Source organism: Pseudomonas sp. F(2018) (genome assembly GCF_005508865.1).
Taxonomy (GTDB): Bacteria; Pseudomonadota; Gammaproteobacteria; order Pseudomonadales; family Pseudomonadaceae; genus Aquipseudomonas.
This window is the reverse complement of record NZ_SCOM01000004.1, coordinates 1-55,220: the sequence shown is the minus strand read 5'-3', so window position 1 is coordinate 55,220 and position 55,220 is coordinate 1. Positions and strand designations below refer to the sequence as shown.

The window sequence follows — 55,220 nt, the reverse complement described above, 5'->3', positions numbered from 1 at the left end:
GGCGCGACGCTCCCGCAGTACTGGCCGAGCTGTGCCGCGAGCACGCCATCAGCGGGGTGTGGGTCAACGAGGAATACGGCATCCACGAGCAGGACCGCGACCAGGCGGTGGAGCGCGAGCTGAGCCGTCATGGCGTGGCCTTCCACCCTCTTCTGGACCAGCTGTTCTTCCGCCCCGGCAGCGTGCTGACCAAGTCCGGCGGCTACTTCCAGGTGTTCAGCCAATTCCGCAAGGTCTGCTACCAGCGCCTGCACAGCGCCCTGCCGGCACTGGTGCCGCGGCCGGCGCGCCAGCAGCCGCTGGATATCGTCAGCGATGCCATTCCCGGCGCGATCGCAGGCTTCGCCACACCGGACGCCACCCTGCGCGAGCACTGGCCGGCCGGCGAGGAAGCGGCGCGCGAGCGCCTGGTCCTGTTCGCCGACGAGCTGCTGAGCTGGTACCAGCAGCGCCGCGACATTCCCGCCGTGGACGGCACCAGCCAGCTGTCGCCCTACCTGGCCTGCGGCGCAATCTCGCCGCGCCAGTGCCTGCACGCCGCACTGCGGCGCAACCAAGGCGAGTTCGAGACCGGCAACCCCGGCGCCGTCACCTGGATCAACGAGCTGCTCTGGCGCGAGTTCTACAAGCACATCCTGGTCGGCTATCCGCGGGTGTCGCGCCACCGCGCCTTCCGCCAGGAGACCGAGGCCCTGCGCTGGCGCCACGCCCCGGCCGAGCTGGCCGCCTGGCAGCAGGGCCGCACCGGCATCCCGCTGGTCGACGCCGCCATGCGCCAGCTGCTGGCCACCGGCTGGATGCACAACCGCCTGCGCATGGTGGTGGCGATGTTCCTGACCAAGAACCTGCTGATCGACTGGCGCGAGGGCGAGCGCTGGTTTATGCGTCACCTGATCGACGGCGACCTGGCCTCCAACAACGGCGGCTGGCAGTGGAGCGCCTCCACCGGCACCGACGCGGCGCCCTACTTCCGCATCTTCAACCCGGTCAGCCAGTCGCAGAAGTTTGACCCGGACGGCCGCTTCATCCGCCGCTGGGTGCCGGAACTGGCGCAGCTGGACAGCCGCGATATCCACGATCCGTCTGCCCGTGGCGGTCTGTTTGCGCTGCCCGGCTATCCGGCGCCACTGGTCGACCTCGGCGCCTCCCGCGAACGCGCCCTCAACGCGTTCCGCGACCTGCCCAAGGTGAGCGGCGATGAGTGACTTCCTGCGCGACTTCGCCCAGCGCTTCGCCGCCCTGGATGCCGACAACCTGCGGCGGCTCGGCGAGCTGTACAGCGACGACATCCTGTTCCGCGACCCGCTGCACGAGATCCGCGGCCTGCCCGCACTGCGCACCTACTTCGCCGAGCTGTATGCCAACGTGCGGGAGCTGCACTTCGAGTTCCACGGCTTCGATCAGGTCGCCGACGGCGAGGGCTACCTGCGCTGGACCATGACCTTCCGCCACCCGCGCCTGCGCGGCGGCGCGCCTATCGCCGTGGATGGCTGCTCGCACCTGCTGTGGTGGGACAAGGTCTACCAGCACCGCGACTATTTCGACGCCGGCGCGATGCTCTACGAGCATCTGCCGCTCATGGGCGGGGTCATCGCCTGGCTCAAGCGGAGGCTGGCATGAGTCGGCGCATCTGGCTCACCGGCGCCAGCAGCGGCATCGGCGCGGCGCTGGCCGAACTGCTGCTGCAGCGCGGCGCACGCCTGGCCCTGAGCGCACGCAACGCCGAGGCGCTGGCGGCCATCGCCCAGCGCTACCCGCAGCAGGTGCTGCTGGTGCCCGGCGATCTCGGCGACGCCGACCAGGTGCGCCTGATCGGCGAACGCATCGCCCAGCGCTGGGGCGCCCTTGACCAGGTGATACTCAACGCCGGCACCTGCGAATACCTCGACGCCGCGCATTTCGACGCCGCCCTGGTGGAACGGGTGATGCGCGGCAATCTGCTGTCCGCCGCCTACTGCATCGAGGCCGCCCTGCCGCTGCTGCGCCTGGGCCAGACCCCGCACCTGGTGCTGATGGGCAGCTCCGTGACGCACCTGGCCCTGCCGCGTGCCGGTGCCTATGGTGCGTCCAAGGCCGCGCTGCGCTACCTGGCCGAATCCCTGCGCCTGGACCTGCCGGAGATCGACATCACCCTGGTCAGTCCCGGCTTCGTCGACACCCCGCTGACCCGCCGCAATGACTTCCCCATGCCGATGCTGTGGCCGGTCGAACGCGCCGCCCGACACATCGCCACGCGCCTCGAGCGGCGCCCGCTGGAGCTCGCCTTCCCCGGCCTGTTCATCGGCGCCCTGCGCCTGCTCGCCCACCTACCCGCCCGCCTGCGCCTGGCCCTGGGCCGTCGCCTCGCCCGCAAGGAATCCGTATGAAAATTGCCATCGTCGGCAGTGGTATTTCCGGCCTTACCTGCGCCTACCTGCTGCAGCGCCAGCATGAGGTCACGGTGTTCGAGGCGGGCGACTGGATCGGCGGCCACACCCACACGGTCGACGTGCAGCTGGAGGGGCGTGGCTACGCCATCGACACCGGCTTCATCGTGTTCAACGATTGGACCTACCCCAACTTCATCCGCCTTCTGGACCAGTTGGGGGTTGCCTCGAAACCTACCGAGATGAGCTTCTCGGTGCACGACCCGGTGAGCGGCGACGAATACAACGGCAACAACCTCAACAGCCTGTTCGCCCGCCGCCGCAACCTGCTCAGCCCAGCGTTCTGGGGCATGCTGAGCGACATCCTGCGCTTCAATCGCGAAGCGCTGGCCGACTTGGCGGCGAGCCGCATCGCCGGCGACACCACCCTGGGCGAGTACCTGCGGCAGAACGGTTACGGCCAGCGCTTCATCCAGCACTACATCGTGCCGATGGGCGCGGCCATCTGGTCCATGTCGCTGCAGGACATGCTCGGTTTCCCCCTGCAGTTCTTCGTGCGCTTCTGCAAGAACCACGGCCTGCTGTCGGTCAACCATCGGCCGCAGTGGCGGGTCATCCAGGGCGGCTCGCGCAGCTACGTGGAACCGCTGACCCGCGGCTTCGCCGAGCGCATCCGCCTGAACTGCCCGGTGCAGCGCGTGCAGCGCGACGCCGAGGGCATCACCGTGCACAGCCTGGCAGGCATCGAACGCTTCGACCGCATCGTCTTCGCCTGCCACAGCGATCAGGCCCTGAAGCTGCTGGCCTCGCCGACCCTGGCCGAGCGCGCCATCCTCGGCGACCTGCGCTATGCCGACAACGAGGTGGTGCTGCACACCGACACCCGCCTGCTGCCACGCCGCAAGCTGGCCTGGGCCAGCTGGAACTACCGCCTCGGCGGCCCCGCCGAACAGCCGGCGGCGGTGACCTACAACATGAACATCCTGCAGGGCATCAAGGCGCCACGGACCTTCTGCGTCAGCCTCAACCAGACCGCCGCCATCGACCCGGCGCAGATCCTCGGGCGCTACCGCTACGCCCATCCGCAATACAGCCTGGCCGGCCTGCGCGCCCAGGAGCGCTGGCGCGAGCTGCACGGCATGCACCACACCTACTTCTGCGGTGCCTACTGGGCCAATGGCTTCCATGAAGACGGCGTGGTCAGCGCGTTGCGCGTGGCCGAAGCCTTCGGTGAGCGCCTGTGAACAGCGCGCTCTACCAGGGCTGGGTCAGCCACCGCCGGCACCTGCCGCGCGGCCATGGCTTCCGCTATCGCATCGGCCTGCTCTATCTGGACCTGGCCGAACAGGACGCCGTGCTGGCGCTCTCGCCCCTGGCCGGTCGCTCGCGCTGGGCGCCCTTCGCCTTTCGCGAGAGCGATTACCTGCCGCACCTCACCGGCACCGGCCTGGCGCTGCAGCAGGCGGTGCGCCAGTGCGTCGAACAGGCCCTGGGCCATGCACCGCAGGGTCGCATTTGCCTGCTGACCCAGCCGCGCAGCTGGGGCCTGGCCTTCAACCCGGCCAGCTTCTTCTACTGCTTCGAGGCGGACGGGCGCCTGGCGGCGATCCTCTGCGAGGTGAGCAATACGCCTTGGCGCCAGCGCTATCACTACGTGCTGCCGGCGCATGCCGAGGGCGAGTCGCGGCAACGGGTGGCCAAGGCCTTCCACGTCTCGCCCTTCCTGCCCCGCGACGTGGAATACCGCATGCGCTTCGCCCCGCCCGGCGAGCACCTGCGTATCCACATGGAGGACTGGCAGGGCGCGGACCGGCTGTTCGAGGCCGGCCTCGGCCTGGGCCGCGTCGAGCTGAGCCGCACCAGCCTGCACCGCCACCTGCTGAGTTTCCCCTGGATGACGGCCAAGACCCTATTGGCCATCTATTGGCAGGCCCTGCGCCTGCTGCTCAAGCGCATGCCGCTGTTCGACCACCGCGCCGCGGATGACGAGCGCCCCACCGCCTTACTGGAGCCCCGCCATGAAGAGTCCTGACCTGATATCCGCCAAGAGCACCGTACGCAGCAGCAACGGTCTGGGCGCCGGGCTGCTGCGCCGCCTGGTGCTGCGCCAGCTCGGCCAGTTGCGCCACGGCCGCCTCAGTGTGCTGGAGAACGGCGAACGCCTGGAGTTCGGCCGGGACGGCGCCAACCTGCACGCCGAGATCGAGGTGCTCGATCCGGCGCTGTGGGCGCTGGTGGCGGGCAACGGTTCGATCGGTTCGGGCGAGGCCTATATCCATGGCTACTGGAGCAGCCCGGACCTGACCGCGGTGATCCGCCTGTTCGTCGCCAACCTCGATGTGCTGGACGGTATGGAGCGCGGCCTGGCCCTGCTCTTCGGCCGCCCGCTGATGCAGGGCCTGCACTGGCTCAACCGCAACACCCGCGCGGGCTCGCGGCGCAACATCGCCGCCCACTACGACCTCGGCAACCAGCTGTTCGAGCAGATGCTCGACCCGACCATGATGTACTCGGCGGCCATGTTCGAGAGCGCAGACGACAGCCTGGAACAGGCCCAGCTGAACAAGCTCGAGCGCATCTGCCAGAAGCTCGCCCTGCGCCCCGAGGACCATCTGCTGGAGATCGGCACCGGCTGGGGCAGCATGGCCATCTACGCCGCCACCCACTATGGCTGCCGGGTGACCACCACCACCCTGTCGCGCGAGCAGTACGACTACACCCGCCAGCGCATCGAGCAGCAGGGGCTGCAGCAGCGCGTCACCCTGCTGCTGCAGGACTACCGCGACCTCGAAGGCCAGTACGACAAGCTGGTGTCCATCGAGATGGTCGAGGCCGTCGGCCATCGCTACCTGCCCGACTATTTCCGGCAGTGCAGCCGCCTGCTCAAGGCCGACGGGCTGATGCTGCTGCAGAGCATCACCATCCGCGATCAGCGCTACGAGCAGGCGTGCCGCTCGGTGGACTTCATCCAGCGCTACATCTTCCCGGGCGGTGCCCTGCCCTCGGTGCACAAGCTGCTGCAGGTGGTGACCGCCGAGACGGACATGAACCTGCACCATATGGAGGACTTCGGCCTGCACTACGCGCGCACCCTGCGCCTGTGGCACGACAACCTGCGCCGCGCCCGCCACCAGCTGGAGCAGCTGGGCTACGACGAATACTTCTACCGGCTGTGGGAGTTCTACCTGTGCTACTGCGAGGGCGGCTTCCTCGAACGCAGCATCGGCACCGCCCAGCTGCTGCTGGCCAAGGAGGCCGCACGCCCGGCGCCGCTGCTCGGCCGCTTCAGCGCCTGAGCCTCCTCTCCCCTCTCCCCTCTCCCCTCTCCCCTTGGGAGAGGGGCTGGGGGTGAGGGTGCTCTCCGCCACTCGGACTATTACGGCCTACTAGCATGCGCCCAACCCACTCGCTGCTGCTCAACGCCCTGCTGTTCCAGCTCGGCTGGCTGGCCTGCGTGTTCGGTGCCCAGCAGCCCTGGCTGCTGTCGCTCGCCGCGCTCTGCCTGGCCGTGCATCTGCGCCTGCTGGCCCACCCCGGCGAGTGGCGCGGACTGCTCGCCGTCACGCTGTTCGGCTGCGCCCTGGACAGCGCCCTGCTCAACCTCGGCGTGTTCGACTTCGCCGGCGCAAGCCTCCTGCTGCCGGCCTGGCTGACACTGCTCTGGGCGCTGTTCGCCAGCACCCTCAGGCACAGCCTGGCCTGGACCGCGCGCCCCTGGTGGCTGGGCAGCCTGCTCGGCGCCCTGGGCGCGCCGCTGTCCTATCTCGGCGGCGCGCGGCTGGCCGGCGTCGAGCTGCCGCTGGGACTGTGGCCGACCCTGCTCCTGCTCGGCGCGATCTGGGCCGCAGTCATGCCGCTGGCGCACGGGATGATGGGCAGATCGAGAGCGGCCTGAGGCACGCCGGTCGGTCAGACGCGCCACCCGCGGCGACCTGCCGTACACTGCGCGCCATGAGCACCATCCCCCATCTCCAGCTTCCGGATAGCGACATCAGCTGCAGCAACTGCGCCGCCTGCTGCTGCCAGCTGGAAGTGATGCTGATCACCGATACCGGCGTGCCGCAGCGCTTCATCGACACCGATGACTGGGGTGGCGAAGTGATGCGCCGCCTGGACGATGGCTGGTGCGCGGCGCTGGACCGCGACAGCATGCGCTGCACCATCTATGAAGTACGCCCGCTGATCTGCCGCGAGTTCGAGATGGGCTCGCCGGAATGCCGCGACGAACGCGGCGGCATGAGCGGCATCTACCGCTAGCCAGCGGGCATGAAAAAGCCGGGCACCAGGCCCGGCTTTTTTGTGCCCAGCGCTTAGAAGCTGGTGCGGTAATGCAGGGTATACGCTTCCACCCCATCGTTCGGCTGCTTGATGCCGGCGTTGGAGTAGTGGATCGCCCGGATACCGACTTCCTGGCCGGAGAAGCGCAGGCCGAGGCCGATGCGGTCTTCGAACTGGAAGGAGGAGCCCAGGTCGTTGTCTTCCAGCTCGGTATTGGCGAAGGCGGCGACGCCGATACCGGCCTCGACGTAAGGCTTCACCGTCTCGCCGGCGAACTCGTAGACGAATACCGGGGTGAAGGACAGGCTGTGGTTGCTGGAGGTTTCGTCGCCTTCCCAGTAGGTGTAGCCGGCGTCCCAGTAGCCGGTCAGGCGACCGACGTCGCTCTGCCACCAGCTTTTGTCCCAGTCCCATTGGGCGCCCAGGCGATAGACCATGGTGGAATCGCCGCTCTGGCCGATGGCGGCGGTGAAGTCGACGGCCTGTGCGGACAGGCTGCTCAAACCGAGGGCGGCTGCCGCGGCCAGGGAAAGTATCTGCTTCATACACAACATCCTGTTAGCGATGGAGGTGGGAATTTTTATCGTCTCGCAGTATAGGAAAAATTCTTATTAGAGAAAGGTAGAACCCCGCTCAAAAAGTATTGATCCCTATCACACAGGGAGCGCCTCCACCGCTGCGAGTTCCAACAATAATTTCGGCAGTACCGCCTGCATCGCTAGGGCGTCGCCACTGCTCCACAGGCGAATGTCCTGGGCCGGCCCCGAGGCGCGCAGGCCTCGCTGGTCGAGCAGCGATTGCAGGTGGCGCGCCACCGCCGCGCCGGTGTCCACCAGGCTGATCGACTCGGGCACCAGCTCACGCAGCAGCGGCTTGATGAAGGGATAGTGGGTGCAGCCAAGAATCAGCGTATCGCAGCCCTCGGCCAGCAAGGGTTCGACCCAGCCACGCAGCAGCTCGCGGGTGCGCGGCGCCTCCAGCTCACCGGCCTCGATCTGCTCGACCAGCCCCGGGCAGGGTTGAGTGATCACCCGCACGTCGCTGGCGAAGCGATCGAGCAGCGCGGCGAACTTGGCGCTCTTCAGGGTGCCGGTGGTGGCCAGCACGCCGACCACGCCGCTGCGGGTGGCGGCGGCCGCCGGCTTCACCGCCGGCTCCATGCCGACGATGGGCAACTCGGGATAGCGCTCGCGCAGGTCGGCCACCGCCGCGGCAGTCGCCGTGTTGCAGGCCAGCACCAGCGCCTTGGCGCCCTGCCCCAGAAGGAACTCGGCGATACGCTGGCTCCTCTCGCGGATAAATTCCGGGGTTTTCTCGCCGTAGGGCACGTGACCGCTGTCGGCCACATACAGCAGCGACTCGTCCGGCAGCCGCGCGCGGATCTCGCGCAGCACCGAGAGGCCGCCGACGCCGGAGTCGAACACGCCGATGGGCGCCTGGCTCATACGCGTGCTCCACACACCGAACATTCGGGATCGCGCTTGACCCGCAGCTCACGGAAGCGCGAGCCGAGGGCGTCGATCAGCAATAGGCGACCCACCAGCGGCTCACCGAAACCGGCCAGCAGCTTGAGCGCCTCCAGCGCCTGCAGGCTGCCAACCAGGCCCACCAGCGGGCCGACCACGCCGGCCTCGCTGCAGGTCAGCTCGGCCTCGCTGCCGTGGCCGTACAGGCAGTGGTAACAGGGGCTGGCCGCGTCGCGCGGGTCGAACACCGCGAGCTGGCCTTCCAGGCGAATCGCCGCACCGGACACCAGCGGCCGACCGGCGGCCACGCAGGCGGCATTGACCGCCTCGCGGGTGGTGAAGTTGTCGCTGCAGTCCAGCACCAGATCCACCGCCGCCACGGCAGCGGCCAGGGAGTCCTCGTCCAGCGCAGCACGGTGCGGCACGAGCCTGATCTGCGGGTTGATGGCCGTGAGGCGGACGATGGCCGAGTCGACCTTGGCCACACCGATCTGCTCGCTGTCGTGGATGATCTGCCGCTGCAGATTGGTCAGGTCGACCCTGTCGAAGTCGGCCAGGTGCAGCTCGCCGACGCCGGCGGCCGCCAGGTACAGGGCCACCGGCGAGCCCAGACCACCGAGGCCGACGATCAGCACACGGCTCTGCTTCAGCCTGAGCTGCCCGGCCACGTCGATCTGCGGCAGCAGGATCTGCCGGCAGTAGCGCAGCAGCTCGTCGTCGTTCAGTTCCAGGCTCATGCGGTCCACTGTCCCAGGGAAATACGCTCATGGCCGCCGAGGTCGCGGCGGCTTTCCACGGCGGCGAAGCCCACTGCACCCAGCAGCCCACGCACCGCCTCGGCCTGATCATAGCCATGCTCCAGCAGCAGCCAGCCACCTGCTTCGAGATGCAGCGGTGCCTGGTCGATGATCTGACGGATATCGTCCAGTCCATCGGCGCCGGCCACCAGGGCGCTCATCGGCTCGAAGCGCACATCGCCCTCGCCCAGATGGCGATCCGCCGCCGCTATGTAAGGTGGATTGCTGACGATCAGGTCGAAGCGCTCGCCGGCCAGGGCGTCGAACCAGCTGCTCAGGCGGAACTCGGCATTGCTCAGCTGGAGGCGCTGGCGATTGCGCTCGGCCAGTTCGACCGCCTCGGCGATGCGATCGACACCGGTCACCCTCCAGCCGCCGCGTTCGCTGGCCAAGGCCAGGGCAATGGCGCCGGTGCCGGTGCCCAGGTCGAGCACCCGCCGCGGCGTGGCCGGCGCCAGTTGCAGGGCGGTCTCCACCAGCAGCTCGGTGTCGGGGCGGGGAATCAGGGTATGCGGCGCAACGATCAGGTCCAGGCTCCAGAAGCCCTGGTGGCCGAGGATATAGGCCACCGGCTCGCCGTTACGACGGCGCTCGAGCAGGGTGGCGAAGGCAACCAGCTGCTCGGCGCTCGGCTCATACTCGGGCCAGGTACGCAGGTAGCTGCGCGGCTTGCCCAGAGCGGCGGCCAGCAGCAGCTCGGCATCCAGCCGCGCCGTCGGCGAGTCCGGCAATGTCGCGCTATCGAGCAGGGATTGGATGGAGGCCATGCACAAGGTCCTATGCCTGTGGCTCCCTCTCCCCCTGGGAGAGGGCTGGGGTGAGGGTGACACAGGCAACACGGAGCAACCTGAAATCCCCTCACCCCCGGCCCCTCTCCCGGTGGGAGAGGGGTGAAATCAATCAATCGCCCAGGGCTGCCAACTGGTCGGCCTGGTATTCCTGCAGCAGCGGCTCGATCACCTGCTCCACCGCGCCCCCCATCACTTCGTTCAGCGAGTACAGGGTCAGGTTGATGCGATGGTCGGTGACGCGGCCCTGCGGGAAATTGTAGGTGCGGATGCGCTCGGAACGGTCGCCGGAGCCGACCAGCAGCTTGCGCGTGTCGGAGATTTCCTTGTGCGCGGCGGCGTCCTGCTGGTCCTGCAGCTTGGCCGCCAGCCAGGCCATGGCCTTGGCGCGGTTCTTGTGCTGCGAGCGCTCTTCCTGGCACTCGACCACCATGCCAGTGGGCAGGTGGGTGATGCGGATCGCCGAGTCGGTCTTGTTCACGTGCTGGCCGCCGGCACCGGAGGCACGGTAAGTGTCCACGCGCAGGTCGGCCGGGTTGATCTCGATGGCCATCTGCTCGTCCGGCTCCGGCAACACGGCGACGGTGCAGGCAGATGTGTGGATGCGGCCCTGGGACTCGGTCTCCGGCACGCGCTGCACGCGGTGGGCGCCGGACTCGAACTTGAGCTTGGCGTAGACGTTGTCGCCCTCGACACGGCTGATGACCTCTTTATAGCCACCGTGCTCGCCGATGCTCTCGGAGAGGATCTCGACCCGCCAGCCCTGGCGCTCGGCGTAGCGCGAGTACATGCGGAACAGATCGCCGGAGAAGATCGCAGCCTCGTCGCCACCGGTGCCGGCGCGGATCTCGAGGAACACGTTGCGCCCGTCGTTGGGGTCCTTGGGCAGCAGCATGCGCTGCAGGCGGTCTTCCAGCTCGACCAGCGCCTCCTTGGCCTGAGCCACCTCCTCCTCGGCCATCTCGCGCATCTCCGCATCGCCGTCCTTGAGCAGCGCCTGGGCGCCCTCGAGGTCGTCCTGGGTCTTGCGCAGCTCGCGGTAGGCGGCGGTCACCGGTTCGACCTCGGCGTACTCCTTGGAGTAGGCGCGGAAGCGCGTCTGGTCGCTGATCACCTCGGCGTCACCGAGCAGCGCGGTGAGCTCCTCGAAGCGGTCGTGGAGGATGTCGAGTTTCTTCAGCAGGGAGGCTTTCATGTCTTGCTCGGGCCCTCATCGAGGGCAAACAGTTCCTGGGCCACGGCCAGCGCTTCGAAGCGGCCGTCGGCGGAGATTTTCTTCAGCTGCACGCTGGGTGCGTGCAGCAGCTTGTTGGTCAGGCCACGGGCCAGCTGGGCCAGGGCCTCGTCGACGCTGCCGCCGTTGGCCAGCAGGCGCTGGGCCTTGGCCAGCTCCTCGTCGCGCAGGCGCTCGGCCTGCTGGCGGTAGGCCTTGAGCACGTCCACGGCGGCCAGCTCACGCAGGCGCTGCATGAAGTCGTCGGCCCCGGCGGTCACCAGATGCTCGGCGGCCTGGGCAGCATCCTGGCGACTCTTGAGGTTCTCCTCGATGACTTCATGCAGGTCGTCCACCGTATAGAGGTAGACGTCGTCCAGCTCGCCGACTTCCGGTTCGATATCGCGCGGCACGGCGATGTCGACCATGAACATGGGCTTGTGCTTGCGCTGCTTGAGCGCGCGCTCCACCGCGCCTTTGCCGAGGATCGGCAGCTGACTGGCGGTGGAGCTGATAACGATGTCGCTATTGGCCAGCTCCTGGGGGATATCGGCCAGCAGCACGGCGTGCGCGCCGAACTGCTCGGCCAGCTGGCTGGCGCGCTCCAGGGTACGGTTGGCCACGACGATGCGCTTCACGCCCTGGTCATGCAGATGGCGGGCGACCAGGCTGATGGTCTCGCCGGCGCCGATCAGCAGGGCCTGGCTGCGATGCAGGTCGGCGAAGATCTGCTTGGCCAGGCTGACCGCGGCGAAGGCCACGGACACCGGGTTCTCGCCGATGGCGGTGTCGGTGCGGACGGTCTTGGCGGTGCTGAAGGTAGCCTGGAACAGCCGGCCGAGCAGCGGGCCGACGGTGCCGGCCTCGCGCGCCACGGCGTAGGCGGATTTCATCTGGCCGAGGATCTGTGGCTCGCCGAGGACCATGGAGTCCAGCCCCGAGGCCACGCGCATCATGTGGCGCACGGCGTCGTTGTCCTGGTGCACGTAGGCGCAAGCACGCAGCTCATCGAGGCTCAGGCGGTGGTAGTCGGCCAACCAGCGCAGCACCTCGTCGGCGGACAGCTGGTCCTGCTCCAGGTACAGCTCGCTGCGGTTGCAGGTGGAGAGAATCGCCGCCTCGCGACTGGGCGTGACGCGACACAGCTGCTGCAACGCCTCGACCAGCTGCTCGGGGGTGAAGGCCACGCGTTCGCGGACGTCCACCGAGGCGGTCTTGTGGTTGATGCCGAGGGCGAGGAAGGCCATGCAGGGTCGCTAAGGGAATTCTGGATAGCGGGCGATTGTCCTACGTCGCCCATGGGAGAACAACTGGCGCGACAAATTGACCCTCTCGGCAAACCCGCGCGGCGCGGTGGGCTTGCCACCGCTGCTTGTGTCATGATGCAGCCACGCCACGGACCGCAGCTTTATCTATGAACAAATCCCTCGCGTTGCTCACCGCCTCCCTCCTGCTCGCTGGCTGCCAGACCCTGGCACCCACGCCGGACGGCACCCCGCCGGTCGAGGACGCAGCAGCCAGCAAGGCCCCAGCCGAACCCAAGCAGTACTCCTCGTTCAGCGAGGAGACGCTGTACGCGCTGCTCTCCGCCGAGCTGGCCGGCCAGCGCAACCGCTTCGACATCGCCCTCGGCAACTACGTGCAGCAGGCCAATGCCACCCAGGACCCGGGCGTGGCCGAGCGTGCCTTCCGCATCGCCGAGTATCTGGGCGCCGAACAGGCCGCGCTGGACAGCGCGCTGATCTGGTCGAAGTCCGCCCCCGACAGCCTCGACGCCCAGCGCGCCGCCGCCGTGCAGCTGGCCCGCGCCGGTCGCTATGACGACGCCATGCAATATATGGAGAAGGTCCTACAGGGCCAGGGCGACACCCACTTCGACTTCCTCGCCCTGTCCGCCGCCGAGACCGACCCGGACACCCGCGCCGGCCTGCTGCAGAGCTTCGACCGCCTGCTGCAGAAGTACCCGGAGAACGGCCAGCTGCTGTTCGGCAAGGCCCTGCTGCTGCACCAGGACGGCCGTGCCGAGGAAGCCCTGGAGCTGCTCGAAGGCCATGCCGCCAGCGAGGAAGAGATTCCCCCACTGCTGCTGCGCGCCCGCCTGCTGCAGGGCCTGGACCGTGGCGAGGAAGCGCTGCCGCTGCTGGAGAACGGCATCGAGCGCCACCCGGAAGATAAGCGCCTGCGCCTGGCCTATGCCCGCCAGCTGGTCGAACTGCAGCGCCTGGACGAGGCCAAGAGCGAGTTCTCCGGCCTGGTCCAGCGCTTCCCCGACGACGATGACCTGCGCTACTCGCTGGCCCTGGTCTGCCTGGAAGCCGAAGCCTGGGAGGAGGCCTCCGTCTACCTGGAAGAACTGGTGGCGCGCAACGCCCATGTCGATGCCGCCCACTTCAACCTGGGGCGCATCTATGAGCAGCGTGGCGACGCGGAGAGCGCACTGATCGAATACGCCCTGGTCGGCCCCGGCGACGACTTCCTGCCGGCCCAGGTGCGCCAGACCGAGATCCTCTTCGACAGCCAGCGCGCCGCCGAAGCCAGCAGCCGCCTGGCGCGCAGCCGCGAATCCCAGCCGGACTACGCGATCCAGCTGTACCTGATCGAGTCCGAAGCCCTGGCCAACCGCCAGCGCCTGGAAGAATCGTGGAAGGTGATCGGCCAGGCCCTGGAACAGTTCCCCGGCGACACCAACCTGCTCTACACCCGCGCCATGCTCGCCGAGAAACGCGGCGACCTGCCCGGCCTGGAGCGCGACCTGCGCAACATCATCGAGCGCGAGCCGGACAACGCCACGGCACTCAACGCCCTCGGCTACACCCTGGCCGACCGCACCACCCGCTACGACGAGGCTCGCGCCCTGATCGAGCAGGCGCACAAGCTCAACCCGGAAGACCCGGCCACCCTGGATAGCCTGGGCTGGGTCAACTACCGCATGGGCAACCTGGAAGAAGCCGAGCGCCACCTGCGCGCGGCCCTGGCCAAGTTCCCCGACCACGAAGTCGCCGCCCACCTGGGCGAAGTGCTGTGGGCCCAGGGCAAGCAGCGCGAGGCCCGCAAGGTCTGGGCCGGCGCCCTCGAAGCCCAGCCCGACAGCCCCATCCTGCGCTCCACCATCCAGCGCCTGACCGGTTCCGAGAAGCTCTGACCCATGTTTCGCCACGCCCTCGTTTTCAGCCTGATCACCCTGCTCGCCGGCTGCGCCGGCCTCACCAGCCGCGAGTCCGTCGAGGGCCAGGGCGACCCGCAGCAGTGGCAGGCGCACAAGGACAAGGTCGCCGCCCTGGATGGCTGGCAGATCAGCGGCAAGGTCGGCATCCGCGCACCCAAGGACTCCGGCAGCGGCACGCTGTTCTGGCTGCAGCGCCAGGACTACTACGACATCCGCCTGTCCGGCCCGCTCGGCCGCGGCGCCGCACGCCTGAACGGCCGCGACGGCGACGTGCTGCTGGAAGTGGCCAACCAGGGCCGCTACCAGGCCGAATCTCCCGAGGCCCTGCTGGAAGAACAGCTGGGCTGGCGCCTGCCGGTCTCCCACCTGTTCTGGTGGGTGCGCGGCCTGCCCGCACCGGACAGCAAGAGCCGCGTCACCCTCGACAGCGATAGCCACCTGGCCCGCCTGGAGCAGGACGGCTGGCAGCTGCAGTACCTGAGCTACGTCGAGCAGAACGGCTATCGCCTGCCCGAACGCATCAAGCTGCATGGCACCGACCTCGACATCACCCTGGTGATCAAGGACTGGCAGCCGCGCCAGCTCGGCCAGTAATCCTCTGCCCCAACCCGTAGCCCGGATGCAATCCGGGAACGGCCCTACCGAAAAGCCCCGGATTGCATCCGGGCTACGACCGCCCATGACGAATCCAGCCATCCCCGCCCACGCCGAACTGATCCTGCCCGCCCCGGCCAAGCTCAACCTGATGCTGCATATCCTCGGCCGCCGCGCCGACGGCTATCACCTGCTGCAGACCCTGTTCCAGTTCCTCGACCACGGCGACGAACTGGGCTTCGCCCTGCGCGAGGATGGCGAGATCCGCCTGCATACAGAAGTGGCCGGCGTGCCACATGACGCCAACCTGATCGTGCACGCCGCGCGCCGCCTGCAACAGGAGTCCGGCACCACCCTCGGCGCCGACATCTGGCTGGACAAGCGCCTGCCCATGGGCGGCGGCATCGGTGGCGGCAGCTCGGATGCCGCCACCACCCTGCTCGGCCTCGATCACCTATGGCAGCTGGGTTGGGACGAGGATCGCCTGGCCGCTCTGGGCCTGAGCCTGGGCGCCGACGTGCCGGTGTTCGTCCGTGGTCGCGCGGCCTTCGCCGAAGGGGTTGGCGAGCAGCTGCAACCGGTGGAACTGGAAGAGCCGTGGTTCCTGGTCGCCATCCCCCAGGTGAGCATCAGCACGGCCGAGGTTTTTGCCGACTCCGAGTTGACACGTGATACCCCCGCCATTACAGTTCGCAGCCTTCCCGAGGGGGGCGGTCGTAACGACTGCCAACCGGTTGTCGAGAAGCGTTACCCCGAAGTGCGTAACGCCCTGAAAACGCTCAACAAATTTGTTGCTGCGAAGATGACCGGAACCGGAGCTTGCGTGTTTGGGAGCTTCCCAAACCAGGCCGATGCTGATAAAGTCTCGCGCCAACTTCCGGCCACCCTGCCGAGCTTTGTTGCTCGCGGCTGCAATCGGTCTCCGTTGCATCGCAAGCTCGAAACGGCAACTCGGAAGTGAATGCGGGACAGTCGGTTATCCGATACAGGGGCGTCGCCAAGCGGTAAGGCAGCAGGTTTTGATCCTGCCATGCGTTGGTTCGAATCCAGCCGCCCCTGCCATAATCTCCCAGCATTCGATAAACACTTTAGGGGCGTCGCCAAGCGGTAAGGCAGCAGGTTTTGATCCTGCCATGCGTTGGTTCGAATCCAGCCGCCCCTGCCATACTCTCGAAAGCTGTTCAGAAAGCCGGTCTTTTTGAGCAGCTTTTTTCATCGGAACCACAGGCAGGTACTGCGCGTGTCCAAGATGATGGTCTTCACGGGGAACTCCAACCCCGATCTGGCTCGTCGCATCGTGCGTCAGCTGCATATCCCCCTGGGCGATGCATCCGTAGGCAAGTTCTCCGACGGCGAAATCAGCGCCGAGATCAACGAGAACGTGCGCGGCAAGGATGTCTTCATCATCCAGCCGACGTGCGCGCCGACCAACGACAACCTGATGGAACTGGTGGTGATGGCCGACGCCTTCCGCCGTTCCTCGGCGACTCGTATCACTGCCGTGATCCCCTACTTCGGCTATGCCCGCCAGGACCGCCGTCCGCGCTCCGCCCGCGTGGCCATCAGCGCCAAGGTCGTGGCCGACATGCTGACCGTGGTCGGCATCGACCGCGTTCTGACCGTCGACCTGCACGCCGACCAGATCCAGGGCTTCTTCGACATCCCCGTGGACAACATCTACGGCTCGCCAGTGCTGACCGACGACATCCAGGATCAGCGCTTCGAGAACCTGATGATCGTCTCCCCCGACATCGGCGGCGTAGTCCGCGCTCGCGCCGTGGCCAAGAGCCTGGGCGTCGACCTGGCCATCATCGACAAGCGTCGTGAGAAGGCCAACCAGTCCGAAGTCATGCACATCATCGGTGATGTCGAAGGCCGCACCTGCGTGCTGGTCGACGACATGGTCGACACCGCCGGCACCCTCTGCCACGCCGCCAAGGCGCTGAAAGAGCACGGCGCCTCGAAGGTCTACGCCTACGCCACCCACCCGGTGCTGTCGGGCCGCGCCATCGAGAATCTGGAAAATTCCGTGCTGGACGCACTGGTGGTGACCAACACCATCCCGCTGTCCGCCGCAGCCCAGGCCTGCCCACGCATCCGTCAGTTGGACATGGCCCCGGTTATCGCCGAAGCGGTTCGCCGCATCAGCAACGAAGAATCGATCAGCGCGATGTTCCGCTAAGCGGAACCTCCCTGGCGACATGTGCCCCGCCGCGTGCGGGGCTTTTTGCCCAACCGTCCGCACGCTGGTCGCAAGCGCTTCGGACGGTTTGGTTTATTTGGAGAACTGTAATGACTGAATTTGCCCTGAATGCCAACGTGCGTTCCGACCTGGGGAAAGGTGCGAGCCGCCGCCTGCGTCGTAACGAAAGCCTGGTTCCTGCCGTGATCTACGGTGGCGAGAAGCCGGCCCAATCCATCAGCATCCTCGCCAAAGAACTGGCCAAGCTGCTGGAAAACGAAGCTGCCTTCAGCCACGTGCTGGCCCTGTCCGTTGACGGCACCGCCGAAAACGTCGTGATCAAGGCCCTGCAGCGCCACCCGGCCAAAGGCTACGTAATGCACGCTGACTTCGTTCGCGTCGTTGCCGGCCAGAAGCTGAGCGCCCACGTTCCCCTGCACTTCATCAACGAAGCCAGCTCGGTTGGCGTGAAGCAGCAAGGCGGCGAAGTGTCCCACACCATCTCCGAAGTCGAAGTTTCCTGCCAGCCGCAAGACCTGCCGGAATTCATCGAAGTCGACCTGGCTAAAGTGGAAGTCGGTCAGATCGTTCACCTGTCCGACATCAAACTGCCGAAAGGCGTCGAGCTGGTGGCCCTGGCCCACGGCAACGACCTGGCAGTAGCCAACATCCACGCTTCCCGCGTGAAGGACGACAGCGCCGAGTAATCACTCACGCTGCTCCTCCTGTAAAAGGGCCCCTGACGTGACTGCCATTCAACTGATCGTCGGCCTGGGTAATCCAGGCCCCGAATACGACCAGACCCGGCATAACGCAGGGGCCCTTTTCGTTGAGCGCCTGGCCGACAAACAACGCGTCAGCCTGAGCCTCGACAAAAAGTATTTCGGCCTGGTGGGCAAATTCAGCCATCAGGGTCGCGACGTTCGTCTGCTCATCCCCACCACCTTCATGAACCGCAGCGGCCAGTCCGTAGCGGCATTGGCGAATTTCTTCCGGATCAGTCCGGACGCCATCCTGGTGGCCCACGACGAACTCGACATGCCTCCCGGCGTCGCCAAGCTCAAACTCGGTGGCGGCCACGGCGGGCACAACGGCCTGCGCGACATCATCGCCCAGCTCGGTAATCAGAACGGCTTCTACCGCCTGCGCCTCGGCATCGGCCATCCTGGCCACGCCAGCCTGGTCTCCGGCTTCGTCCTCGGCCGCGCGCCGCGTAGCGAGCAGGAGCTGCTGGACAAGAGCGTCGACTTCGCCCTCGACGTGCTGCCCGAGATGCTTGCCGGCGACTGGACCCGCGCCATGCAAAAGCTGCACAGCCAGAAAGCCTGACCCTTTTCACGACTTCATCTCCGCGAGGGATACACCATGGGATTCAACTGCGGCATCGTCGGCCTGCCCAATGTCGGCAAGTCCACCCTGTTCAACGCCCTCACCAAATCCGGTATTGCCGCGGAGAACTTCCCCTTCTGCACCATCGAGCCGAACAGCGGCATCGTGCCCATGCCTGACAGCCGCCTGGACGCCCTGGCCGCCATAGTCAAGCCCGAGCGCGTGATCCCCACCACCATGGAGTTCGTCGATATCGCCGGCCTGGTAGCGGGCGCCTCCAAGGGAGAAGGCCTGGGCAACAAGTTCCTCGCCAATATCCGCGAGACGGATGCGATTGCGCATGTGGTGCGCTGCTTCGAGGATGAAAACGTCATCCACGTGGCCAACAGCGTCGACCCCAAGCGCGACATCGAGATCATCGACCTTGAACTGATCTTCGCCGACCTCGACAGCTGCGAGAAGCAACTGCAGAAGGTCACCCGCAACGCCAAGGGCGGCGACAAGGAAGCCCTGGCGCAGAAGGCCATCCTCGAGAAGCTCATCCCCCACTTCACCGAAGGCAAGCCCGCGCGCAGCCTGATGAAGAACATGAGCGCCGACGAGAAGCTGGTCATCCGCGGCTTCCACCTGCTCACCAGCAAGCCGGTGATGTACATCGCCAACGTCGCCGAAGACGGCTTCGACAACAACCCGCATCTCGACGTGGTTCGCGCCATCGCCGAGGAAGAAGGCGCCGTCGTGGTGCCGGTGTGCAACAAGATCGAGGCCGAGATCGCCGAGCTGGACGAAGACGAGGAGAAGCAGATGTTCCTCGAGTCCATGGGCATGGAAGAGCCGGGCCTGAACCGCGTGATCCGCGCCGGCTACGACCTGCTCAACCTGCAGACTTACTTCACCGCCGGCGTGAAGGAAGTCCGCGCCTGGACCGTACGCATCGGCGCCACCGCCCCCCAGGCCGCTGCCGTGATCCACACCGACTTCGAGAAAGGCTTCATCCGCGCCGAAGTGGTGGCCTACGACGACTTCATCCAGTTCAAGGGTGAAAGCGGCGCCAAGGAAGCCGGCAAATGGCGCCTGGAAGGCAAGGAATACATTGTCAAGGACGGCGACGTGATGCACTTCCGCTTCAACGTCTAAGCCCCTGCAAAAGCCCCGCAATCGCGGGGCTTTACATATCCACCAAGCGCCCTCCCCCGCCGAGCCTAAGCGCTTGATAACGAATCAATTTGTCCGCCAAACGGGGTTGACAGCCCAGGCCGACAAGAGAATAATGCGCGCCACTCGGCTACATAGCTCAGTCGGTTAGAGCGCAGCATTCATAATGCTGATGTCCCAGGTTCAAGTCCCGGTGTAGCCACCATACAAAACAAAGGGTTAGCGAAAGCTAGCCCTTTGTCGTTTCTGGGGTAGTGACTACGAAGTGACTACACCCTGCCTACATACCCAATCCTATGGGTAAATCCCTTGAAAGCCGGGAACGCTGAAGCCATTCATCCTCTTGTCACCGACTAGGATCACAGGCACGCCGTTGCCCCCGATAGCGTCATACGCTCGCCTAGCACTGGGGCTTTTCTCAATGTCGCGCTCGACGTAATTGATCCCGTTCTGCTGAAAGTAATTCCGGGCCTGCCGGCAGTACCCGCACCAGCTGGCGGAGTACATCACTACCTTCTTGGAGTCTGCGTCGGCATTGGCCGGAGCCGCCTCATAGCTCACGCTTTCATACGTGGTGATCTTGAGGGAGAGCTGCTCTGCCCCCTCTGCGCTCTGCGCCTTGTCGCCGAAGTGAACGCGTCCGTTCTCGTCCGTCCACTTGTAGATTTCCGCAGAACAGATAATTGGCAGCACCGCGAGCAGAGCAAACACAATAAGTCGCATTGACTGATATCCCTATCTATTAGATTAGGCGTCGGCTTCACCGGATTTCATACGTGAGACTAGACCGTCACTCTTGATAGCCCAGATCTTGGGAGCTGCGTACCCCACAACAAAAGAAAGCGCCCAGATACGTGCGAAGGTAGAAGCCGTCGGATGCAGCATGCCGATGAAATAGAGGGCGAATACGAACCCTAGAACCCCACCCACAAACATGCGCATGGAAAGCCACCCCTCTCTAATTCTACGAATTTCAGGAGGCGCGATCCTAAGATCATCTTCGCTACGTGGTGGACCATCGTGCCGAATAGTTGCAAGCATTGCTTGAACAAGGCTGCCAAAAATCGCACCGCCAGTACATGCGATTAGTAATGCAATATCGAACTTGGTAAAGCCGAGAATAGTGAATTCCATTTCATTTTCCTGACTGAATTAACCTGCAGCACGCAACGGCTCAACTTCATGTTCGATTTCTTCACCGGCCTCGGCGTACGTAGTTGCCAAGGCGTATTCGGTCTGGAGGTTCATCCAGAATTGAGCCGACGTGTCGAAGTAGCGCCCGAGCCGGATAGCCGTATCAGCAGTAATGCCGCGACGCTCCCGCACGATGTCATTGATGGTCGGCGCCGACACATGCAGAGCGCGAGCAAGTGCAGCCGGGGTCATTTCCAGCGGCTCTAGAAATTCCTCGCGCAGCACTTCACCGGGGTGAACGGGGCGCATGCCGTTGATTGCCATGTTGCCACCTCCTCAGTGGTAGTCGACGATCTCTACTTGGGTCGGACCGGCGTCAGTCCACACAAAGCAGATCCGCCATTGATCATTGATCCGGATGCTATGTTGTCCGGCCCGATCACCATGCAGCTGCTCGAGTCGGTTGCCGGGCGGAGAGCGCAAGTCTCGGAGCTCAACCGCCGCATTGAGCATCGCCAGTTTCCGCGTAGCTACGTTTAGAACGTTAGCCCAACGTCTGGAGTTACCCGTCTCAAACAGAGCCAAGGTCTCCCCACTTTTGAAGCTTCGGATCATCGATTAATCCTTAACGTTAAGCGTTAATCTACGCTCCATTGACGGTGCCGTCAACGGCACATATCCAGCCTGAGCCAGCGGCGAAAAACGCAATGCGGACTCCAGATGATCCGGTGACAGGTGTGCATAGCGCATGGTCATGGTGATCGAGGAATGGCCCAGAATGCGCTGTAGGCTGAGGATGTCGCCGCCCGCCATCATGTAGTGACTGGCGAAGGTGTGGCGAAGGATATGAGTCATCTGCCCAGGAGTGTCGAAGCCACAACGCAGATACGCGCAGCGGAATGCCGCTCGGCACGACATGAATAGCCGACCACTCCCAGGCATACCCAACCTGATGGCGATTTCCTCGACTTCTTTCGGGATCGGTACAGACCGCGACTGGCGATTCTTCGTCCGGTGGAAGTGAGCCTTTCCACCAAAGATGGCGGACCGTTGCAGGGACTCGGCTTCATCCCAGCGGGCACCGGTGGCCAAGCAGATCAGGGCAACCGGATAGGTGTGGTTGTTCGTGGATTTGCGGCACTCATCCAGCAGGCGCCCGACCTGATCCAGGGTGAGAAATGTCAGCTCGGTCTGGTCGGTCTTGATCTGGCGGACCTTGGCCAGCGGGTTATTACCGACCCAGGCACCGAGCCGGATCAATTCGGAGAACACTGCCGACAGATAGCGCTGCTCGTGGTTGACCGTATGCGGCGTAACTTCGGTTAGCCGGCGCTGCCTGTATCGTGCCCAGGCCAAAGCATCGAACTCGGAGGCTCGCGGGTCGCCCAAGCGCTCAGCGGTAGCCAGGGTCCGCGCAAGGCGATTTTTCTCATCCTTGAGAGAGCAGCCGTGCAGGGAATGCCAGACCTTAACCAGATCCGAGAGGCGATCATCATGGGGACGGCCGGTCTGGCTGAGCGAGGCGAAATAATCCTGCTCGTAGCGCTGGGCGGCGGCTTTGGTGAAGAAGCCTTTCTTGCGAATACGTCGACCGGAACGGCCATTCTCATAGAAGTCAGCCGTCCACGTTTTGCCGTCTTTGCGAACGGTCATACTGCCCTTCCCCACCGAACGTGGCGCTCTTCGAGTAGGTCGCGGATATGCATGTATAGATCCCGCTCCGACATTTCCTTAGCGGCGTAGTGATCGCGAATGACTGGCCAGCACTCCCATTCCTTGAGGCGCTGGAAGCCCTTTTTTGCCCCTACCCTTTCCCTTGCCAACAGGCTGACGAAGTTACCCAGGAAGAGCTCGACGTTCTTACCGGAGAAGCCTCGGGCGGTCTTGTAGTGACGCTTGTAGTTGGTCTCGTCGAGCAGCGAATCCACCGGCAGATCCACGCTCACATCATCCCGCATCAGGGTCCATGCCGGATCAAAGTAGCCGGGACGGATCAGCAGCTTGAATTGGCCCAGACCATAGCGCCACAGGCCGTCCAGATGACCCGCAAAGGCGGCGAAGGAGTCTGTTTGGACCAGGGCGCCGGTGCGCACATCCATGGAACCGGAGGCGAATTGCTGGATGATGGAGTGGTGGTAGCGAAGCTCGACGCGCCACACGGCTTGCTCAGGGTTGTAGTTCTGCGGATCGCCCTCGTCGAAGCTATCGCGACGCCTCCAGACGGTTTCCCAGTAGTCGAGCTTGTCAGTGGCGCGGGCCTGCTCGGTCTTGTTGTAGATACACAGCTGAATGCCACCAGCAGAGCCGAACATGGAGGTTTCCCCACGCCCGTAGACGCTGGACTTGGTAGCCCAAGAGATCTCATTGATGCCCGAGATGTCGCGATGATTGCGCGCGCGGCAGTGCATGCGCGCTACCAGATCCACGGGCGGTTCCCAGCCCTGTACATCTAGGGCCAGATGCACCGCGCACTGATTGCGCTCGACGTTGGTCAGTACGTGGCCGGCATAGTGGTCGAGGCGCTGTTGCAGGCGCTCGGGGCTCAGGTTGTCGATGGCATGGGGAGACACCTCAATCTTGAGGTGTGGGCCGATGGCGTCGAGCTTGGCGTTGAAGTTCTTCACCAGTAGGACGAAGCCCAGGTCGGCATTCTGGAGCTTGTACTGGTAACCGGAGTCCTTGCCGACACGGCCGGAATGCCAGCGCTCACCCGCGAAATTAACCAGGGTGCCTGGGTTCTCGAACAGCGCCATGATTTCCGGGCGGATCAGCCCGCGATAAAGCTGGCGGACCGTATCGACACCACAACGCAGCAAGCGGATGTGGTTCAGGTCGATGAAGCCAACCTTGTTGGGATCAACGAAAAGCCGGCTCTCTGGATTCTCAGTGCCGGTTTCGATATCGATGCGGTGGAAGTCCTTCGCTTTCATTTTTCCCCATTAACCAGGTTTTACCGGGTTCTGTTTATTGGTTTATCTGACGTGTTACAGGGTCGTCCCGCGCGTGCTTTTGCGCCGCGCTCGCCGGCTCGCGCTGGCGCAAAAAGCTCCGCGCGCGGGACTGGTCTTCACCACTGAGAACGCCCCTTTTCGTAGTCCGCGACCGTAGTGCTCGCCTTGGGCTGTGTAGGTGATTGTTGCGGTGATGCATTGGCCGGTGTCGGGTTCTGTCGTGGCGCTATCTGCTGCTGCCCGAAAGCGTTCTTCGAGCGATCGGGGATCGCAGGATCGAAGTAGCCGTACTCCACCGTTTGCATGCAGAAGGCGAAGTCGGTTTGCACTCTGGTGGCCTGTTGGGTGTAGCACTGACACACCGTCTCCCTCCCGTTGACGATGGCGTGCGGCATGCGTGCGAAGTTGCGGGCGTATGTATCGGGGTCGGTGCTGGACAGGCAGTACAGCCGCGGGAAGGACTGCGGCTTGGTCAGATCGTCATACACCGGAGCCGAGGCCGGCAGGTTCGGCACCCGGGGGACATGCCGCGCGATGTATTGGGCCGGTGTGAGGGTCTTGGTCTCAGCCGGAGTCACGCCAGGAATTAGCGACTTGGCGATGTCCGTGACCGGGTTGCCGGCTTGTTCCTTGGCGGGCGCATCGCTGGGCGCATCAGGTGACTCCTGCCCCCAGATCAGGGCGTAGGCGCGCCAGGCGCAGAACAAACCGATACCAGCGGCCAAAAGCAGGAAGACGAGCTTCTTCGAAGGTTTGAACTTGAAGTGATGCGCGGCCTTGGCGCTGCTGTAGACACCGAAGTAGCGTTTATCGAGGCCGATGATGGTGCGACTCGCATCCTTGCAGCCGTTGATTTTTTCGACGTCGTTGTAGACCCGCTCAATCTCGTACCGAGAGACCTTGCTGCTGCCAAAGATTCGCCAGTAGTGGATGTGTTTGTTGCACAGGCGCCGGGCATGCACGTCGATAAATCGCGGGTCCTGGGTGATCAAGTGCACTTCGTGACCTTGCTTGCGCATGATCTCGAAGCGGCTGATGTGCTCAGGGACTTCCTTGCGCGGATCACGTACCCCGAACCAGCCCTGCGCCTCGTCCACCACGATCAGGGCGTTATCCGGCAGCTCGAACCACTTAAGCGGATCTTCGAAGGGATACCACTCGGCCTGCAGCCTGCTCGGGTCGAGGTCGGTGACGTTGTGGAAGTAGACGGTGCGGCCCTCGGCCTTGGCCTTGGTATCCACTTCCTTGATGGTGTTGAGGGTCTTGCCATGGCCCTGCAGGCCCGTGCGGATATAGAGCATGATCAGGCCGTGAAGGTGGTGTTGTGCTGGAGCTTGGTACGGCGATCAGCGATGCGATCAATGCCGTTGAGGGTCAGCCGGGTAACGATGGCGGCGAAGTAGATATTCACCGCGACATCGAATTTGGCGAGGCCAAGGATCATTTGCAGTGACTGGGCCATGTTGCCGAGGTTGGCGATGGCGTAGTCCTTGGCTTCGTCGATGACGAGGTTGATGCCGACATAGGCAACCACGCCGATGCCCAAGGCTCGCAGAGCGGTTTTGATCAGCGGGACAACGATGATCAGGAACAGCTGCGCCAGGTAGAAGAAATGCATCACTCACCTCCAAAGGCGCGGCCGACGTAGATGGCAGCCCAGATGCTCGCGACCGCGACGATCATCCAAGACAAATCCGTCGCCAGCCGGCAGAACGGCTCGTAGCGAAATTCGAGGTTGTGGCCGCTGCCCAGTGACAGGGAGACCGTTTCCGGTGGTGGGCAGCCGGCGGGGAGAAAGCGGGTAGCGCCGCTGATGATGCTGGGGGCCGAGATCTCGCCTTCCTTCAGCTCGAAGTCATCGCCTTCGAAGAGCGATTCGATGTCGTTGCGCTTGTTCGGGAAGTCGGCCTGTTCTTCGGCAAAGCAGGTTTGTTTGTGCTGCTCGCGCAGGACGGCGCAGTCGATGGCGTCACCGGCACAAGCGAAAGAGTTGCTCTCACAGTCGCCCACTGATGCCTCGCGAGGCACCTCTTCTTCGTCTTCCTCTTCCTCGTTGCCATCCTGAGGCGTGCATCCCGCACCGGTGCAGGTGCTGGACTCGTTGCCCGGAGAGCCATCGGCGTTGGTGCCCGAGGTTTTGGTTTCACTCTTACCGGTAGTGGTGCACGGACTGGTGCCCTTGCAGTCGATCTTCGTGGTGTCGCTCTGGCTGGTGGTACTGGTCGAGCCATCCGGATTGGTGGTCTTGGTTTGCGTCTCGGTGGTGTTGGTTTCGCTGTGCGCAGGCGCCGGATTGCCCGAGGTACAGCCCACCGTCGAGCCACCGGAGCCACAATCCATCTTGCCGGGGTTGGTGGAGCTGGAAGAGGAAGTACAGGTGCGGGTGCCGGTGCCGTCGGACGTGGCGGTCCACTCGGTGCAGCCGCTCTCGTTGTTCTGCGTCGGGGTGGTATCGCTAGGCGGTTTCGACGGCGTTTGATCAAACGGATTGCCGGGCTCAGGGTTGTCAGCGGTGCAGGAGATACCGCTGCCCTTGTAGCGGTACGTGCAATAAGCGCCGTCCTTGTCGGTGTTGTCGACGAAGCGATAGCACTTCTGCACCTCGAAATCGAAGGAGTACTGGCAGGAGCCATTGCAGATGCTGCCGGGTGGCTCAGTACGGGCGCCACCGCCCAGGCCACCAATACGGTGTTCGTGACTGTAGAAACTGCCTGCCGAAGACTCGCAGGGGTCTTCCTTGGGGCCGCAGGTGCCGTTCTCCAGCATCGGGCTACCTTCTGGGCAGCCGCACAATGCGGAGTTGGTTGAGGTGGGAGTCAATGCAGTCTGACCAGCCTCGCACTGGCCTGTCACGCCAACAGTGAACGCCGAGCCGGTACCGTGCGTCCACGAGCACACAGCATCCGCCCCGTTGGGTGCCCAGGTGCGCACAGTGACGCGCAAGGTGCCCTGATGCAGATCGGACTTGCGGGACAGACAGGCCGCTTCGGCAGTGGCGTGCAGGCTATTTTTGCCAACCCACATTCGCGCCGCTTGGGCATTCAGCGCGGTACAGAGAAGGACGAGACAGATCAGCAGACGTTGCATGCAGGGCCTCACAGGCGCAGCAGCAAGGCGGCAAACGCCAGGGTCACGATGACGAGATAGAAGGTGTTGGGGTCGATGTGCATGGCGAAAGGGAAAACCCCGCCGAAGCGGGGTTTGTTGCCTTACACGGCGCGACGCATGTACTTGAACAGCGCCGCCACCACGACCAGACCCAGGGCGGCATAGCCGATGGTTTCCACATCGGCTTCAGCACCAGTGATCTTGGTGGCGGCTGCAGCGGCGTCGGCATAGGCCTGGCCGATGCTGGTGGCGCCGATGACAGCGGAAGCACCGAGGACGGTGCCGAACTTGCGCAGGGTGTTACGTACTTGCATGGGAGTTACCTCGTGATTGCTTTGCGAAAGACAAGGAACACGAACACCAGCGCGAACAGGCCGATGGACGCGTCGAGCAGGAGCTGGGCTTCCTCGTCGGTAAGGCCGGGAGAGATTTCCTCCCGGATTTCTTCGCCAGTGATGGCCACCAGCTGACCGGCGCACTGAATCTCTCCAGCGGCACCGACCGACCAATCCCCATCACAGGCGATGAAATTCATGCGAGCTGCTCCAGGGCCGCAGGCTCGGAGGGCTCGCAGGACTGCTGGCAGTCCGGGCACTGCGCGTAATGCGGCGCAGTCCCGTGGTCGGCCAGGAAGTCCGATTGCGAGGCGGGCTGGTGATGCAGCTGGCCCATGACGCACAGGCACTCGTCACAGAGAACACGGTCATGGATCAGCACGGCCCGCCCCTCCCGTTAGGCCTGAGCGTCAGGCTTGTTGGGGGTGGCGGCCGGTTTGCTGGCCGGGGTTTGTGGGTTGGCTTGAGTGGCAGCGCGGGGCTTGGCCGACTCGATGTGCAGGGCGAGATTTTTGCCCTTGTTCTGGCCGCCACGATCCACCTCGAAGGTGATGCGGACGGTTTCCAGCGGCTCGAAGTGAGCGCCAGCGGCGAAGACCTCGTCAGCGTGATCGTCGGCGACGGCCATGCCGATGATGGAGAGGCCGTGTTCGGTCTTGCCGTCCGGCTCATCGCCGTAGAAGACCTTTACGTATTTCGCGCCTTCCATTTCGGTCTTTTGGGTGCCCAGGAAAACGACTTCCATAGTGGAACGTGCCATGTGTATTGCCTCGCTTGTGGTGCGCCTGATTGCGCGGTTTGCCTTTCAGCAGGCCGAGCGGGTCCACACGGGCGAACTTTTCAGTTTTTCGCCCGAGGGGTTTCTCGGTTTGCCGGGGGTTTAAAACTCGGCCTATGCGCTGGCCGTTGTCGCGTTAACACCAAGGGCCACGGCCCTTGTCATCCCGTGTCGCCACCGTCGCCCGCGACTGGTGGACCAGTCCCGGACGCCGCTGGCGATGGCTTGTCGGGCGGTGGATCGGTTGCGGCCTCGCAGGACTCGACCACCGATTGCATAGAGCGGGTGAAGATTTCTTCGAGCAGATCGGCCTCTTCGGTGAGCTGCCAAGTGCTAAGACCGACGCCGAGAGCGATGCCGATCACCAGCGGGACCGACCAATTACCCAGCAGCAGAACCAGATAGCGACCGAGGCGGAAGGAGACGGCCATTAGCTCAGCCCTCCAGCTCGAACGGCTCGCGGACTGGAACGAAGGGCGTTGGATTGCCCGAGTCGTAAATAACGTTCCAGTACTTCGGGGGCCGGCGCGGTGGCGTGTGTTTCGCGCAGGTGGAAGCCGGTCTCGCCTTCCAGATTCCATCGACCTTGGCCACAGACGCGGGGCGGCATTGGTCGCAGGGTGTGGACTGGGAGAGCGCGGGAGCCGGTACGCGACGGGACCAGCAGACAGAGCAGTCGCAGGTTTCGGCGTGCGGGACGCGGCGATATGGATTGAGGCTCATGGGCATGCACCTCCGAGGCGAAGCTCTGTTCCAGGCGGAAGACGAGTTCGGCGTTCAGGGAACGGCGGGCTGCTTGGGCGGCCTGCTTTACCTGGGCGCGGAGTACCGGAGGCATGCGGAGCTTGAACTGAGGAAAGGTGCGCTCATTCATCTGCGTAGTCCCCTGCGCAGAAGATGGTTTTGCCCCGGTCGAGATCGCGGCGTATGCGATGGAGGTTGATGACGCGGCGGCGGCCGATTTTCACGGTCGGGACGGTGTTGGTTTCGACCCAGCCCCGCACTACGTCTTCAGTGATCTGGTCGAGGCCCATCATTTCAGCCAAGACCTGCTGCGAGCAGAACGGCGCGTCACGAAAATCGGTTACGCGCTCGGGATTCCCCTCAAACGAAAGCCCCACTACACCAGACTGTTCCATGTTCTTTGCCCTATAATCCGGAAGATCCTCAAATAGCTTGTTTCAAACTATTTGAACAAACTATAGGAAAGACCATGGATCAATTCAAACTATTTGAGCAAGATAATTAGAACAAATGAGCGCAATTGACGATCGGGTTAGAACCGTTGCTTCTATGGCTGGCATGGATCGGCTTGTCCGGGAAACTCCGATCGGCTCGAACCGCTGGAGAACCGTGCTCTACAACAAAGAGGTGAGAATCAGCACCGTAGAGGTAGAAGAGCTCAGCAGGCTCTATCCTCACTACCGCTGGTGGATGATCAGTGGCGAGATAGCGCCAGAGATGGGTCAGACCAGCCCGGCCTATGATGAGGCCAATCAAAACTTGAGCAATCCAAACGCGGGATAGCGATCACAAAGCAAGTAGCTAGGCCCTGGGACGCCAGAGGACGAAACAAGGAACTCTCTGCCTAGCAACTGAATTGCCTAGTGGCCAGGTAATGCCACACAATCAGAAGGCTCTTCATGGAGGCGTGGCCACGGATGATCTTCGCAAACACACCGCAATCTGCCGCTCAACGTGGCTTCTCGATACCCTCTCGCTCAAAAGACCTACTCTGGGTCGGCTGGTTTACAGCTCTACAAAAAACAATCCATGCCGTTAACTGGCAAAAAGGAATTTAACTATGACAGCCAGTGCTTTCTTAAACGAGAAAGAACTCAAACTTGTGGAGGAAATAAAAAACTTCCAAGAGTCTGGAGTCGCAGCGAAAACAAAGCTCGAAACAGACGAGAAGGTTCTGGCACGAGTAACCGACGGAATTTACCGGCTGCCGGGATCAGCAATACGAGAGCTAATATCGAACGCCTACGACGCGGACGCCGAGAATGTCATTATTGATACGGATGTCCCTCGCTTCCAGACGATAACAGTTAGAGATGACGGCAATGGAATGTCCGTAGAGACCCTAGTAAACCTCCTCAACCATGTCGGGGCCAGCGCAAAACGCAGTTTCAAGGGAAATGGCCTAGAAGTTACTGACCAAGATGACAACACTCTTAGCAGAAATAAAAAAAGAAAACTAATAGGAAAAATAGGCATTGGTCTTTTTAGCGTAGCTCAGCTGACCCGAGACTTCGACATTATTACAAAGCAGAAAAACACAGACTTCTACTTAAAGGCAAAAATTCGCCTGCACAATTACTCAGAAGAATATATAAGAGATACCGAGATAAAGGCTCAAAAAGAAGGGCTAGAAGCGAGAGGAGCGAGCTTCGAAACCGGCATAGTTGAAATCTGGACTGAGCCCACCGATAACTATGAGGCTCACGGCACAGATATAATACTTCGAAATATTAAGAAGAGCGCGCAAGACCAACTGCGTAGCATCGATATCTGGGGACAGGAATCCGCAGAAGCAGAGAAGGATGGCGAAAAAGGTGGCGAGGAAGATATTCTAAACTCCTCGAAATTAGAAAAGCCCAACTTTCACGTGGGCAATTATTTCGGCAATGACGGCTTTGAGTATTACGCCGATGCCGAAAGACAACCAAAACTGCCATGGAGTTCTGAGGACAAGGCCCATGAAAAGCTTAGCAAGCTTTATGATGCAGTCCTATCCTTAACAAAAGAAACTACCAATCCGAAGCTAGGTGTTGTCCTTGACAACTATTTAAACATGCTTTGGACACTTAGCCTATCAATACCTCTAAACTATATTGACAAACATCCATTCCACCACTCCACTGACGACATAGACAACCTATTCGTAATTAGTAACAAGCTGAAAGGCCAGTGTGAAGACTTCCCTAAAAGCACGCTCATTAGCACGGCACTTAAAAATAAAAAACCTTACGAAAATCTTGATTTCAACGTCACAATTGACGGCGTTCAATTATTCCGTCCGCTAAAATTCAAAGATCTTCCAAAATCAGGAGCGGCAGTAAAAGATCCAATTCTTTTTATTGGAAGCTATTCGCCAGATCTTTCCAGCTTAGACCTCCACGACTCGGGGGGCGGGCTATCGTTTGATGCGTACATTTTATGGGCACCCAAAATCATACCCCGAGATCACAATGGCTCACTAATAAGGGTTAACAACTCATCAGGAACATTATTTGATGAAACCTTTATGAAACACCAGGTAGCAGAACATACCATAAAAAGCCAGCTTACCATTGAGATATTCGTGAATAACGGCCTGGATTCCGCATTAAATATAGACCGCGAATCCTTTAATATTTCACACCCTCACTATCAAATGATAATGAAATGGCTTCACCAAGCCATTCGACAGGTAGTAACAAAATACAAGACTATAAAGAAAGAGGCTCTAAAAGCTAATAACACCGTGCGCGCACAGAAATTCGAGAGCGGCCTCACCCAAATTGTAAAGCGAAGCGTAGAAAAAAGCGGACTTGACTATTCAGATGTAAGTAATCTTTTTCTTGTTGATGGAGAAAAAGCAGCTTCATCCTCTAGAGGAGAGGTGAAAACTGCAGACCTTCCAATAGAGACAGTGAAGGTTAACAAAAAGCGCTTCCTTGAATTATCTAAGACATCATCCTCAGCGACCGCCAAGATCCACTCAATAGAAGCAAAAACAGAAGCGATAGTACAAGTACTGGAAAGCTATGGCGCACTGAATAACCTCAACTCCACACAGAGAGAGCGCCTAATCGAAGACATCATCCAAATTATTAGTTTCGAGGGATAGAAATGAATAGTATTTTTGGAGATGGTGATCCGCAGCTGCTTAATTTACAAGAAATCACTGGCGCACAAGAACAGCAAGAAACGATCAAGAAGTTTTCTGCATGGCATAAGCCAAGAAAGCAGTTTGTTAGAGACTCACAGTGGTGGTATCACCTTAACTTTCTCTTACAAAGATACCCAGAGTATGAGGGCATTGAGACCATAAAATACTTTGGCTTGCCAGGCAGCGACCTATTGGATGTCAGCTACTTCAGCAAAAAGCTATCTTCAGATCACGCCAATAAAAAAATCTTTATACATGGATTTATTGACACAGCAAAAGAGCATGAAGCTGCCAACTTAAGATTAAGTGAGCTACTAGACAGACCCAACGTTGACGCTAGTTCAAAGGTTGAGCACTTCAACTTCCAAGCAATTTCTAGCAATCAGTCATTAGCACTCCGCCGTATAAAAGAGCTGGGCGCCTACCACTTAATCAACCTAGACTTTTGCGATGGCGTATTTAAGCAGGACACCATCGACTCAATGATGAGCATTCTGTCCCTCCAGCTTAACAGGATGCTAGACACTCCCTGGCTACTCTTTATCACCACAAGAGCAGACAAGAGCGGCATCACGCAGGACTTATTAAACAATTTAGACAGAATATTCTCTGAAAGCTTAAAAGGTGATGATGCCTTCCTCAAAGCCATCCAAGAGTACGGCGATCGAATTCGGCATATCATTCCGCAGAAAGATACTCTGCAAGACGAACAAATAACCCCATCAGAGCTGTCCGAGATACTTCAAATCTGCTTTATATATTGGCTAATCCAAACAGTCTATGACTATGAAGCAAGAATGGAAGTAACCAGCTCCATGAAATACAACGTACATGAGGGTAATGACTTCCCAGACATGTACTCTCATGTTATTAGAATCACGAAAGAATCCGTCCAAAAAGATGATGCGTTGGGTCTAGCTAAGCTCAATGCAGCGAAAACCAAACCCCTAGCGGAGGTACAGGTGCGGGATAAGACTAATTCTGTGCGGAAACTATGCACCGCTTTAGACGTCGACGAGCTACTGCAGGGGAATGAAAAGCTGCGGGGCAATTGCGCCAAGGAAATGAAAATTCTTCTAGAGGATGCTGGCTGGAATACTGCCACTTACGATACGCAAATGGGACTATAAAAAAAGGCCATCGTCAGATGGCCCTTTTGATTAACCCACCTAACGCCTCTGCCAGCAAAGGCGGGACGGCATTACCAACTTGGGTGTACCGTGGACATGAAAACTTCCGATGTTTACTCCCCGTTGTATATGCTCCTTGAAAAGAGAACCAATCGGGAAAAGACTGCAAACGAGCATTCTCTCTAACAGTTAATATCCTCGGCTCCGAGTAGTGGATAATATCATCAGGGAGAGTAGTTACAGTAGCAGAGGGGGAGTTAGGACAAAGCGGAGTTATCGCCTGTTTTTTTATGGAAAACTCTAACTTTAGATCTCTGGGCACATTAATACCTCTAGGGCACCTATCCAAGATCAACTTAAATCTATCTATTACCTCCTTTGAGTGCCTTGGCAATCGGATGCTATCAGGCGCAAGCCCACCAGCGCCCTCACGTAGAAGTTTTAAATAGCTGCTCGGCTGTGAATGCTCTTCGAAATCAATTTCAAAAAAACCTTTTTGATCAGAGTCTGTATTAGCGACAAGCTTTTTTCCAGCGACCTCAAGATCGAATAACGCATCCCTTGCTGTAACAGCTCTATCCGCAGATAACCCCTTTGACTTTAGAAAAGCCTTTCGAAACTGATCAAGCTCAGCAAAAGGCTCAAAGTCACTACTAGCAACACCGAATTTCGCGATTAAGATGAATCTCGGCCGGTGCTGTGGCACCCCCCACTCAGAGCTCTTTATTATCCTAAACGCCACTCCATACCCTAATGCTTCTAAGCGCTCTTTGACCACTTTAGAATAGGGCACACTATCTTCACTTCCTTCCTTTGAAAATTTCGTATTAAATCCGCGAACATTCTCAAGCAGCAAGTACTTAGGCTGAACAATCTCAACCACCTGAATATATTGTTCAGCAAGTTTATTTCTAGGATCATCAGGATTGCGTTTACCTGCATGTGAGAACCCCTGGCACGGAGGGCCACCAGCAATCAGGTCAACAGTGCCGCGCAGCGCACTTAATTGAGCCCCATAATTCGCTATCAGCTCACCAACTTCCATATTTTTTTGGGGTAACCACTGAGGCCATGCATATCTATGCTTGTTACCAGCGACCAAGTTGTGCCGCAAAGTATTAAAAGCCGACTCGGTTTTTTCAATCGCGAACAGCCCTTCCCAGCCGGCCCGCATTAACCCAAGAGATAAGCCGCCACAACCTGAAAATAAATCAATGAAGGTCTGTTTAGCTTTTCGCTTATTTATCATATTTAAAGCCAAACCCAGAATATAAAACCAAGTTATTTTACAGCACACAAGCAAGTAAATCAATAAACTCAAGCCACGATAGCGAAATCCTACGTTACTGGCACAAAATAAATAATCATTTGCTCGAGCAAGAGTAATTACATTATCGCCTCTTCTGCACCAGCACTGCCATGCCAATTTTCAAGCCACAATAAAAACAACCGTCAATAGTCACCAGAACGACCAAACTAGAGGTGACTACTTAATCCAGCTTTATGGATTGGTATGCATCAGTGAGGCCTAAATAAGCACATAACCTCATTCTATGGGCATATAGGAGTTAATCTGGCGGCATTCAGGTGATTCAATGCCGGCGAACAGGGAGAAACGGCCTGGCGAACGGATTATTGACGCCAGGAAATGGCCTAACCTACTCTCGATTGCGACCTACTCTACTGACTGCTGTAGAGCAGCAGGAAAGCACCAAGGTCGATCAATCAATCTTTCTATACAGGGACTCGTATGTACAAGAAACTTGCTAGCGCCATCGTTCTTGCGAACTGCATGGCCATTGGAACCGCCTCCGCCGCCCCAGGCGATCTGGACACTACTTTTGGTACAGCAGGGACGCTGACCCTCCCCGCCGCGATCGGATGCGGCAATCTGGTTGCTACCCTACAGGCGGCCGATGGAAGCCTGCTTCTGGTTGGCGCCACTCCTTCCAGCACTCGATCCATGTTCGTCGCCAAGTACGACGCGGATGGTCAGAACGTTGACTGGGACTATGGGGTAGACGGCGTTGTAAACGTCCCCAGGCCTGCCGGGTACACCAACATTAAGCTGGTCGACGCAGCTCTCCAAGTAGACGGCAAGCTTGTCGGTGTGGCCATCGCCTACAACGGCGCAGCGCCCGCAAATGCGATGGTTATTCGGTTGAACACCGATGGCACCCTAGATACCACCTTCAACGGCACCGGCACCCTGATCTATTCCTACTCGACCAACAATTCCATCAACGAACAGGATCTACCGAGCGCTGTAGCGACTACTCCTGATGGGAAGATTCTGATCGCCGCCTCCTCTGACTTCAGCCAAACGACGGCCGTTGTGTGGAATGCGACGATCACCAAGCTGAATGCTAACGGCAGCTTCGATGCCACCTTCAATAACTACGCAGCTGGTAGATCGACCCTACACACCGGCGACGGCAAAGATGTAGTACTTGCGCCGGACGGCACCATCTACGGTGTAGGCCGGGACGGCAGCACATCCTATGTTGTGAAGATTCTGGCCAACGGAAAGCGTGATACGACCTTTGGCTCAAGCGGCCGCCTGGCCACCAATTTCGGCGATGCCACCACGCGCCTCCAGGCTGGTGCGATCCAGAGCGATAACAAACTGGTTGTTAGTGGGTATCGGGCATCCAAAGCGTTCCTAGCCCGTTTCAACACATCCGGAGCCAATCCGCTGGATCTTACCTTCGGCAGCGGTGTGGGCTATCAGATGTATGACTCCCCTGTTCCCGAAGATGTGCTGTATGACGTGGCAATCACTCCGACCGGGGAGATTGTCGGCACTGGATATGGCTCCAACGTGAATAACATCCCGACTCGCGACGTTCTCACGCTAAGAACTGACGGCGCGGGCACCCTGGATACCACCGTTGGCGTAAACGGCTTTGCGACATACAACGCTGCTAGCGACTCGGACTATGCCAGCAAGATCTCTCTGCAACAGGATGGGAAGTTCCTGCTGTCTACCGTAACGACGGTGGCGGCAGTGCCTCAGTGCACCGCTGTACGTCTCCTACCGTAAATCAGCTTGAGCCCTTTCTCGCGTATGCGGGAGAGGGCTTTTTCTGGGTGACTACATCGCCGACTTTTTCTGGAGAGGTCTGGTTTAGTGGGGCCGGAGGGCAGCTGGAAGGCCCAATTTATGGGGCTATCTGGTCCAGCAGGGCTCTACGCAGGTGATTCATAATGCCGGCACCTGAGCCCTTACCGACAATAGTCCCCTACATTTCTGCTGAGCACTCATGCCAAGTAGCGCTCTATTAGCTTGAGCAGCCCCTGCATTCGCCCCCCACTCCGGACACCACCATGAGAGACAACTTCGAGAACATCCGCGCCGAGCGCGACGTGCCGCTGCAGCGCGCCAGTACACCCAGCCAGACTTACACCGGGCTGTGGAAGCAGATCGCCCTGGGCATCGTGGTCGGCTATTCGGTACTGGGCGTGCTGAGCGCCGCTGGTTGGTGGTTGTTCGTCAAGCTGGCCCTGAGCGGGTTGCAGATCACCACGCCTTGAGCGTCTAGCTCTTCTGCCCGCGCCCGGCCAGCAACAGGCCGCTGACGATCAGCGCGCCGCCTACCCAGTGGTAGGTCTGCAGGCTTTCCCCCAGCAATACCCAACCAAGGATGGCGGTGAATACCGGCATCAGGTAGTTGCTCATGGCCGTGCGCGCGGCGCCCAGTTCGCGCAGGCCGATGTTCCATAGCTGGTAGCCCAGCACCGAGGCGAACAGCGCGGTGTAGCCGATGGCAGCGAGGTTGGGCAGGCTGGGTTCGAAGCGAGCGCCCTGCCAGAGTTCCCAGGCGTAGAACGGCGCCAGCATCAGCAAACCGATCAGCACCAGGGCGCCGAGCAGGGTGAAGGGCGGCAGCTGAAAATGCGCGCTCCAGCGGCGCAGCAGCAGCGAGTACAGGGCCCAGTCGAGCGTGGCGAGCACCATCAGCAGGTCACCCTCGGCGAAGGACAGACTGGCCAGCACCTGCCAGTTGCCCTGGGCGATCAGCCACAGCAGGCCGACCAGCGCCAAGCCCAAGCCGACCCAGGCGCGCCGCGCCGGCCATTCCCCCAGCAACAAGCCCGCGCCGATAAAGGTGGCCAGCGGCAGACAGGTGCTGACCAGGCTCAGGTTGATCGCCGCGGTGCTCAGCGCCGCCGTGTAGAGCAGGACGTTGTACAGGGTGATGGCCAGCAGCGCGGCGAACCACAGCCGCCAGCCGGCGTTGCGCAACGTGTGGCGATGCTGCCAGAGCGAGGGACCGACCAGCGGCAGGAGGATCATCAAGGCCACGGCCCAGCGCCAGAACGCCAGGGAGAATGGCGGGATGGCGCCGGTGAAGGCCCGCGCTACCAGCGAGTTGCCCGCCCAGAACAGGCTGGCCAGGGCCAAGCCGAGCCAGGCCAGCAGTTGCGCGCGCGGCACCTCAGGACTGGCCGAACGGGCGCAGGCGATACTGCGGCGGCAGTTGTTCCAGGCCGCTGACGGTGACATTGAGGTTCTTCCAGCGGCCATCCTTGATGCCGTAGATGCAGCCATGCACCGACAGCTCCTGGCCGCGATGCCAGGCGTTCTGCACGATGGTGGTGTGGCTGACGTTGGCCACCTGGTGGATGACGTTGAGCTCGCACAGGCGGTCGACCTTGTCTTCCTCGTTCTCGATCGTGGCGAAGTGCTCGCGCTGCTCGTAGTAGAGGTCGCGGATCGAGCGCAGCCAGCCGTCGATCAGGCCGAACTGGCGGTCCTGTATGGCCGCGCGCACGCCGCCGCAGCCGTAGTGGCCGGTGACCAGGATGTGTTTGACCCGCAGCACGTCGACCGCGTACTGGATCACCGAGAGACAATTGAGGTCGGTGTGCAGCACCACATTGGCGACGTTGCGGTGGACGAAGATATCGCCCGGCAGCAGGCCGACGATCTCGTTGGCCGGCACGCGGGCGTCCGAACAGCCAATCCAGAGGAACTCGGGGGTCTGCTGCTTGGCCAGCTTGGCGAAGAACTCCGGGTCCTTCTCGTTGACCGCTTCGGCCCAGCGCGCGTTGTTGTCGAACAGGTGCTGCAGGTCGCTCATCGCTTAATTCTCCCGGTTCGCGCCGCACCATACGGAGGCGCTGTTGCTTTGACAAGCCGCATGCGGGCGGAGCCACAGCGGCTATTCCAGATGCACCAATCCACCACGCAGCGCCTGGCAACCCGTTTACCTGTGCGCTCATAAAAACCAAAAAGTTATATAAAAATAAAATCAAAGTATTTTTAAAGAATAAGAAGCCCTTCTAGCATGCGCTCACCGGAACACCGGACTCCTCTGCATCCCCTTTCGACTTGGAGCCGTAGATGTCCGGTGCCGACAGTTTGCATAGCGTCCTGGTGGGCGATCTGTTCCGCAGTCACTACGACTGGCTGTGCGGGCGACTGCGCAGACACCTGGAATGTGCCGCCAGCGCCGAAGATATCGCCGCGGAAACCTTCTTCCAGGTGCTGCGCGCGCCCTCCGCCGAACCGATCCGCCAGCCCCGCGCGCTGCTGACCACCATCGCCAAGCGTCTGCTGTACCAGGTTTGGCGCCGTCGCGATCTGGAGCGGGCCTACCTGCAGGCGCTGAGCCTGGACGACGAACCGGAAACGCCTTCCCCCGAAGCCCTCGCCCTGCTCTTCGAAGCCCTGCTGGAAATCGATCGCCTGCTCGACGGCTTGCCGAGCAAGGTCAAGGCGACCTTTCTGCTGTCCCAGGTCGACGGCCTCACCTACCCACAGATCGCCGCCACGCTGGGCATTTCCCAGCGCTCGGTGAGCGATTACATGGCCCAGGCAGTCAAGCGCTGCCTCACTCTGAGCCGGCAATGACATGAGCGAACGTAACGAACAGGATCGCCTTATCGAAGAAGCCGCGCGCTGGATCGTGCTGCTGCATTCCGGGCAGGCCGGCCCCGCCGAGCGCCAGGCCTACTTTGACTGGCGCGCCGCCGACCCACGCCACGACGACCTCTGTGCCGGCCTGGAAAAGACCCTCGGCGTGTTCCAGGTGCCGGTGGCCCAGGGCGTGCGCAGCGACCTGGTACGCCAGGCTTTGGAGGCGCCGTCCAGCCGCCGCCAGTTCCTGCAGCACACGCTGGTCGGCGCCGGCCTGATGTTCGGCGGCGGCCTGCTGGCCAACCGCAGCGTGCCCCTGGCCGAGCTGAGCGCCGACCTGCAAACGCCGACCGGCCAACGACAGACCTTCCAGCTGCAGGACGGCAGTCAGCTGATCCTCAACGCGCGCAGTGCCGTCGACCTCGACTTCAGCAACCAGCAGCGCCATGTGCGCCTGCGCAGCGGCGAAATGTTGCTCAAGGTGGCCGCCGGCGCGGGGCAGCCGTTCACTATCGATACCCGCCTGGGCCAGGCCCGTTTGGCCGGCGATCAACTGCTGGTGCGCCAGGGTGATGACAATTGCCGGGTGGTGAGCTTCGCCACCGGCGTCGAGCTGCTTTGCCCGAACGGCGCGCGGCTGCACCTGCCGCCGGCCAGCCAGGTCAGCTTCGATGGCAAGGGCTTCGGCCCCGCACTGGCCAGCCGGGGCGCCGAAGCCGCCTGGGTCAATGGCCTGCTGGAAGTGCATGACCGGCCACTGGGCGAGGTGATCGACGCCCTGCGCCCCTACCGGCGCGGCGTGCTGCGCCTCGATCCGGCCGTCGCCGGCCTATGTGTCAGCGGCCTGTATCACCTGGACGACAGCGATCTGGTGCTCGAAGCCCTCAGCCGCACCCTGCCGATTCGCGTGGCCCGACGCACCGATCTGTGGGTCACCATCAGTGCCGTCTGACTGCCTCACGAACGCTGCTCATAAGCTCATAACCAAACGATCTGCAAGATTTCCCCGCCTCGACGCACATCCCCTACGAAAGCGCGGCCAAGCATGGCCGCGCAATAAAGCTCGGGAGGGGGCATGAACACGAAATTTCCCAATGTGCAGCGACGCGCTCTGGCGGCCTGGATTGCCGGCACGGTGGCGGGGCTGATTCTGAACGGCGCACAAGCTGCCGGGGGCACGCAGGACTATCACATCGAGGCCGGCCCGCTGGACCAGGTGCTGCTGGATATCAGCCGGCAGAGTGGCCAGGTCATCTCTTTCGCGCCGAGCGTCGGCACCCGCCGCTCGGCGCCGGTCGAGGGCAACCTGTCCGCCGAAGCGGCCGTGCAGCGCGCCCTCAAGGGTACCGGCCTGCAGCTGCAGATCAGCCCGGGCGGCGCCCTGATCATTGTCGAGAACGGCAAGCCAACCGCGCAACGCGCCGCCGTCCCGGCAGTCGCACCAGAAGCCGCACCTATGCTCGATCGGGTGGTGGCCATCGGTACCCGCCGCAGCGATGCCACGGCATTGACCAGCGCAGCTCCAGTGGACGTGATCAACAGCCAGGAGCTGGTGCAGACCGGCGCTACCAGCCTCAACCAGGCGCTGTTCCAGCTGCTGCCCTCGTTCAACTTCCCGCAGAACCAGAGCGCTACCCGCGGTCAGGACCCCAAGGGCGCCTCCCTGCGCGGCCTGTCGCCGGACCAGACCCTGGTGCTGGTCAACGGCAAGCGCCGGCATGCTTCGGCAGTGGTGAACATTTCCGGCGGCGTGCCCTTTATCGGCGCGCAGTCGGTCGACCTCGACATGATCCCGATCAGCGCCATCGACCATGTCGAGGTGCTGCGTGACGGAGCGTCCGCGCAATACGGCTCGGACGCCATCGCCGGGGTGATCAACATCGTGCTCAAGCAGCGCGACAACGGCGGCCAGGTCAACACCCAGGTCGGTCGCTACGACCAGGGCGACGGTTTCAGCAAGGCCGTCGATGCCTGGTACGGCCTGGGCCTGCCGAGTGACGGCTTCCTCACCCTCAGCCTCAACGGGCAGAACAATAAGCCCACCGATATCGGCGACAAGTACGTGGCCGACGGCGAAGTGCAGGACCCGCGCTGGGGCGGCGCCAGCCGCGACAAGTTCAATCTGGCGGCCAACGCCGAAGTGCTCCTTAACGATCAGTGGCAGCTGTACGGCTTCGCCACCTACGGCCAGGACAAGTCGTTCAACAACACCCCACCGCTGCTGGCCAGCAACCCGAACAACGTGCCGGAGATCTACCCCAACGGCACCATCCCGCAGTACCGCTATCGCTATGAAGATGCCGCCGTGACGTTCGGCTCGCGCTTCGAGGACGAAGCCATCGGCCGTTTCGACCTGAGCGCCACCTATGGTCGCGACAAGCACGACGAGCAGGCCTCGGACACGGTTAACCCCAGCTACGGAGCGGCCAGCCCCACCAAATTCGACGTCGCCACGCTGATCAACGAACAGACCAACCTGACCCTCGACTACGCCCGCGACCTGGACGTCGACTGGTCGGCCAACCCGCTGACCATCTCCGCCGGTGTGGCCTGGCGCGACGAGCGCTACCGCCTGCAGGAAGGCGACTACGACTCCTACGCCTACGGCGGCATCGACGGCGTACAGGTCGGTGCCGTACAGGCTTCCGGCCTGCAGCCGGACGATGCCGGCACCTTCAACCGGGATGTCGGCGGCCTCTACTTCGGCCTGGAAAATCAGCTCACCGACAAGCTGCAACTCGGCCTGGCCGGGCGCACCGAGCACTACTCCGACTTCGGCTCGGCCACCACCGGCAAACTCTCGGCACGCTACGAGCTGACCCCGCAGGTCGGCCTGCGCGCCACCGTCAACAATGCCTACCGCGCACCGACCCTCGGCCAGATCGGCACGTCCTGGACCACCACCACCAACGTCGACGCCGCCGGCAACCCGGTGCTGACCCGCATGCTGCCGGTCGACCACCCGGCCGCCCGGGCGCTGGGCGCCGAGGAGCTGAAGCCGGAGAAGTCGCGCAACCTGTCCTTCGGTCTGGTGCTGCGCCCGAGCGAGCAGGCCTCGCTGACCATTGATGCCTACCGCATCGATATCCGCGATCGCATCCTCTTCAGCGGCGGCATCTCCGGCCCCGAGGCCGAGCAGATCCTCGCCGACGCCGGTTACGGCCAGTACACCTGGGCGCAGTTCATGACCAACGCCGCCGACACCAGCACCCGCGGGGTGGACGTGGTCGGCAAGTACAACCTGGAACTGCAGCGGTACGGCGACCTGGCCCTGTCCGCCGGCTACACCAAGACCCGCACCACCATCGACAAGGTGCACGCGAACCCGCATGGCTTCGAGACGGTCACCCGCGAGTCGCGTGGCTACCTGGAGCATGGCTATCCGGAAGACAAGCTGGTGTTCGGCGCCGTGCACGGCTACGGCCTCTGGACCACCAGCCTGTACGTGACGCGTTTCGGCGAGTACCGCAAATACGCCTCGTCGGCGAGCAATGCGCAGTACGACCAGACCTTCTCCGCCCAGTGGGTGGCCGATCTGGACATCAACTACGCCTTCACCAAGCAGCTGAAAGTCTCGGTAGGCGCCAACAACCTGTTCGACAGCCATCCCGATGACTTCAACCAGCGCCTGCGCCAGACCCCGGCCCAGCAGTACAGCTACCTGGCCCCGGCCGCGCCGGAAGGCACCTTCTATTACACCAAGCTGAGTTACGACTTCTAAGCCATCACGGCCCGCCCCAAGGCGGGCCGACGATCTTCGAACAGGAGAGGTGAACATGACACGCATCAAGCAATGGCTGGGCGGCTCCCTGCTGACCCTGGGGCTGCTGGCGCAACCGGCGCTGGCCGCCGAGCAGCGCCAGCCGATTCACTTCGGCGACATCACCTGGGAGAGCGGCAGCCTGATCACCGAGATCCTCCGGCTGATCGTCGAACAGGGCTACGGCTACCCGACCGACACCCTGCCCGGCAGCACCGTCAGCCTGGAAACCGCGCTGGCGCGCAACGACATCCAAGTCATCGGCGAAGAATGGGCAGGGCGCAGCCCGGGCTGGATCAAGGCCGCAAACGAAGGCAAGGTGTTCGCCCTCGGCGACACGGTGAAGAACGCCAGCGAAGGCTGGTGGGTACCGGAGTACGTGATCAAGGGCGACGCCGCCAAAGGCATCCCGGCCATGGCCCCGGACCTGCGCTCGGTCACCGACCTGCCGCGCTACCGCGAGCTGTTCCGCGACGCGGAAAACCCGGAGAAGGGCCGCTTCCTCAACAGCCCGACCGGCTGGACCTCGGAGATAGTCAACAGCCAGAAGCTCAAGGCCTATGGCCTGGAGGACAGCTATGTGAACTTCCGCACCGGCTCCGGCGCGGCGCTGGATGCCGAGATCAGCTCGTCGATCCGCCGCGGCAAGCCGGTGCTGTTCTACTACTGGTCGCCCACCCCGCTGCTCGGCCGCTACAAGCTGGTCAAGCTGGAGGAGCCGCCCTTCGACGCCGAAGCCTGGAAGACCCTGGCCGACGCCAACCACCCCAACCCACGCGGCACGCGCTCGCTACCGGCGCACCTGGCGATCGGCGTGTCCGCGCCCTTCCATGCCGAGTACCCGGACCTGGTGGCCTTCTTCAGCAAGGTCGACCTGCCCATCGACCTGCTCAACGCCACCCTGGCCGAGATGAGCGAGCAGCGCCTGGCACCGCGCGCAACGGCGCAGCGCTTCTTGCGTGAGCACCCGCAAGTCTGGCAAGACTGGCTGCCGGCCGATGTCGCCGAGCGTGTGCGCGGAGGCCTGTGAGTCCGATGTTTCCCGAGCGCCTGCACTACTCCATCGCCAACGCGGTCAACGGCTTCGTCGACTGGCTGGTCCTGCACTATGGCGATGCCTTCCGCCAGTTCTCCGACAGCCTGCTGCAACTGGTGGTCGGCCTGGAGAACCTGCTGCGCCTGCTGCCCTGGTGGCTGCTGCTGGCGGTGGTCGGCGCGCTGGCCTGGCACGCCTCGCGCAGCTGGCGGCGCGCACTGCTGCTGGTCGGCCTGCTGTTCCTGATCGGCGTGGTCGGGCTGTGGGACAAGCTCCTGCAAACCTGTGCCCTGGTGCTGGTCGCCACCAGCCTCAGCGTGCTGATCGGCGTTCCCAGCGGCATCCTGCTGGCCAACAAGCCGCTGGCGCGGCGCCTGCTGACGCCGCTGCTGGACATCATGCAGACCCTGCCCAGCTTCGTGTACCTGATCCCGGTGCTGATGCTGTTCGGCCTGGGCAAGGTGCCGGCGATATTCGCCACCCTGATCTACGCCATCCCGCCGCTGATCCGCCTGACCGAGCTGGGCCTGCGCGAACTCGACCCCTCGGTGAACGAGGCCGCCCAGTGCCTCGGCGCCAACCGCTGGCAGCGCCTGCGCCATGTGCAGTTGCCACTAGCCCTGCCGACCATCATGACCGGCCTCAACCAGACCGTGATGATGGCCCTGTCGATGGTGGTGGTGGCGTCGATGATCGGCGCACGCGGCCTGGGCGAGAACGTGCTGACCGGCATCCAGACCCTGAACGTCGGCCTGGGCGTGGAAGCCGGCCTGGCCATCGTCGCGCTGGCCGTGGTGATCGACCGCATCACCCAGGGCTACGGCCTGTCGCGCCGGGCCATCGAAACGGGCCAGGGCAAGCCGTGAGCGATCGTTACCTGGACGCCGCCCAGCGCGAGGAAATCGCCACGCTGCGGCGCAGCTTCACCGCCCGCAGCGAATGGCCGACCTGGCTGCTGCTGTTCGCCACCTACGCCGGCTGGCTGGGCCTGCTCGCCGCCAGCCAGGTGCTGGGGCGCTGGCCGAGCATCGTTCTGCTGGTACCACTGGTCACCCTCTGGCTATCGCTGCAACACGAGCTGCTGCATGGCCACCCGACCCGCTCGCGGCGGCTCAACAAGCTGCTCGGCTACGCGCCGCTGGCGATCTGGTACCCCTACACCCTGTACCGCGACAGCCATCTGGCCCACCACCGCGACGACCACCTGACCCTGCCGGGCATCGACCCGGAAAGCCGTTACCTGGCGCCGCAGGCCTGGCAGCGCAGCAACGCCGTGCAGCGCGGGCTGGCCTGGGCCAACAAGACCCTGCTCGGCCGCCTGCTGCTCGGCGCGCCACTGGCCCTGGTCGCCCTGGCACGCGAGGAAGGCGCCAGGTTGTGGCGGGGCGAACGCCAGGCCTGGCTGATGTGGTCGACCCACGGCGCCCTGACCCTGCTGATGCTGGCGCTGATCCAGCACTACAGCGCGTTGTCGGCACTCGACTACCTGCTGTGGGTCAGCCTGCCGGCGCTATCGCTGGCCATGCTGCGCTCCTTCTACGAACACCGCCCGGCGGTCCGCCCCGAGCAGCGCTCGGTGCTCAACGAAGCCGGCTGGCCGCTGCGCTGGCTGTTCCTCAACATCAACCTGCACCTGGTTCACCACGACCTGCCCGGCCTGCCCTGGTACTACCTGCCGCGCATCTACCAGGCGCGCCGTGAGCAATGGCGCGCCCGCAGCGGCGACTTCCTGGTGCACGGCTACGCCGCCCTGGCCCGCCGACACGCCCTGCGCCCGGTCGACAGCCCGCGCCATCCCTTTGCCTGAATAGAGTTGCCCGATGACCGATCACTACCTGGAACTGGCCATGTACCCCGCGCCGGCCGCCGTGCAACAAGCCAACGAGGCCTGGCTGCAGCGCATCCACCAGCTGCTGGGCGGCGGCCGGCAGCGCTGGGATGGCCGGGACCTGCGCCAACTCTGGCGGGCGCCGCAGCTGCTGCTGACCCAGACCTGCGGCTACCCGCTGATGCAGGAACTGCGCGGGCAGGTGCGCGTGCTCGGGCGCCCCGTTTATCGCCTCGCCGATGCCCAGGACGGCTGGCACTGCAGCCTGCTGCTGGTGCGCTGCGATGACCCACGCGAGGACCTGGCCGCCCTGCGCGGCAGCCGCGCGGTGATCAACGGCTTCGACTCCAACACCGGGATGAACCTGCTGCGCCACCGCCTGCTGCCGCTGCAGCGCGACGGGCGCTTCTTCGCCGAGGTGCAGGTCAGCGGCGCGCATCGCGCCAGCCTGCGCCAGGTCGCCGCTGGCCAGGCCGAGCTGACTGCCGTGGATAGCGTGACCTTCGCCTACCTGGCCGCCCACGCCCCCGCCGAAGTCGCCGAAGTACGGGTGCTGGCGCGCAGCGCACCCAGCCCGACATTGCCCTATATCGGCGCGCGCGGCCTGGATGAACAACAGGGCGAAACCATTCGCGCGGCAATGAACCAGGCCCTGCTCGAGCTGCCGGACGTGGCGCGGATACTGGGGATAGAGGAAGTGCAGGCGGCCCGTGCGGAGGACTACCAGGTGCTGCTCGATTACCAGGAGCAGGCCGAACGCGCCGGCTACGCCGAGCTGGCCTGATTCAATCGATCAGGGTGCAGGCCATTACCAGCGCATCTTCGCGGCCGCCGGCGGCCGGGTAGTAGTCGCGGCGCCGGCCGACCTCGTTGAAGCCGTAGCGCTCGTACAGGCGGTAGGCGCCCTGGTTGCTGGCGCGCACTTCGAGGAAGCATTCGCCGGCCTTGAGCTCCATCGCCCGGCGCATCAGGTGTTCCAGCAGCAGCAGGCCGAGGCCCCGGCCCTGGCTCTGCGGACGCACGGTGATGTTGAGCAGGTGCGCCTCGTCGATGATCACCTGGATGATGCCGTGGCCGACCTGTTCGTCGCCGTCGAACATCACCCAGCAGTCGTAGGACTTCAGGCCGTCGGCGAACAGGTTGCGGTTCCACGGGTGGCTGAAGGCGGCGTTCTCGATCTGCAGCACGCGGTCCAGGTCCGCCTCGGTCATCGGACGGAAGCTGATGGCGCCGCTCATGCCGAGGCTTTCCAGCGCGGCATCAGCCGGCGCATGGCACGCCACAGCTCGGCCTTGCGCTGCGGCTCGTCCATCAGCAGCTCGAGGCTCGGCAGCGCCCAGGCGGCGCCCAGGCCCTCGACCTGCAGCTCGCGGTTGTAGGCCTGCTCGTCCGCCTCACCGGCGAAGCGCACGGCCGGCAGGCCGATCAGCCACAGGCAGCTGCAGGGCTGGCTTTCCAGCTGGCCGGCGAGCACGCCCTGCACGTAATCGCGAGCGGCCTCGGGGCCCTGGTCGAGATTGCCACGCGACAGCAGCGGCCAGCGGATCGGCGAGCCGTCGCCGACCTGCTGCGGGGCGTCCGGCAGGCCGGCGGCGCGCAGCAGGTCCTTGAGCAACAGATAGGAAGGGTCGCGGCTCTGGAAGGGCTCGCCCGTGGCCAACTCGACCAGCAGGGCGCAGTCGCCGGCGCGCAGCAGCTGCAGGGCGAAGCGTGGCGGCGGCACCACTGGCTTGGCCTCGGCCACCGGCGCCTCTTCCGGCTCGGCCTTGGCCTCCGGCTTGGCGAATACCTTGGACGCGGCCGAGGGGCGCGGCACCTCGATGACCGGGCGCTGCGGCTCGACCGGCGCCTTGGCCTCGACCACCGGCGCCGCCACGGGAACCACGGGCGCGGCGGGTGCGACTTCCGGCTCGGGCTGCGGCTGCAGCAGCTCGGCGCGCGACGGCGCGGCGAACGGCAGCTCCACGCGCGGCAGCCAGCTGGCCACCTGCATGGCGGTCAGATAGGCACGGCGGCGGACTTCTTCGATCAAGAGGGGCTTCCAGACAAGGCGGAATCAGGCGCGAATTGTGGCCTGAATCGGCCCTCGGGAAAAGGCCGATGGGCGTGACGGCCAGCTGTGCACCTTTGCAGTACAATTCCGCCGCCTTTGAACTATTGATGATCTCGCGAGCTAGAGCCAGACAAGGCAAAAATGGCTGAGGAAGCGGAGTTTACGAGCTGTAAATGAGCATTCCGAAGCCATTTTTAACGCCGGCTGGCCGACGCGCAGCAGATCAGAAAAGCAGCCCGCAGAACGGATGCCCCAATGATTGACCCCAAGCGCGTATTGCGCGCCCTCGCCGAGCACTGGACGCTGCTCGAACCGCTGTGCGAGCGCTTCGATGCCGGCACCCTGAGCCTGATCGAGCTGCGCAACCAGCTCGGTGCGCAACTGCCCGAGGGCAGCCCTGCCGACATCACCGCCCTGCTCGACCAGTGGATCCGCCTGGATATCCTGGTGCCGGTGGCCAAGAGCCCCAACCGCTTCGAGCTGAACGCGCAGATCCACGACTTCCTCGCCTACCTGCGGCGTGAACACCGCCTCGGCCTGTGCCTGGAGATCGAAGCCTACCTGCGCCATCTGGAGCGCCTGGCGGGCTATATCCAGGACGCCTTCGAGGTGCGCGACGGCAACGATCTGGCGCGCCAGCTGCGCCTGCTCGATATGCGCGTGCGCGATGTACTGAAGAAGCTCGGCAACGACGAGCAGGCGCTGATCGGCGTGGCCGAGCGAGCCAAGACCAGCGACCGGCAGATCCCGCTGCGCCAGCGCTACGCCGAAGTACTGGCGACCTGGGACGAGTACGTCGAGCCGATGATCCAGCTGGTCGCCGCGGACGGTGCCTTCGAGCAGGGCGTACGCCGCGTCGAGCAGGTGCTGCTCAAGCTGCTCGGCGAACAGCAGCGCCTCGGCCAGCTGGTCGACGATGACCTGCTGCTGCGCACCCACGCTCGCATTCTGGAAATGCAGACCACTGCCCAGCTGACCCTGCGCAAGGCCCGCGAGCTGCTGCTGCCGCTGCGCGAGGAAGCGCGTCGGCACAACGCCGTGACCCGTGGCGCGGCGCTGGCCCTGGCGGCGATCCGCAAGAAGGGCCTGGACGCCGTACCGCAGGCCTCGCTGCCGCTGCACAGCCGTCCGCAGAGCACCTTCCTCGGCACCGCCTCGCAGGTCGAGGCGTACGTCTATGCCCTCGCCCGCTTCGAGCCCAAGCCGTCGCAATTCCCCAAGGCCAGCGGCACGCGCAAGGGCGAACCGCAACGCGCGCCCCGCACCGCCCGCGAGATGATCGAGCGCTGCGAGCAGGCCCTGCCGCTGCCAGACCTGATGGGCTGGCTGCTGGACCAGGAGCCCAACGGTGCCACCGACGAATTGCTCTACTGGTTCTCGCGCCTGTCCCGCGACAGCCGTTTCCAGCGTGAGCGCCTCGAGCGCCGCGACTACCTCACCCGCGAGCATCAGGTCAGCCTGAGCTCCTACGCCCTGATCAAGCCGGCCGGGACCACTACCGCATGAATATCGACCTGAAAGAACTGACCCAGCTGGCGCCGATCTTCCGCGAGCTGTTCAAGGGCTACCACATCAGCCGCCGCGACCCGGAGCTGTATACCCAGCTGTCCAACCTGCAGGACCAGTACCGCGCGCTGTTCAAGTCGCTCGGCTACGAGCTGACCTGCGACACCCGCGGCTTCTACTACTTCGTCCCCGAGCAGATGGGCGCCCAGGTGAACAAGACCGCCCAGCGCCTGGCGCTGTTTACCTTCATCCTCGTTGAACATCTGGCGGACCAGGGCCGCGACCCGCTGGCCGTGCTCGATGGCGGCAGCCTCGGTCGCGACGAGCTGCCGCCGCTGCTGGAGAAGTACAAGGACCTGTTCCTGCAGGCTGAAGTCACCACCCAGGACGAGCTGGAAGAGAAGGTCATGCGCCGTCTGACCCAGCTCGGCTTCGCCAGCGAGGACAACGGCGTGTACCGCTTCCTCGCGCCGATGCACCGCTTCCTCGACGTGTGCCTGGCCGTGCAGCAGGACCGCGACCTGGCCGCCAGCCTGCACAGCGCCCTGCCGCTGCCGACGCCAGTACTGGTCGCCGATGACGGCGAGGACGACATCGTGCTCATCGAGCCCGTCGCCGACGTGGCCAGCGAGGAAAGCGAAGAAGACGCCCTGGCCCGCGCCATGGCCGAAGAACGTGAAGCCCAGGAGATCGACGCATGAGCCAGGAACGCTACGGCATCCGCCGCTTCGCCCTGCTGAACACCGCCGGCTACAGCCTCGGCCTGTTCCCGCTGGAAAACCCGCTGTCGGTGTACGGCGCCAACAACCTGGGCAAGTCGGCGTCGATCAACGCCCTGCAGTTCCCGATCCTGGCGCGCATGTCGGACATGAGCTTCGGCAAGTACAGCCTGGAAGCCTCGCGCAAGTTCTACTTCGCCAGCGACACCAGCTACATCCTCGTCGAAGTGTCCCTGCCCCACGGCCCGCACGTGATCGGCGTGGCCGGTCGCGGCCCGGGCGGCGGCTTCGGCCACCAGTTCTTTGCCTACCAGGGCGAGCTGGACCTGCAGCACTACCAGAGCAACGGCACCTGCCTGCGCCAGCGCGAGCTGTTCAACAACCTCGGCCAGGCCGGCATCGTCGCCTACGAGCTGAAGCCGGAAGAGCTGCGCCGCCTGCTGGTCGGCGGCCACACTTCGATCCCGCTGGACCTGACCCTGATTCCGCTGCGCTCCACCAGCGAGCAGAGCCTGAAGACCTTCCGCGCGCTGTTCATCAACCTGCTGCACATGCGCGAGATCACCGCGGCGAAGTTGAAGCAGCTGTTCCTCGATGCCTTCGAGCACAGCCTGCGCTCCGGCAGCGTCGACTACATCGCCGCCACCGAAGAGGCCTTCCGCGACGTGCGCCGCATGGAGCAGGACTACCAGGCCCTGGTCACCGCTGGCCCGCTGATCGAGGCGCTGTCCGCCGGCGTGGCCCAGCGCGAAGTGCTGCGCGGCAAGCTGCATCGCCTGTCGCCGCTGCTGGATAGCCTGCTCGGCACCTGGCAGGACTACGCCGGCGCCCGCCGTGACGAACTGCTGACCCAGCACGAGCACTACCGCGCCGAGCAGGATGGCCTGCAGCACGAACAGCGCGGCGGCACCCAGGAGCTGATGCGCCTGGAGCGCGAGATCAGCGAGATCCAGCGCTGGATGGGCGAGCTGGCAGTACTGAAGAACCGCTTCGCCCTGGTCGACGATGTGAAGGTGCTGGAAGCCCAGCTGCTCGCCGCCAAGGACGCCCACGACGAACTGGCCGGCGCCCTGGCGCAGTCGCGGCAGTTCTCCGCCGAGGATCTGGACGAGCGTCTGCGCGACTTGGAGAAGCGCCTGAAGTCGGTCAAGCAGCAGCTGGACCACGCCGACAACAACAGCTACTCGCGCCTGCGCGAAGAGTTCAGCCAGGCCGATGTGGACCGCCTGATGCGCCTGTTCAACGGCCAGCTGTTCAGCCTGCCGCTGGGCGAGAAGGGCATCCAGGCCGAGGGGGATGACTGGGTCAAGGCTGTGGAGGCCGTGTTGGATCGCTTCAAGGGCGATCACTTCGAAGTGCCCGGCCTGTCCATTGACCTCTCGCACATCGAGCCGCCGGCCCTGCAGGCCCTGGCCGACCGCGCGGCGCTACGCGACCAGCGCGACCGCCTGGAACGCGAGCTCAAGCAACTGAAGACCCAGCAGGCCGTGGCCAATGACCGCGCCGCGAGCAAGGCCCAGGCCGAGCAGCTGTACCAGGCCGTGCTGGACGCGCAGAAGGCGCTGGAAGACTTCCGTCGCTGCCAGACCCTGTCCGCCGAGGACGCCAGCAAGCTGGAACAGCTGGAGCAGCTGGAAGCCGCCCAGGACGAACTCAAGCGCGCCGCCGACGCCTTCACCGAGCGCGTGCAGCAGCTCTCCGCCAAGCTGCAGCTGGTCGGCCGCCAACTGGCCGATCTGGAAGCCAAGCAGCGCACTCTGGAAGACGCCTTGCGCCGTCGCCAGCTACTGCCGGCCGACCTGCCGTTCGGTACGCCGTTCATGGACCCGGTGGACGACTCGCTGGACAACCTGCAGCCGCTGCTCAACGACTACCAGGACAGCTGGCAGGCGCTGCAGCGCATCGACGGGCAGATCGAGGCGCTGTATGCCCAGGTGCGCCTGAAGGGCGTGGCCAAGTTCGACAGCGAGGACGACGTCGAGCGTCGCCTGCACCTGCTGGTCAACGCCTACGCGCACCGCCAGGACGAAGCCCTCACTCTGGCCAAGGCACGCCGCGCAGCGGTCACCGATATCGCCCGTACCCTGCGCAATATCCGCAGCGACTACGACAACCTGGAACACCAGCTGGCACTGTTCAACCGCGAGATCAACAAGCGCCAGGTCTCCAACCTGGAGAGCTTCCGCATCGTCCTGGCGCCGAACAAGGATGCGCTCAAGCACATCGACCAGATCATCCACAGCGCCGGCCAGTACGAGGAAGGCGAGACCCTGTCGGTGTTCGACCTGCAGCAGAGCGGTGATCAGGACGCCAAGAACGAGGAAGCCAAGGAGTACCTGGCGCGCCTGGTGGCGGCCAACCACAACCAGCTGGGCCTCAAGGACCTGTTCGAACTGGCCTTCGAGATCACCAAGGTCGGTGGCCAGCCGGTGATGCACACCGACATCGACGGCGCGGCGTCCAACGGCACCACCATGACCATCAAGGCGCTGACCAACATGTACCTGTTGCTGCACCTGATGGACCGCGAGCAGGCCGGCAAGGTGCGCCTGCCCTACTACCTCGACGAGGCGGCGGACATCGACGAGCGCAACCAGCAGGCGCTGATCGAGACCAGCCTGCAGCTGGGCTTCGTACCGATCCTGGCGTCGGTGAAGCCGCAGGTATCGGCCACCGTGGCCATCGACCTGGAAGGTGGCAGCGGGCCGAACGGCATCTACATCGACGAGGCGGACTGGAAGTACATCAAGCGCCGCGAGACGGCCAAGGTGCAGGAAGAACAGGCCGAGCCGGCCTGATCCTTACGCGCAAACGAAAAGGGCCGCTTATGCGGCCCTTTTTCTTGGGAGGGGATCAGTCGTCCTGGTGGTCCTGGAGGATCTGGCCGTTAGTGGCATCCAGCTCCATGTCCCACTTCACGCCCTGGGCGTCGCGTACCTCCACCTGGTAGATGTAGCGGCCGTATTCCTCTTCCAGCTCGGTCTCGGTGACCTGGCCACCCTGGTGCTTGGCCAGGGCGGCGGCATTGAGCTTGTCGAAGCTCTGGATGGTGCCGGCGTCGCGCAGCTTAAGCGCTTCGTCCGGGCCCAGGTCGCGGGCCTGGGCGATGCCGGCGGTGGTGGCGAGGGCAGTGATGGCGAAAAGGGCAGTCAGCTTGTTCATCTCGTGTCTCCGTCGGGAGTGATTGGTTTCGACGGGAGTAAAGATAACCAGGCCGACTTAACCCAAGCTGAATCCGCCTATTTCTCCAGGGCGATCTTCGGCGCCCACTTCAGCCACTCCTCGTTGACCTCGTCGTTGAGGGCGAAGGTCTGGCCGGGTTTGGCCGGGCCGCCCATCACCGCGTTGTCCGGCGTGGCGAAGGCGATACCGCCTTCCAGCAGCGCCTCCAGCGACTCGGTACGCACCTTCACGCCCTTGAACAGCCCGGCATCCACACCGATGCCGCTGGCATTCCAGAAGCGACTGCCGGTGCGCACTAGGGGTGCGTAGCGTGGCTCGATCAGCACATGGATCAGCACGCGATCGGAAGTCGGGCCCAGTTCGAAATGGGTGACCTTGCCCACCGGTACCTCGCGGTAGCTGACCACCACACCGGGCTTGATCGAGCCCCGGCGCGCCGTGCTAAGGATCAGGCGCAGCCCTTCCTCGCGAGTCTCGGCGGTAGGCGCCTGCTTGCGCACCTCGAAGTAGTGCTGTGGCTTGCCGGCCTTGGCCGCCGGCAGCACTTCGAGGTACTGACCGCTGACCAGCGTCTCCAGGTTGGCGGTACGCACCAGGCCCAGCTCGGGCTTGACGACCCAGAACTCGCTACCGACGGAAGCCACGCGCCCGACGGCCTTGGTGATGCGCGCATTGAGCAGCACGGCCTGCAGATCATCGGTCAGCTCGACGCTTTCCACCTTGCCGACCTCGATGCCCTTGAAGCGCACCGAGGTGCCTGGATTCAGGCCGTCACCGGTGGGCACCTTGATCTGAATCGCCACGCCTTCCTGCAACGCGGCGTCACGATCGCCGTGCAGCGTGAAGCGCTGGATCTTGCGGTTGACCGGCGCCTTCATATCCGGGGTCTCGAAGGTCACGCCCCCGGCCAGCAGGCTCTGCAGCGACTCACTCTTGACCTCGATGCCCGAGGAGATACCGCCCTTGAGCGTCACACCGCTGGCATTCCAGAAGCGCGTGGAGCTGTTCACGAGGTTGGCGTAAGCCGGCTCGATGTGCGCACCGAGGACCACCCGCTTGCGATCACGGGAGAACTGGAAGCTCTGGATGCTGCCGACCTTGACCTGGCGGAAGAGGATCGGGCTGCCGACTTCCAGCGAACCCAGAGTGTCGGCGAACAGCACCAGGTGAAGACCGGGGGCATCGATATCCAATGGTGGCGCCTTGGCCCGGGCCACGAAGTCACGCAGCGGCGGATTGCCCTTCTCGCCCGGTTTGATGGCGATGTAGTTGCCCTTTACCAGTGCTTCCAGGCCGGTGATACCGGCCAGGGAGATTGAAGGCTTGACCGTCCAGAATTCGGCGCCCTCGGTCAGGTAATCCTCGGCGCGCGGGTCCAGCATCATGTCGAGGGAGGCGGTTCTCAGGTCCTCGTCGATCTTGATGGCCTTCACGGTACCGACCTGGATGCCCTTGTACATGATCGGCGTGCGACCAGACTCGATGCCCTCGAAGTCCTGCAGCTTGAGCGTGGCCTTGATGCCAGCCTGGGCCGCGTCGAAGTCCTCGTAGAGGCGGAACGGAATTGCCGGATCGGTGGGTGGGCTGTCCTTGCGATGCTCAGGGGTGGCAAAGGCGATGCCGCCTGCGACTATGCTCGACAGGGACTCGGTGCGTACCTTGACCCCGGACAACCCGGCGTCGATGGTCACGCCGCTGGCGTTCCAGAAACGCGTGTGCTTGCGCACCAGGCTGCTGAACTCGGGCTGAATGAATATCTGAATCTCGACGGTGGTCTGATCTTCCGCGAGCTTGTAGCTCTTCACCCGGCCGACCTGGATCTGCTTGTAGAACACCGGACTGTCGCGATTGATCGAGGCTAGACGGTCGGCCTTGAGGGTCAGGTGCAGGCCAGGCACCGTGTCGGCCAATGGCGGCTGCTCACCGAGCGCGACGAACTTGCGGGTCGGTTCGCCATCGCCGGGGCTGGCGGTGATGTAGTTACCCGACACCAGTGTTTCCAGGCCGGTGATACCGGCCAGCGAGACGCTGGGCTTGACCAGCCAGAAGCGCGTATTGCTGCGCAGATGCGGCTCTACGCGCTTGTCCATCTCGACGGTGACGCGTACACCGCGCTCTTTGCCGTGATCGTCCAGCTCCATGCCGATGACCTTGCCGATCGACATGCCCTTGTAAATGACTTCGGTCTTGTTGACCTGAATGCCATCGCCCGAGGGGAAGAAGATCTGAATCTCGATACCAGCCTGGCTGTAGGCTCGATAGGCCAGCCAGCCGCCAATCAGCAGAGCGATCAGGGGCAGCACCCAGATGGCGGACCAGTTGGTGGTACGCCGGGTCTTCGCGGTGTTCAGCTCGGTCATGCAGGAAAACTCCATTCCTCAGAGCGGGTCCGAAGGCTTCCTTGCGGCAGCAGCAAGGTCAGCGCCCGCTATCACGCTAGTTCAACAACAGGGCGAACAGCAGGCGCAAGCCTAACGCAAGCGGCGGTCAGCCGCATGCCTCGGGCCGGGTTGCTGAATATTTTTCTTCGGCGCAAAAGCCAAACCCCCACCCGATTTCTCGGATGGGGGTTTGGGGATAGGAGCTTGACGATGACCTACTCTCACATGGGGAAACCCCACACTA

At 63.0% G+C, this 55,220-nt stretch carries 59 protein-coding genes, 3 tRNA genes and 1 pseudogene (1 of these 63 running past the window's edge); 33 read left to right on the top strand and 30 right to left on the bottom strand.

Annotation, left to right across the window (positions count from 1 at the left end; all coding sequences use genetic code 11):
• The 8 genes from phrB to FFS62_RS17215 form a co-directional block, all read left to right on the top strand.
• A protein-coding gene (gene phrB / locus FFS62_RS17250) for a deoxyribodipyrimidine photo-lyase (RefSeq protein WP_137974078.1) crosses the window boundary here: on the top strand, positions 1-1,205 show its 3' portion. The gene continues 232 nt to the left of window position 1, outside the view; 1,205 of the gene's 1,437 nt are visible here — the last part of the coding sequence; the start codon falls outside the window, past its left edge; its stop codon occupies positions 1,203-1,205.
• Entirely contained in the window at positions 1,198-1,620 is a 423-nt protein-coding gene (locus FFS62_RS17245) for a nuclear transport factor 2 family protein (RefSeq protein ID WP_137974077.1), read from the top strand. Before phrB ends, FFS62_RS17245 begins: the two co-directional genes overlap by 8 nt.
• A complete protein-coding gene (locus tag FFS62_RS17240; RefSeq protein ID WP_137974076.1) occupies positions 1,617-2,366 on the top strand; it encodes an SDR family oxidoreductase in 750 nt (249 codons plus the stop codon). Before FFS62_RS17245 ends, FFS62_RS17240 begins: the two co-directional genes overlap by 4 nt.
• The gene (locus tag FFS62_RS17235; RefSeq protein ID WP_137974075.1) at positions 2,363-3,610 is read left to right on the top strand and encodes an NAD(P)/FAD-dependent oxidoreductase; all 1,248 of its coding nucleotides are present in this window, start codon (positions 2,363-2,365) and stop codon (positions 3,608-3,610) included. Before FFS62_RS17240 ends, FFS62_RS17235 begins: the two co-directional genes overlap by 4 nt.
• Positions 3,607-4,398: a DUF1365 domain-containing protein gene (locus FFS62_RS17230; protein WP_137974074.1), complete on the top strand. Its 792-nt coding sequence runs from the start codon at positions 3,607-3,609 to the stop codon at positions 4,396-4,398. The genes FFS62_RS17235 and FFS62_RS17230 overlap by 4 nt, the downstream gene beginning before the upstream one ends.
• On the top strand, positions 4,385-5,662 hold the full coding sequence (locus FFS62_RS17225) for a cyclopropane-fatty-acyl-phospholipid synthase family protein (protein ID WP_137974073.1): 1,278 nt from the start codon (positions 4,385-4,387) through the stop codon (positions 5,660-5,662). Before FFS62_RS17230 ends, FFS62_RS17225 begins: the two co-directional genes overlap by 14 nt.
• 95 nt (positions 5,663-5,757) lie before the next feature.
• The gene (locus FFS62_RS17220; protein WP_137974072.1) at positions 5,758-6,261 is read left to right on the top strand and encodes a DUF2878 domain-containing protein; all 504 of its coding nucleotides are present in this window, start codon (positions 5,758-5,760) and stop codon (positions 6,259-6,261) included.
• 56 nt (positions 6,262-6,317) lie between these two features.
• Positions 6,318-6,623 (top strand): YkgJ family cysteine cluster protein, encoded by a 306-nt coding sequence (locus FFS62_RS17215; RefSeq protein WP_137974071.1) that lies wholly within the window; start codon positions 6,318-6,320, stop codon positions 6,621-6,623.
• Positions 6,624-6,676: 53 nt separating this feature from the next.
• On the opposite strand, the gene FFS62_RS17210 is transcribed toward FFS62_RS17215, so the two are convergent.
• From FFS62_RS17210 to hemA, 6 genes are all read right to left on the bottom strand, one after another.
• The gene (locus FFS62_RS17210) at positions 6,677-7,189 is read right to left on the bottom strand and encodes an acyloxyacyl hydrolase (protein ID WP_137974070.1); all 513 of its coding nucleotides are present in this window, start codon (positions 7,187-7,189) and stop codon (positions 6,677-6,679) included.
• 108 nt (positions 7,190-7,297) lie between these two features.
• Positions 7,298-8,089, bottom strand: a complete 792-nt coding sequence (gene murI / locus FFS62_RS17205) for a glutamate racemase (protein ID WP_137974069.1) — start codon at positions 8,087-8,089, stop codon at positions 7,298-7,300.
• Complete coding sequence (locus FFS62_RS17200) at positions 8,086-8,847, bottom strand: molybdopterin-synthase adenylyltransferase MoeB (RefSeq protein ID WP_137974068.1); 762 nt, start codon at positions 8,845-8,847, stop codon at positions 8,086-8,088. The genes murI and FFS62_RS17200 overlap by 4 nt, the downstream gene beginning before the upstream one ends.
• The gene (prmC, locus tag FFS62_RS17195; protein WP_137974067.1) at positions 8,844-9,674 is read right to left on the bottom strand and encodes a peptide chain release factor N(5)-glutamine methyltransferase; all 831 of its coding nucleotides are present in this window, start codon (positions 9,672-9,674) and stop codon (positions 8,844-8,846) included. Before prmC ends, FFS62_RS17200 begins: the two co-directional genes overlap by 4 nt.
• Positions 9,675-9,807: 133 nt before the next feature.
• A complete protein-coding gene (prfA, locus tag FFS62_RS17190; protein ID WP_137974066.1) occupies positions 9,808-10,890 on the bottom strand; it encodes a peptide chain release factor 1 in 1,083 nt (360 codons plus the stop codon).
• Complete coding sequence (gene hemA / locus FFS62_RS17185) at positions 10,887-12,155, bottom strand: glutamyl-tRNA reductase (protein ID WP_137974065.1); 1,269 nt, start codon at positions 12,153-12,155, stop codon at positions 10,887-10,889. The genes prfA and hemA overlap by 4 nt, the downstream gene beginning before the upstream one ends.
• A gap of 167 nt (positions 12,156-12,322) precedes the next feature.
• On the opposite strand from hemA, the gene FFS62_RS17180 reads away from it, so the two are divergent.
• The 10 genes from FFS62_RS17180 (at position 12,323) to FFS62_RS17135 (ending at position 19,539) form a co-directional block, all read left to right on the top strand.
• Positions 12,323-14,050, top strand: a complete 1,728-nt coding sequence (locus FFS62_RS17180) for a tetratricopeptide repeat protein (protein ID WP_137974064.1) — start codon at positions 12,323-12,325, stop codon at positions 14,048-14,050.
• Between the two features lie 3 nt (positions 14,051-14,053).
• On the top strand, positions 14,054-14,668 hold the full coding sequence (gene lolB, locus FFS62_RS17175; RefSeq protein WP_137974063.1) for a lipoprotein insertase outer membrane protein LolB: 615 nt from the start codon (positions 14,054-14,056) through the stop codon (positions 14,666-14,668).
• 85 nt (positions 14,669-14,753) lie between these two features.
• Positions 14,754-15,629, top strand: coding sequence for a 4-(cytidine 5'-diphospho)-2-C-methyl-D-erythritol kinase (gene ispE, locus FFS62_RS17170; protein ID WP_137974062.1), 876 nt, complete (start codon positions 14,754-14,756; stop codon positions 15,627-15,629).
• 26 nt (positions 15,630-15,655) lie between these two features.
• Positions 15,656-15,730: transfer RNA gene (locus FFS62_RS17165), tRNA-Gln, on the top strand.
• Between the two features lie 28 nt (positions 15,731-15,758).
• Positions 15,759-15,833: transfer RNA gene (locus FFS62_RS17160), tRNA-Gln, on the top strand.
• 75 nt (positions 15,834-15,908) lie between these two features.
• Positions 15,909-16,850: a ribose-phosphate pyrophosphokinase gene (locus FFS62_RS17155; protein ID WP_110681408.1), complete on the top strand. Its 942-nt coding sequence runs from the start codon at positions 15,909-15,911 to the stop codon at positions 16,848-16,850.
• Between the two features lie 110 nt (positions 16,851-16,960).
• Positions 16,961-17,557 carry a 50S ribosomal protein L25/general stress protein Ctc gene (locus FFS62_RS17150; protein ID WP_137974061.1) on the top strand — a complete coding sequence of 199 codons (597 nt, stop codon included), beginning with the start codon at positions 16,961-16,963 and terminating at the stop codon, positions 17,555-17,557.
• Positions 17,558-17,594: 37 nt separating this feature from the next.
• Positions 17,595-18,179 (top strand): aminoacyl-tRNA hydrolase, encoded by a 585-nt coding sequence (gene pth, locus FFS62_RS17145; RefSeq protein WP_137974060.1) that lies wholly within the window; start codon positions 17,595-17,597, stop codon positions 18,177-18,179.
• Between the two features lie 36 nt (positions 18,180-18,215).
• Entirely contained in the window at positions 18,216-19,316 is a 1,101-nt protein-coding gene (gene ychF, locus FFS62_RS17140) for a redox-regulated ATPase YchF (protein WP_137974059.1), read from the top strand.
• 146 nt (positions 19,317-19,462) lie between these two features.
• Positions 19,463-19,539: transfer RNA gene (locus FFS62_RS17135), tRNA-Met, on the top strand.
• A gap of 89 nt (positions 19,540-19,628) precedes the next feature.
• Here FFS62_RS17135 and FFS62_RS17130 read toward each other — a convergent pair.
• From FFS62_RS17130 to FFS62_RS17055, 17 genes and pseudogenes are all read right to left on the bottom strand, one after another.
• Positions 19,629-20,057 carry a glutaredoxin family protein gene (locus FFS62_RS17130; RefSeq protein ID WP_137974058.1) on the bottom strand — a complete coding sequence of 143 codons (429 nt, stop codon included), beginning with the start codon at positions 20,055-20,057 and terminating at the stop codon, positions 19,629-19,631.
• Between the two features lie 24 nt (positions 20,058-20,081).
• Positions 20,082-20,468 (bottom strand): hypothetical protein, encoded by a 387-nt coding sequence (locus FFS62_RS17125; RefSeq protein WP_137974057.1) that lies wholly within the window; start codon positions 20,466-20,468, stop codon positions 20,082-20,084.
• Between the two features lie 18 nt (positions 20,469-20,486).
• Positions 20,487-20,792, bottom strand: coding sequence for a HigA family addiction module antitoxin (locus tag FFS62_RS17120; protein WP_137974056.1), 306 nt, complete (start codon positions 20,790-20,792; stop codon positions 20,487-20,489).
• Positions 20,793-20,804: 12 nt separating this feature from the next.
• On the bottom strand, positions 20,805-21,083 hold the full coding sequence (locus FFS62_RS17115; protein WP_137974055.1) for a type II toxin-antitoxin system RelE/ParE family toxin: 279 nt from the start codon (positions 21,081-21,083) through the stop codon (positions 20,805-20,807).
• A gap of 3 nt (positions 21,084-21,086) precedes the next feature.
• Complete coding sequence (locus tag FFS62_RS17110) at positions 21,087-22,121, bottom strand: tyrosine-type recombinase/integrase (protein ID WP_137974054.1); 1,035 nt, start codon at positions 22,119-22,121, stop codon at positions 21,087-21,089.
• Positions 22,118-23,398 (bottom strand): hypothetical protein, encoded by a 1,281-nt coding sequence (locus FFS62_RS17105; protein WP_137974053.1) that lies wholly within the window; start codon positions 23,396-23,398, stop codon positions 22,118-22,120. Before FFS62_RS17105 ends, FFS62_RS17110 begins: the two co-directional genes overlap by 4 nt.
• A 137-nt stretch (positions 23,399-23,535) precedes the next feature.
• The gene (locus FFS62_RS17100) at positions 23,536-24,720 is read right to left on the bottom strand and encodes a zonular occludens toxin domain-containing protein (protein ID WP_137974052.1); all 1,185 of its coding nucleotides are present in this window, start codon (positions 24,718-24,720) and stop codon (positions 23,536-23,538) included.
• Between the two features lie 2 nt (positions 24,721-24,722).
• Positions 24,723-25,037, bottom strand: coding sequence for a DUF2523 domain-containing protein (locus tag FFS62_RS17095; protein ID WP_137974051.1), 315 nt, complete (start codon positions 25,035-25,037; stop codon positions 24,723-24,725).
• Positions 25,037-26,506, bottom strand: coding sequence for a virulence factor TspB C-terminal domain-related protein (locus FFS62_RS17090; protein WP_137974050.1), 1,470 nt, complete (start codon positions 26,504-26,506; stop codon positions 25,037-25,039). Before FFS62_RS17090 ends, FFS62_RS17095 begins: the two co-directional genes overlap by 1 nt.
• Positions 26,507-26,628: 122 nt before the next feature.
• Entirely contained in the window at positions 26,629-26,841 is a 213-nt protein-coding gene (locus FFS62_RS17085; RefSeq protein ID WP_137974049.1) for a major capsid protein, read from the bottom strand.
• Positions 26,842-26,846: 5 nt separating this feature from the next.
• Positions 26,847-27,062, bottom strand: coding sequence for a hypothetical protein (locus FFS62_RS17080; RefSeq protein WP_137974048.1), 216 nt, complete (start codon positions 27,060-27,062; stop codon positions 26,847-26,849).
• The gene (locus FFS62_RS17075) at positions 27,059-27,244 is read right to left on the bottom strand and encodes a hypothetical protein (RefSeq protein ID WP_137974047.1); all 186 of its coding nucleotides are present in this window, start codon (positions 27,242-27,244) and stop codon (positions 27,059-27,061) included. The genes FFS62_RS17080 and FFS62_RS17075 overlap by 4 nt, the downstream gene beginning before the upstream one ends.
• Before the next feature lie 15 nt (positions 27,245-27,259).
• Positions 27,260-27,622 carry a hypothetical protein gene (locus tag FFS62_RS17070; RefSeq protein ID WP_137974046.1) on the bottom strand — a complete coding sequence of 121 codons (363 nt, stop codon included), beginning with the start codon at positions 27,620-27,622 and terminating at the stop codon, positions 27,260-27,262.
• Between the two features lie 179 nt (positions 27,623-27,801).
• Complete coding sequence (locus FFS62_RS17065) at positions 27,802-28,071, bottom strand: hypothetical protein (protein WP_137974045.1); 270 nt, start codon at positions 28,069-28,071, stop codon at positions 27,802-27,804.
• A gap of 4 nt (positions 28,072-28,075) precedes the next feature.
• Entirely contained in the window at positions 28,076-28,363 is a 288-nt protein-coding gene (locus FFS62_RS23200; RefSeq protein WP_171016373.1) for a DUF5447 family protein, read from the bottom strand.
• A 22-nt stretch (positions 28,364-28,385) separates the two neighbouring features.
• Positions 28,386-28,514: pseudogene (locus FFS62_RS23195) on the bottom strand (Arc family DNA-binding protein); the annotation flags it as partial.
• Positions 28,507-28,779: a DNA-binding protein gene (locus FFS62_RS17055; RefSeq protein WP_137974043.1), complete on the bottom strand. Its 273-nt coding sequence runs from the start codon at positions 28,777-28,779 to the stop codon at positions 28,507-28,509. The pseudogene FFS62_RS23195 and the gene FFS62_RS17055, both read right to left, overlap by 8 nt.
• Before the next feature lie 115 nt (positions 28,780-28,894).
• Here FFS62_RS17055 and FFS62_RS17050 point away from each other — a divergent pair, with 115 nt between their 5' ends.
• The 3 genes from FFS62_RS17050 to FFS62_RS17040 all read left to right on the top strand — a co-directional run bounded on the left by FFS62_RS17050 (position 28,895) and on the right by FFS62_RS17040 (position 32,647).
• The gene (locus FFS62_RS17050) at positions 28,895-29,167 is read left to right on the top strand and encodes a hypothetical protein (protein WP_137974042.1); all 273 of its coding nucleotides are present in this window, start codon (positions 28,895-28,897) and stop codon (positions 29,165-29,167) included.
• A gap of 277 nt (positions 29,168-29,444) precedes the next feature.
• Positions 29,445-31,475, top strand: coding sequence for an ATP-binding protein (locus FFS62_RS17045; RefSeq protein WP_137974041.1), 2,031 nt, complete (start codon positions 29,445-29,447; stop codon positions 31,473-31,475).
• A 2-nt stretch (positions 31,476-31,477) separates the two neighbouring features.
• Positions 31,478-32,647, top strand: coding sequence for a hypothetical protein (locus FFS62_RS17040; protein ID WP_137974040.1), 1,170 nt, complete (start codon positions 31,478-31,480; stop codon positions 32,645-32,647).
• A gap of 13 nt (positions 32,648-32,660) precedes the next feature.
• Here the strand turns inward: FFS62_RS17040 and FFS62_RS17035 are convergent, their stop codons facing one another.
• Entirely contained in the window at positions 32,661-33,968 is a 1,308-nt protein-coding gene (locus FFS62_RS17035) for a DNA cytosine methyltransferase (RefSeq protein ID WP_256662289.1), read from the bottom strand.
• 429 nt (positions 33,969-34,397) lie between these two features.
• Between FFS62_RS17035 and FFS62_RS17030 the strand changes: the two genes are divergently transcribed.
• Positions 34,398-35,690, top strand: a complete 1,293-nt coding sequence (locus tag FFS62_RS17030) for a hypothetical protein (RefSeq protein WP_137974039.1) — start codon at positions 34,398-34,400, stop codon at positions 35,688-35,690.
• A 284-nt stretch (positions 35,691-35,974) separates the two neighbouring features.
• Positions 35,975-36,181, top strand: a complete 207-nt coding sequence (locus tag FFS62_RS17025; RefSeq protein WP_137974038.1) for a hypothetical protein — start codon at positions 35,975-35,977, stop codon at positions 36,179-36,181.
• A 4-nt stretch (positions 36,182-36,185) separates the two neighbouring features.
• Here the strand turns inward: FFS62_RS17025 and FFS62_RS17020 are convergent, their stop codons facing one another.
• Positions 36,186-37,154: a DMT family transporter gene (locus FFS62_RS17020; RefSeq protein ID WP_137974037.1), complete on the bottom strand. Its 969-nt coding sequence runs from the start codon at positions 37,152-37,154 to the stop codon at positions 36,186-36,188.
• Positions 37,087-37,731: a carbonate dehydratase gene (can, locus tag FFS62_RS17015; RefSeq protein ID WP_137974036.1), complete on the bottom strand. Its 645-nt coding sequence runs from the start codon at positions 37,729-37,731 to the stop codon at positions 37,087-37,089. The genes FFS62_RS17020 and can overlap by 68 nt, the downstream gene beginning before the upstream one ends.
• Positions 37,732-37,994: 263 nt before the next feature.
• Here can and FFS62_RS17010 point away from each other — a divergent pair, with 263 nt between their 5' ends.
• The 7 genes from FFS62_RS17010 (at position 37,995) to FFS62_RS16980 (ending at position 45,918) form a co-directional block, all read left to right on the top strand.
• The gene (locus tag FFS62_RS17010; protein ID WP_137974035.1) at positions 37,995-38,504 is read left to right on the top strand and encodes a sigma-70 family RNA polymerase sigma factor; all 510 of its coding nucleotides are present in this window, start codon (positions 37,995-37,997) and stop codon (positions 38,502-38,504) included.
• Between the two features lies 1 nt (position 38,505).
• A complete protein-coding gene (locus FFS62_RS17005) occupies positions 38,506-39,462 on the top strand; it encodes a FecR domain-containing protein (RefSeq protein ID WP_137974034.1) in 957 nt (318 codons plus the stop codon).
• 123 nt (positions 39,463-39,585) lie between these two features.
• The gene (locus FFS62_RS17000) at positions 39,586-42,231 is read left to right on the top strand and encodes a TonB-dependent receptor (protein WP_137974033.1); all 2,646 of its coding nucleotides are present in this window, start codon (positions 39,586-39,588) and stop codon (positions 42,229-42,231) included.
• Between the two features lie 55 nt (positions 42,232-42,286).
• A complete protein-coding gene (locus FFS62_RS16995; protein ID WP_137974032.1) occupies positions 42,287-43,300 on the top strand; it encodes an ABC transporter substrate-binding protein in 1,014 nt (337 codons plus the stop codon).
• Entirely contained in the window at positions 43,297-44,172 is an 876-nt protein-coding gene (locus FFS62_RS16990; RefSeq protein WP_137974031.1) for a proline/glycine betaine ABC transporter permease, read from the top strand. The genes FFS62_RS16995 and FFS62_RS16990 overlap by 4 nt, the downstream gene beginning before the upstream one ends.
• A complete protein-coding gene (locus FFS62_RS16985) occupies positions 44,169-45,113 on the top strand; it encodes a fatty acid desaturase (RefSeq protein ID WP_137974030.1) in 945 nt (314 codons plus the stop codon). Before FFS62_RS16990 ends, FFS62_RS16985 begins: the two co-directional genes overlap by 4 nt.
• A 13-nt stretch (positions 45,114-45,126) precedes the next feature.
• Complete coding sequence (locus FFS62_RS16980; protein ID WP_137974029.1) at positions 45,127-45,918, top strand: phosphate/phosphite/phosphonate ABC transporter substrate-binding protein; 792 nt, start codon at positions 45,127-45,129, stop codon at positions 45,916-45,918.
• Between the two features lies 1 nt (position 45,919).
• On the opposite strand, the gene rimI is transcribed toward FFS62_RS16980, so the two are convergent.
• Positions 45,920-46,372, bottom strand: coding sequence for a ribosomal protein S18-alanine N-acetyltransferase (gene rimI / locus FFS62_RS16975; RefSeq protein ID WP_137974028.1), 453 nt, complete (start codon positions 46,370-46,372; stop codon positions 45,920-45,922).
• The gene (locus FFS62_RS16970) at positions 46,369-47,166 is read right to left on the bottom strand and encodes an energy transducer TonB (protein ID WP_137974027.1); all 798 of its coding nucleotides are present in this window, start codon (positions 47,164-47,166) and stop codon (positions 46,369-46,371) included. The genes rimI and FFS62_RS16970 overlap by 4 nt, the downstream gene beginning before the upstream one ends.
• 276 nt (positions 47,167-47,442) lie before the next feature.
• Between FFS62_RS16970 and mksB the strand changes: the two genes are divergently transcribed.
• The 3 genes from mksB to mksF are packed head-to-tail and all read left to right on the top strand — an operon-like array spanning position 47,443 to position 52,210.
• Positions 47,443-48,693, top strand: a complete 1,251-nt coding sequence (mksB, locus tag FFS62_RS16965) for an Mks condensin complex protein MksB (RefSeq protein ID WP_137974026.1) — start codon at positions 47,443-47,445, stop codon at positions 48,691-48,693.
• Positions 48,690-49,394 carry an Mks condensin complex protein MksE gene (gene mksE / locus FFS62_RS16960; RefSeq protein WP_137974025.1) on the top strand — a complete coding sequence of 235 codons (705 nt, stop codon included), beginning with the start codon at positions 48,690-48,692 and terminating at the stop codon, positions 49,392-49,394. Before mksB ends, mksE begins: the two co-directional genes overlap by 4 nt.
• Positions 49,391-52,210, top strand: coding sequence for an Mks condensin complex protein MksF (mksF, locus tag FFS62_RS16955; RefSeq protein WP_137974024.1), 2,820 nt, complete (start codon positions 49,391-49,393; stop codon positions 52,208-52,210). The genes mksE and mksF overlap by 4 nt, the downstream gene beginning before the upstream one ends.
• 55 nt (positions 52,211-52,265) lie before the next feature.
• On the opposite strand, the gene FFS62_RS16950 is transcribed toward mksF, so the two are convergent.
• Positions 52,266-52,574: a PepSY domain-containing protein gene (locus tag FFS62_RS16950; RefSeq protein WP_137974023.1), complete on the bottom strand. Its 309-nt coding sequence runs from the start codon at positions 52,572-52,574 to the stop codon at positions 52,266-52,268.
• Between the two features lie 77 nt (positions 52,575-52,651).
• The gene (locus FFS62_RS16945) at positions 52,652-54,955 is read right to left on the bottom strand and encodes a PqiB family protein (protein WP_137974022.1); all 2,304 of its coding nucleotides are present in this window, start codon (positions 54,953-54,955) and stop codon (positions 52,652-52,654) included.
• Positions 54,956-55,220 lie beyond the last annotated feature (265 nt).

Coding starts and splice junctions, on each gene's coding strand:
- FFS62_RS17220 (WP_137974072.1), top strand. CDS start 5,758: ATGCGCCCAACCCACTCGCTGCTGCTCAACGCCCTGCTGTTCCAGCTC.
- FFS62_RS17150 (WP_137974061.1), top strand. CDS start 16,961: ATGACTGAATTTGCCCTGAATGCCAACGTGCGTTCCGACCTGGGGAAA.
- ychF (WP_137974059.1), top strand. CDS start 18,216: ATGGGATTCAACTGCGGCATCGTCGGCCTGCCCAATGTCGGCAAGTCC.
- FFS62_RS17110 (WP_137974054.1), bottom strand. CDS start 22,121: ATGACCGTTCGCAAAGACGGCAAAACGTGGACGGCTGACTTCTATGAG.
- FFS62_RS17055 (WP_137974043.1), bottom strand. CDS start 28,779: ATGGAACAGTCTGGTGTAGTGGGGCTTTCGTTTGAGGGGAATCCCGAG.
- FFS62_RS17235 (WP_137974075.1), top strand. CDS start 2,363: ATGAAAATTGCCATCGTCGGCAGTGGTATTTCCGGCCTTACCTGCGCC.
- FFS62_RS17065 (WP_137974045.1), bottom strand. CDS start 28,071: ATGGCCGTCTCCTTCCGCCTCGGTCGCTATCTGGTTCTGCTGCTGGGT.
- FFS62_RS17050 (WP_137974042.1), top strand. CDS start 28,895: ATGAGCGCAATTGACGATCGGGTTAGAACCGTTGCTTCTATGGCTGGC.
- mksB (WP_137974026.1), top strand. CDS start 47,443: ATGATTGACCCCAAGCGCGTATTGCGCGCCCTCGCCGAGCACTGGACG.
- murI (WP_137974069.1), bottom strand. CDS start 8,089: ATGAGCCAGGCGCCCATCGGCGTGTTCGACTCCGGCGTCGGCGGCCTC.
- FFS62_RS17240 (WP_137974076.1), top strand. CDS start 1,617: ATGAGTCGGCGCATCTGGCTCACCGGCGCCAGCAGCGGCATCGGCGCG.
- FFS62_RS16995 (WP_137974032.1), top strand. CDS start 42,287: ATGACACGCATCAAGCAATGGCTGGGCGGCTCCCTGCTGACCCTGGGG.
- FFS62_RS16950 (WP_137974023.1), bottom strand. CDS start 52,574: ATGAACAAGCTGACTGCCCTTTTCGCCATCACTGCCCTCGCCACCACC.
- FFS62_RS17100 (WP_137974052.1), bottom strand. CDS start 24,720: ATGCTCTATATCCGCACGGGCCTGCAGGGCCATGGCAAGACCCTCAAC.
- hemA (WP_137974065.1), bottom strand. CDS start 12,155: ATGGCCTTCCTCGCCCTCGGCATCAACCACAAGACCGCCTCGGTGGAC.
- rimI (WP_137974028.1), bottom strand. CDS start 46,372: ATGAGCGGCGCCATCAGCTTCCGTCCGATGACCGAGGCGGACCTGGAC.
- FFS62_RS17105 (WP_137974053.1), bottom strand. CDS start 23,398: ATGAAAGCGAAGGACTTCCACCGCATCGATATCGAAACCGGCACTGAG.
- FFS62_RS17045 (WP_137974041.1), top strand. CDS start 29,445: ATGACAGCCAGTGCTTTCTTAAACGAGAAAGAACTCAAACTTGTGGAG.
- FFS62_RS17070 (WP_137974046.1), bottom strand. CDS start 27,622: ATGGCACGTTCCACTATGGAAGTCGTTTTCCTGGGCACCCAAAAGACC.
- FFS62_RS17120 (WP_137974056.1), bottom strand. CDS start 20,792: ATGGCAATCAACGGCATGCGCCCCGTTCACCCCGGTGAAGTGCTGCGC.
- FFS62_RS16945 (WP_137974022.1), bottom strand. CDS start 54,955: ATGACCGAGCTGAACACCGCGAAGACCCGGCGTACCACCAACTGGTCC.
- FFS62_RS23200 (WP_171016373.1), bottom strand. CDS start 28,363: ATGAGCCTCAATCCATATCGCCGCGTCCCGCACGCCGAAACCTGCGAC.
- FFS62_RS17000 (WP_137974033.1), top strand. CDS start 39,586: ATGAACACGAAATTTCCCAATGTGCAGCGACGCGCTCTGGCGGCCTGG.
- mksF (WP_137974024.1), top strand. CDS start 49,391: ATGAGCCAGGAACGCTACGGCATCCGCCGCTTCGCCCTGCTGAACACC.
- FFS62_RS17085 (WP_137974049.1), bottom strand. CDS start 26,841: ATGCAAGTACGTAACACCCTGCGCAAGTTCGGCACCGTCCTCGGTGCT.
- FFS62_RS17130 (WP_137974058.1), bottom strand. CDS start 20,057: ATGCGACTTATTGTGTTTGCTCTGCTCGCGGTGCTGCCAATTATCTGT.
- FFS62_RS17095 (WP_137974051.1), bottom strand. CDS start 25,037: ATGCATTTCTTCTACCTGGCGCAGCTGTTCCTGATCATCGTTGTCCCG.
- prfA (WP_137974066.1), bottom strand. CDS start 10,890: ATGAAAGCCTCCCTGCTGAAGAAACTCGACATCCTCCACGACCGCTTC.
- FFS62_RS17040 (WP_137974040.1), top strand. CDS start 31,478: ATGAATAGTATTTTTGGAGATGGTGATCCGCAGCTGCTTAATTTACAA.
- FFS62_RS17215 (WP_137974071.1), top strand. CDS start 6,318: ATGAGCACCATCCCCCATCTCCAGCTTCCGGATAGCGACATCAGCTGC.
- can (WP_137974036.1), bottom strand. CDS start 37,731: ATGAGCGACCTGCAGCACCTGTTCGACAACAACGCGCGCTGGGCCGAA.
- FFS62_RS17180 (WP_137974064.1), top strand. CDS start 12,323: ATGAACAAATCCCTCGCGTTGCTCACCGCCTCCCTCCTGCTCGCTGGC.
- FFS62_RS17115 (WP_137974055.1), bottom strand. CDS start 21,083: ATGATCCGAAGCTTCAAAAGTGGGGAGACCTTGGCTCTGTTTGAGACG.
- FFS62_RS16980 (WP_137974029.1), top strand. CDS start 45,127: ATGACCGATCACTACCTGGAACTGGCCATGTACCCCGCGCCGGCCGCC.
- FFS62_RS17225 (WP_137974073.1), top strand. CDS start 4,385: ATGAAGAGTCCTGACCTGATATCCGCCAAGAGCACCGTACGCAGCAGC.
- ispE (WP_137974062.1), top strand. CDS start 14,754: ATGACGAATCCAGCCATCCCCGCCCACGCCGAACTGATCCTGCCCGCC.
- mksE (WP_137974025.1), top strand. CDS start 48,690: ATGAATATCGACCTGAAAGAACTGACCCAGCTGGCGCCGATCTTCCGC.
- FFS62_RS17080 (WP_137974048.1), bottom strand. CDS start 27,062: ATGAATTTCATCGCCTGTGATGGGGATTGGTCGGTCGGTGCCGCTGGA.
- FFS62_RS17210 (WP_137974070.1), bottom strand. CDS start 7,189: ATGAAGCAGATACTTTCCCTGGCCGCGGCAGCCGCCCTCGGTTTGAGC.
- FFS62_RS17010 (WP_137974035.1), top strand. CDS start 37,995: ATGTCCGGTGCCGACAGTTTGCATAGCGTCCTGGTGGGCGATCTGTTC.
- FFS62_RS17245 (WP_137974077.1), top strand. CDS start 1,198: ATGAGTGACTTCCTGCGCGACTTCGCCCAGCGCTTCGCCGCCCTGGAT.
- FFS62_RS17005 (WP_137974034.1), top strand. CDS start 38,506: ATGAGCGAACGTAACGAACAGGATCGCCTTATCGAAGAAGCCGCGCGC.
- FFS62_RS17125 (WP_137974057.1), bottom strand. CDS start 20,468: ATGGAATTCACTATTCTCGGCTTTACCAAGTTCGATATTGCATTACTA.
- lolB (WP_137974063.1), top strand. CDS start 14,054: ATGTTTCGCCACGCCCTCGTTTTCAGCCTGATCACCCTGCTCGCCGGC.
- prmC (WP_137974067.1), bottom strand. CDS start 9,674: ATGGCCTCCATCCAATCCCTGCTCGATAGCGCGACATTGCCGGACTCG.
- FFS62_RS17090 (WP_137974050.1), bottom strand. CDS start 26,506: ATGCAACGTCTGCTGATCTGTCTCGTCCTTCTCTGTACCGCGCTGAAT.
- FFS62_RS17025 (WP_137974038.1), top strand. CDS start 35,975: ATGAGAGACAACTTCGAGAACATCCGCGCCGAGCGCGACGTGCCGCTG.
- FFS62_RS17030 (WP_137974039.1), top strand. CDS start 34,398: ATGTACAAGAAACTTGCTAGCGCCATCGTTCTTGCGAACTGCATGGCC.
- FFS62_RS17020 (WP_137974037.1), bottom strand. CDS start 37,154: ATGTCACCGTCAGCGGCCTGGAACAACTGCCGCCGCAGTATCGCCTGC.
- FFS62_RS17200 (WP_137974068.1), bottom strand. CDS start 8,847: ATGAGCCTGGAACTGAACGACGACGAGCTGCTGCGCTACTGCCGGCAG.